The organism is Pseudomonas sp. 1121_17, assembly GCF_052850745.1.
On sequence record NZ_VXCX01000004.1, the window covers coordinates 288,358 to 346,028 of the forward strand.

Genomic DNA, 57,671 nt, shown 5'->3' on the forward strand with positions numbered 1-57,671 from the left:
GGTGGCGAAGGTTTCCTGGGCCGCCTTGATGATCTGCGACGACGCGGTGTAGTACTGCTGGAACTTGATCAGGTTGCCGGTTTCTTCATCGACCGAGACCCCCGACAAGGAATTGCGGCTGTCCAGCGCAGAGTTCTGCAACGCACCGGTGGCGTCGCTGTCCATCTTCGCCTGGCCGGCCTTGCCGCCTACGTTGGAGACCAGCTTGGCATAGGCGTCGCTGATGCTGATGCCCTTGCCATTGGCCCCTACGTCCACGGTGGACCTGGTTTGCAGGTCGATAACCGATTGGGCATTGCGGTTATCCGCCGAGCCTGAACCGGTCAGCGCCACACTGAAGCTGTCGCTGGTCTTCGGCGCGCCGTTGACGTTCATCTCGAAGGTGAAGTTGCCGCCCAAGGCGTTGCCATTGGCATCGGTCAGCGGGACCGACAACTGCAGCTTGTTGTCCTGGCCGGGGATGATCGTGCCGGTGCCGATCGAGTCACCCTTGGCGTTGTACAGGGTGTAGCTCTGCGGCGAGGCGCCATCGTCGCCGAACACCAGTTTGACCGGGGTGGAATACTTGAGGCCGGTCTGCAGCTTGTTCAGCTCGGTTGCGTCGTAGATGTCCAACTTGGTGGTAAGGGTTGGCTGGGTGATCACGCCAGTGCCCTTGTTGCCCGAACCGCTGGTAGCGGTCAGCGGCGAGGCCATGGCCAGGCGCTTGGGGTCGGTCAGCACCGACTCGATGGTGGCCGCAGCATTGCGCGTAGGAGTGATCTTGAAGCTGTCACCGGCAGCATAGGTGCCGCCATTGCCCGACAGGCTGAAGCCATCGAACACCGGCGCCGGGTCGTCGTCGAGGTTATGCGTGCCCATGTCGGTGCCTTCCGGCAACTTGCGCACGGTGTACTCTTTCAGGTTCGCCGGGTTGTTGAAGGTAACCTGATAGTCGCTGGTGCCAAGCTTGCCGCTGTCGGCAATGGTCACGTTGATATTGCCGGTGCCGGCATTGCCCTGCTTGGCGATGCTGCGCTCGCTGATGGCCTTGGCGCTGTTGATGTCACCGAACAGGCTGGCGCCGAAGTTGCCCTCTTTGTCGATACCTTGGGCCAATTGGCTGTTGATTGCATCAGCCACCACCAGTGCCACGCGACCGAGCTCGTTGAGCGCCGGGTCGAGGGTTTCCTTGCGGTAGCGGATCAGGCCGCCAAGTTCACCACCGCTGGTGCTGTTGGTGATGTCCATCTTGGTCGAGCCGCGATTGAGGATCAGGCTCATGCGGGTCGGGTCGGTCGCGCTCGGCTCGACGCCAAGGGTCTGGGTGGTGTTGCCCAATACCAGCGCCTGGCCGTTCTTCAGATAGATGTCGTAGTTGCCGTTTTTCTGCTCGACCACATCGGCACCGATCAGCGACGTCAGCTGGCGAACCGCGCCGTCACGCTGATCAAGCAGATCGTTGGGCTGGCCAGTGACCACGCCGACCTTGGATATCTGCGTATTCAGATCAGCAATGGTCTTGGTCAGGTTGTTCACCTGGGTCGCCAGCGAAGCCATGTTGCTGTTGGTGTTGCTGTTCTGCTGATTAAGCTGGGCCGACAGCGTGTTGAAGCGCTTGGCCAAGGTCTGCGCGCTGGTCAGCAGCAACTGGCGCGAGGCATCTTCGGTCGGTTTGGCCGAGGCATCCTGCATCGCGCTGAAAAAACTCTGCAGCGCTGCGGTGATACCGGTATCGGCGCTGGACAGGGCGTTGTCCAGTGGAGTGATCTGGCTGAGGTAGGTGTTGGCATCGCTGGACAGTGAAGTGGTGGTGCGCAACTGGTTTTCGAGGAACGCGTTGTACACCCGACGCACATCGGCCAGAGTGGTGCCGGTACCGATGAAGACCTGACCAGTCTGCTGGCCGCCCTTGGTCTTCTGCACGTTCTGCTGGCGCGAATAGCTCTCGACATCGGCATTGGCGATGTTGTTACCCAGGGTGTACAACCCTGACTGTGCGGCTCCAAGCCCTGACATGCCAATATTGAGCAAACTCGCCATGGTTCTCTACCCTTAACGTTGCGTGGTGGTACCGAGCATTGCGTAGCTCTCGTACGACTTCATCTGTTTAGCAATCTGCGAGATCTTGCTGGCGTAGTTCGGGTCGGTTGCGTACCCCGCCTTCTGCAGCTCTCGCACAAACTGTTCTGGGTTATCGGCCGACTTGACCGCATCTTGATAGCGCGCATTGTTCTGCAGCAGGCTGACCAGGTCGTGGAAGCTGTCCTGGTAGGAGTCGTAGGAACGGAACGCGGCGGTCTCCTTGACGAAGGCGCCATCGCGGAACTCGCTGGTGATCGCCCGCGCTTCACCGCCCTGCCAACTGCCAGTGGCCTTGATGCCGAACAGGTTGTGGCTGCTGCTGCCATCGGTGTTGCGCATAACCGACTTGCCCCAACCGGTTTCCAGTGCGGCCTGAGCCACCAGGTAGCGCGGGTCGATGCCGATGCGCTTGGCCGCTTGTTCAGCCATTGGCAGCATGGTCGAGACGAATTCGTCACTGTTGCCGAAGGCCCTTTTCGGCGCCAACGGTGGCTGGGCCATGGCCCGACCGAGGATGCGCGTACCGCCATCGGCGGCAGCAAACGCTTGCGCTGGCTCCCAGTCGCCCTTGACCACGCCATTGACCAGCTGCCCGTCACGCGCCGGCAGCGCCGCACCATTGCCGGCCAGTGCCGGGTTACCGGCGGACGGCACAATCCCGGCCAGCAGCCGATCGGTCAGCTTGCCAGGCAGCGACAAGCGCCGCGAATTGAGCGCAGCCACGTCATTGCGCGCAGCACTGCTGGTATCGCCGTGTACCGGTGTCGCCACCTTGGTCCCCCACAGCGCCGGGCCAGCGCCTTCGCCGCGCAGGAACGGGTTAGGCGTCGCCACTGGATTTTTCTGCTTGGACAACTGCCGCACCAGCACATCCTGCAAGCCGATGCCGCCACCTTCGCGGGACATGCTCACGGACAGCTGCTGATCGTACATGTCGCGGTACTGCTTGACCGTTTCGGTGTTCAGCTCGTTGTCTTCAGCGAGCACGTCACTGGCCTTGCGCGAAGCCTTGAGCATCTCGCTGATGAACAGCGACTCGAACTCCTGGGCGACCTTGCGCACGTTCGCTTCGCTGTCACGATCACCGTGCTTGAGCGAGGTCAGGCGGTTGAGGTCGGTGTAGGCACCGCTGTCGGCTTGGCTGGAAACCAGACTCTTGGAGTTCATCTAAAGCGTCCTCAAATCACGATCAGGTCGGCTTGCAGAGCACCGGCCTGTTTCAGCGCTTCAAGGATGGCCATCAAGTCACTGGGCGCTGCCCCGACCTGGTTGACCGCTCGGACGATCTCATCCAGCGTAGTGCCCGGGCCGAACTTGAACATCGGTTTGGCTTCCTGCTCGGCGTTCACGCGCGAGCGTGGCACCACAGCCGTCTGGCCATTGGAGAACGGCCCCGGCTGGCTGACGATCGGGTCTTCGGTAATGGTCACGGTGAGGCTGCCGTGGGTAACCGCAGCCGGCGAAACCTTGACGTTCTGGCCGATGACGATGGTGCCGGTACGCGAGTTGATGATGACCTTGGCCACGGCCTGGCCCGGATCGATCTCGAGGTTCTCCAGGATCGACAGGTAGTCGACGCGCTGGCTTGGGTCCATCGGCGCGGTGACCCGCACCGAACCGCCATCGAGGGCCTGGGCAACACCTGGGCCGAGCAGCTCGTTGACCTTGTCGACGATGCGCTTGGCGGTGGTGAAGTCAGGGCGATTGAGGTTCAGGGTGAGGCTGTTGCCCTGGTTGAAACCACTCGGCACGGCCCGCTCGACACTGGCACCGCCAGGGATGCGCCCAGCCGAGGGCACGTTGACGGTGATCTTCGAGCCATCGCGGCCTTCGGCGTCAAAACCGCCGACCACCAGGTTGCCCTGGGCGATGGCGTAGACATTGCCATCGATACCCTTGAGCGGGGTCATCAGCAGGCTGCCACCGCGCAGGCTCTTGGAGTTACCGATCGACGACACGGTGATATCCACCACCTGCCCCGGCTTGGCGAACGCCGGCAGATCCGCATGGATCGACACCGCGGCGACGTTCTTCAGCTGCACGTTACCCGAGCCTGGCGGCACCTTGATGCCGAACTGCGAGAGCATGTTGTTGAAGGTCTGCAGGGTGAACGGGGTCTGCGTGGTCTGGTCGCCGGTGCCGTTCAAGCCGACCACCAGGCCATAACCGATCAACTGGTTGGTGCGCACGCCGGAGATACTGGCGATGTCCTTGAGGCGCTCGGCGTGGGCACTGAACGCACAGGATAGAAGCACGGTGGCGGCAATCAGCTGCCTGAAATTAAGCATGGGCATCCGTACTCAGAAAGGCCAAAGCGGGCTGAGGAAGAAGCGGTCCAGCCAACCGGGCTGGCTGGCATCGGCAAACGAGCCGGTACCCGAATAGGTGATGCGCGCATCGGCGACACGGGTCGACGGCACGGTGTTGTCGGTGGCAATGTCATCGGCGCGCACCAGCCCGGCAATCCGCACCAGCTCGTCGCCGGTGTTGAGCGTCATCCACTTCTCGCCACGCACGGCGATGATGCCGTTGGGCAGGACTTCCGCGACGGTCACCGTGACCGAACCGGTCAAGGTGTTGCCCTGGGCCGCCTTGCTGTCACCTTTGGTGGCGCGGCTACCGCTGTAGCCGGCCTCGAGCGACAGGTCACCACTGCCCAACGGGTTGTTGGTGTTGGGGATGGCGCCGAACAACGAGGTCAAACCGAGGTTGGCCTTGCTGTCCTTGCCCACCTGCGAGTTGGCACTCTTGCTCGCCGAAGTACGCTCGTTGAGGGTGATCGTGATGATGTCACCCACCCGGAACGCCTTGCGGTCGCCATACAGGTTCTGTTCGAAACCGGCCTGGTAAATCGAGCCGTTGTTGGCCGACGCCGGCAATGGGGTGCGCGGCAACACCGGCGCGTAGTACGGGTCGTTGGGCTTGGGCGTCGGCGCGACGCAACCGGCCAACAACACCGCCCCACCCAGGGCGAATACGGACAACAGACGACTCATGACGCTTCCCTCACGGTAGAACTGGCGCTGCAACAGCGACCTAAGGTTTACAGCTGCTGGGTGACGAACCCGAGCATCTTGTCGGCGGTCGAGATGACTTTGGAGTTCATCTCGTAGGCACGCTGGGTGGTGATCATGTTGACCAGCTCTTCCACGGTGCTGACGTTGGAGTTTTCCAAGGTCTGCTGCAAGGTGGTGCCAAAGCCGTTCAGGCCAGGCGTACCGACCTGCGGTGCGCCGCTGGCGGCGGTTTCCAGGAACAGGTTGTTGCCCATTGCCTGCAGGCCTGCCGGGTTGATGAAGTCAGCCGTCTGCAGGTTGCCGATGATCTGCGCCGCCGGGTTGCCGGCGGTGGTGATCGACACGGTACCGTCCTGGCCCACGGTGAAGGTCTGGGCGTCGTTGGGTACGACAATCGCAGGCTCCAGGGCAAAGCCATTGGCGGTCACGACCTGGCCATCGGAGTTCAGGTGGAAGGTACCGTCACGGGTGTAGGAGACGGTGCCGTCAGGCTGCAAGACCTGGAAGAAGCCGCGACCGTTCACAGCCAGGTCGAGCGGGTTCTCGGTGGTTTGCAGGCTGCCGGTCTGGAAGTTCTTCTGGGTGCCGACGATGCGCACACCGGTACCGACCTGCAGACCCGAAGGCAGCTCGCTGTCCTGGGTCGACTGGGCGCCAGGCTGGCGTTTGATCTGATACAGCAGGTCCTGAAATTCGGCGCGATCACGCTTGAAGCCGGTGGTCGAAACGTTGGCCAGGTTGTTGGAAATGACCGTCAGGTTGGTGTCCTGGGCGGACAAACCAGTCTTGGCGACCCAAAGTGCCGGAAGCATAGTGTTCTCCTCGCGCGCCTGTTTTTCGGCACCCGTTCAAAATTGATTAGCTGATTTGCAAAACCCGAGCCATGGCTTCATCGCCTTCCTTGGCCGTGTTCATCATCTTCACGTGCAGTTCGAACTGGCGCGACAAGGCCAGCACCGAGGTCATTTCTTCGACGGCATTGACGTTGCTCGACTCGAGGAAGCCCGAGACTACCTTGACGTTGATGTCGGCATCCGCCGGCTGGCCGCTGGCGGTATGGATCATGCCGTCGATGCCTTTGGTCAGGCCCTTGATATCCGGGTTGACCAGCTTGATCCGGTCGACCTCGGCCATCACCCGCGGATCTTCACCCATAGCGCGAATGCTGATAGTGCCGTCTTCGCCGATCTCGACCTTCTGCTCCGGCGGCACGGCAATCGGGCCGCCATTGCCGATCACCGGCATGCCGTTGCCAGCGCGCAGTACGCCCAAGGCATCGATATTGAGGCTGCCGGTGCGTACATAGGCTTCGCTGCCATCAGGGGCCTGCACGGCGATGAAGCCATTGCCGGCTACAGCAACATCCAGCTCACGGCCGGTCTCGACCAGCGCACCGCCAGTGAAGTCGGTGGCCGGACGCTCGGACAGAGCAAACGCCCGCGACGGAAAGCTGTCGCCAAACACCGGAATCGAGCGCGCCTGCTCCAGGTCACGCTGGAAGCCATTGGTTGAAACGTTCGCCAGGTTGTTGGCATGGGCCTTTTGCGCCAGCGCGTTCTGGCTGGCGCCGGTCATGGCCACGTAAAGCATCTTGTCCACAGTCTTCCTCCGCTGCACTGGCGATTGCTTGCCGCTCGCCGCTGCTATACAGGCAATAAAGCAAGTTCCGAACCAACTTTTACAAAGCATGAAAAAGCCCGTGTTTACGGGCTCTTGGGCGGTAACGGGGAAATACTCACGCCGGATATCCGGCGCTTGCTTGCCGCCAACGGCAATTGGCTACAGTTCCCGGCAACCAGCATTGTTGAACGGCCCGGCAAAACGCTTCCAGCCCTCGCCCGGCGACCACTGCGAACAAACCAGCCGGCCGTCCACCTGGCTCTCCCAACGCCACCACGGCGCAGTGCCGGCCTGCGCCTGCAGCAGATAAAACACGGCGGCACTGACGATGATCAGTTTCTTCATGCTCACCCCCTGAAAACGACAAGCCCCTTACAGTGAAGGGGCTCGTCTACCACTGGACTTCAGTACTTCATCAAGCCATCTGGATGATGGTCTGCATGATGGTGCTTTCAGTCGAGATGGTCTTGGCGTTGGCCTGGTAGTTGCTCTGCGCCTTGATCAGCTCGACCAGCTCCTGGGTCAGGTTGACGTTGGAGGCCTCCAGCGAGTTGGACTCGACGCCGCCCAGGGTGCCGGTCTTCGGCGAATCGATGCCCGGAATGCCTGACGAGAAGGTCTCGGTCCAACGGGTACCACCAATCTGCTGCAGGCCTTGCTCGTTGGCGAAGCTGGCCAGCGCCACCTGGCCGATCGCACGCGACTGCTGGTTGCTGAAGCTGGCGAACATGACGCCGGTGGAGTCGATGCTCAGGCTCGACAGGGTACCGGTGGCGTAGCCATCCTGGGACTGCGACGTGCGCGCGGTCTCGTTGTTGTACGAGCTGGTACTGTTCATCGACAGACGCATGCCATCGGCATTGCCTGCCGAGCCATTGGAGCCCCAGTTACCGGCAGCGTCTTTCTCGGCCGGGATCCAGCCCTTCATGGTGAAGGTGTTATTGGTCACGCTCCACTCACCACCAGCAGGCAGGCCTGCCTGATCGGCGGCCATGGAAGCAACACTGCCATCTTCGTTGAAGCTGACAGTACCGACCAGCGGTGCGGTGCTGGTTGGGTCCATCGGGTTACGGCCATCGATCAAGGTGTACATGGTCCATTCGTTCTTGTCGGTCTTGCGATAGAACTGCTCCATGGTGTGCTCGTTGCCCTGACTGTCGTAAACCTTGGTCGGGAACGACTTGGTGTACGAGGTTTCGTCAGACGGGTCGAAGACGATGTCACCCGGGCCAGGCGGGGAAGCCGGCAGCGGGATCGAGGTGGCCGAGGAGTTGAGGTTGATGCCCTGATCGATCAGGGTGGTGGCCTTTGGCGCCAGCGCCGAGGTGTCGATCCTCAGGTCGGTGAGGATGCCCTTCTGGATCTTGCCGTTGGAGTCAGCGGCATAGCCCTGCAGACGCAGACCATCGGAGGTCACCACGAAGTTGTCTTTGTTGTTCTGGAACGCACCGGCACGGGTGTACACCTGACTGCCATTGTCCGAGAGCACGAAGAAGCCCTGACCCTGGATACCCATGTCGAGCACGTTGCCGGTGTTGTTGACGTCACCCTGGCTGAACTGCTGCGAGACCGCCGCCAGACGCACACCGTTGCCGATCTGGTTCTTGCCCACACCGAGGCGGTTGGCGCCGGCGTAGACGTCGGCAAATTCCGCACGGGAAGACTTGAAGCCGGTGGTGTTGACGTTGGCAATGTTGTTGCCGGTAACGTCGAGTTGCTTGTTGGCTGCGTACAGACCGCTAAGGCCGATATTGAAAGACATGCTGTTGCTCCTTGTGCCGTTCTGGCCTTAGATACCGATGGTTTGTACGTCGGAGAGAGAGACCTTGCCGACGCCGGCAAGGTTGAGCACCATTTCGCCGCTGGCGCTGAAACTGACGCTGGTGACCTTGGCCGGCAACAGCGTATTCATCTGTACCGACTTGCCCTCGAAGGTGGTGCTGGCAGTGAAGGTGTAAGTACCTGGATCGACCTTGACGCCCTTGTCGTTGGTGCCATCCCAGATGAAGTCGGCGTAACCGGCTTTCTGCTCACCCAGCTCGATGGTCTTGACGGTGTTGCCGTCCTTATCCTTGACCGTGATCTTGGCTTCGCTGATGGCCTGCGGCACAACGATCTGGCCGTTGAAGCTATCGGCGGTGTCGACCACGGCCTTGTCGTTCTGCACGACCACCGAACGACCGACCAGCGACGACGCCTGCAGCGCCTGCGACGAGCCGAGCGAACTGGTAATGCTGTTGACCGACTCGTTCAGCGAGGTGATGCCTTCAAGGCTGCTGAACTGCGCCAGCTGAGCGACGAACTCACCGTTCTCCTGCGGATCGAGCGGGTTCTGGTGCTGCATCTGGGTAACCAGCAGTTGCAGAAACGCGTCCTTGCCCAGCGAATCGGTGCCGGTCTTGGAGGCGGTGTCGGTGGCCGTTTTCTTGGTGCCGGTACTGACACCAGAAGCCGTGATCACGTCATTGAGGTTGGTACTGTTGATAGCCATGGTCCGGATTCCTTATCACTGACCCAGGGTCAGTACCTTCTGCATCATGGTCTTGGCAGTGTTCATCAGCTCAGCATTGGTCTGGAACGAACGGTTCGCCGAGATCATGTCAGCCATTTCTTCGACCACGTTGACGTTCGGGTAGTAGACGTAGCCGTCCTTGTTGGCCGCCGGGTGATTAGGCTGGTAGCGGGCTTCCAGATTGCTCTGGTCTTCGATGATGCCCGTCACCTGCACGCCCTGCCCCGCTTCACCCTGGTCCTCGAACAACGACTGCCCCATGCCGGCCTGAGCCTGCTGGAAGGTGGTGGCGAACACGGGGTGACGTGCGCGGTAGGTCTGATCGATGCTCGACGAGACCGTCTCGGCGTTGGCAATGTTCGAAGCGACGGTGTTGAGGCGGGTGTTCTGCGCGCTCATGCCGCTACCGGCGATATTGAAAACGTTGGAAAGGGACATGGTTACTCTCCGCGCAGGGCCGATACCAGCCCTTTGAATTTACTGTTGAGCAAAGTGAAGCTGGCCTGGAAACCGATCGCGTTTTCGGTGTAGTTGGCCTGCTCGACCTGAGCGTCGACGGTGTTCTGGTCGACCGACGGCTGTGTCGGCGTGCGGTACTTGAGGGCTTCGTCGCCCATGGCCAGACCTTGCGCATCGATGTGGCGGGTGTTGGTGCGGTCGAGCGCGAAGCGGCCGTTTTGCTGCTTGTCGCTCTCGGCAGCGAGCACCGACGAAAAGTCCATGTCACGCGCCTTGTAGTTGGGCGTGTCGGCGTTGGTGATGTTGTTGGCCAGGACTTCTGCGCGCTGGGCGCGGAAACCCAAGGCTTTTTCATGGATGCCAAGCGCTTTGTCGAAACTGATGCTCATGGATGCAAACCTTCGCCGGTGGGCCGGAGTGACGTTGGCGAAGTTATAGCAAGGCTTGTGCCAAAGAGCTGGAAGGCACGGAATCAGGGCGTTCAGCCTTGCTTGGGAGCATATGGATGCCAGAAAAGCGGCAAAGTGCTTCCGCTTAATGGGGGGCGGGCGGCAATAATTAGGCGGCAAAAGCGGCAAATCAAAAAATTGACGCCAACGAAAATATCAATTGGCCACTATTTTAGGATAGGATTCGCGCCGCGCAAACATGCGGCCCCTCAGGCCGTAGTCGCCTGACTTACTGCCTAGAGCCATGCATGGATGCGCACCGTTTGCTCCCCCGTTTTTCAAGGACAGAACCGTGGCTCCCGTTATCTTCCGCAAGACCCTGCTGGCCCTGGCCATCACCTCCAGCGCCCTCCCCGCCTTTGCCGTACCGCTCGCCAACCAGGTGGTCAACCTGACCAACGCCGGCTTCAAGAGCGAGCACCAGACTCACTATGGCAATCTCGAATTCACCGGCAGCTACACCGGCGGCAGCGATGAAGACGCCATTGAACTGAACGGCTCGACGATTACCGGCGACCTGATCCTCAACAGCACCATCGACAGCAGCGGCGACTTTGCCGGCGGCGTGGACATGGACAGCTGGGAAGATGGCCTGAGCTGGGCACGCAACGACATCGCCGGCGACGTCATCAACAAAGGCAGCATCAGCGCCACCGGCGGCGGCGCCAACGCGCTGATGATCGATCCAGCGCGGATCGGCGGCAGCCTGATCAACCAGGGTTTGCTGTCGGCCATCGGCGAGCCACTGACCGACGGCGGCGGCACCGATGTCGCTCGCGCGCTGGACTTCTCCGGCACCTCGCTGATCGAAGGCGACCTGATCAACGCCGACAGCGGCCGTATCGTGGCCAGCGGCGAAAGCGCCCGCGGGATCAACCTCGAAGGCGGCACCATCAATGGCAAGGTGATCAACTACGGCAGCATCGTCGTCAGCGGCGAAGGCGCCACTGCCATCGACGCCACCACCAGCAAACGCGGCGACATGGTCGACCTGGCCGGCATCGAAAACCACGGCACCATCATCGCCACCGGCAACGACGCCAACGGCATCATGCTCGACGGCGCCAGCCTGAGCACCGCCGATGGCGTACACCTGCTCAACACCGGCACCATCATTGCCGAAGACGCGGCAATCACCATCGGCAACGTCGACTTCGACGGCCCGGGCCTGCAACCTCAGTACCAGTTGCACGGTGATCTGAACATCTTCAACAGCGGCACCATCATCTCTCAGGATGAAGCGATCGATGCCTCCGAAGCCAACCGCCCGGTCGAGTTGATCCTGCGCAAAGGCAGCGTGATCGTCGGCAACCTGATCGACCTGTCGAACATCGAAGTCGAGGCCGACACCTCCTTCACGGGCACCGACAGTTCCGCTGACGGCTCCAACATTCGCCTCAAGGACAACGGCTGGATCGACGTCGGTTCGGTTTCGGGCGGCAACTCGGCGACCCTGGCACTGCAGTCGGCGCACACCACCATCGACGGCAACCTGTATGTTGCTGGCAACTCGGCACTGGGCCTGACCCTGGGCGCCGACACCAACCCTGCTCGCGCCGTCGTCAGCGTCAGCGGCACCGCTGAATTCGGCGAAGGTGCGCAACTGAAACTGACTGCACGCGGTAGTGACTTCAGCGCCAACGGCAGCCGTTTCAAGCTGATAGAGGCCGGCGAGCTGCAAGGTGCTCCGCTGGTCACCAGCACCTCGGCACTGCTCGATGTCGACACCAGCGCTGTCGAAGGCAACACGGTCGTGGCGGTGGTCACCACCAAGAATCAGCAAGGCATCGACCACGTGCTGGATCTGAATGGCGGCACCATCAACCACAAACGCGCGCTCGGCGCCCTGGCCAAGGACGGCGTCCTCGCCAAGCTTGCCGCCAATGACCCCCTGCTGCGCGCTGCGGCCAACGCCGACAGCAAGCAGCTGGCCAAGATTGCCGAACAGCTGACCCCGGAAACCAACGGCGGTGCTACCCAGGCAGCGACCACCAGCCAAAGCCTGGTCAACGGCGTGACCACCAGCCGCACCAGCGGCCTGCGCGGCGCTTCGTCGGGCGACACGCTCCAGCAGACCGGCGTGTGGATTCAGTCGCTGTACAGCGATGCGAGCCAAGGCCAGCGCGACGGCATTGCCGGCTACAACGCCTACAGCCGCGGCATCGCGGTAGGTGCTGATGGCAAGCTCAACGACCAGCTGACCCTGGGTCTGGCGTATAGCTTCATCAATACCGACGTAAACGGCAAAAGCGGCAACCAGACCGAAGTCGACAGCCACGCATTCACCCTGTACGGCGGCTTTGAACAGGGTAACTACTTCGTTGACGCCAGCCTGACTTACGGCTTCAACGACAACGAAGGCAAGCGCGACATCGCCGGCACCCGCGCCAAGGCTGACTACGACAGCGACCTGCTGGGCCTGAACCTGGTTGGAGGTTATACCTACCGGATCAACCCACAGTTGCTGATCGAGCCGCGCCTGGCAGCGCGTTACAGCCGAGTGGAAATCGATGGTTACCGTGAGAAAGGTTCTTCTGCTGCGCTGAAGATCGAAGATCAGCGTTATGAAGCGATCGAGCTGGGGGCTGGGGTTCGGGTTGCCGGAAGCGTTGGCCTGGGCGCCGGGACGCTGGAACCGCAGTTCAAGTTGATGGGCTATCACGACTTCGCGGCCGACCAGGCCAGCAGTACGTCTACCTTCCTGCTGGGCAATACGCCGTTCGTGACGAACGGAGCTGATGCGGTGCGCAACAGTTACGAAGCGGGCGTGGGGGCTGATTACAAGTTGGGCGCTGTGACGGTGGGTCTGAATTATGACTACATCGGCAAGTCCGGATTTGATGCCGATGTGTTCTCGGCCAAGGTACGGTATGACTTCTGAGTTGACCTTGTGAGGGGTTGATTGGTTGTTGTTCTGGAAGAGGCTGGCGTCGATTGACGCTGGCCTTTTTTATTGGCTGTGTGGTGATGGCGCTGAAGCTGGGGCCGCTGCGGGCGCCCCGCTCTTGATCTGCGCCAGCGCAGCGAGGCGTGCTCTTGATCTTGATCTGCTGGTGATCTTGATCCACCGGCGACTCAGGAGCCCGAGCGCAGGTCTTGCGCAGGGAGGTGACGGCCATGGATGGCCGGCGATCCGGCAAGGCCGCCCCAACAGTCAGCGCAACGGAGCAGGGGCCATATCACTTGGCCTGATAAATAATCCCGGGACTGCACTGGACCATCTGATAATGATCAGGCAACCCATTGAGCGCCTCCGAAGCCCCAAGGAACAAATACCCCCCAGGCTTCAACGTGGCATGGATGCGCAGCAAGATGTCGCGCTTCACCTGCGCCGAGAAATAAATCAGCACGTTCCGGCAGAACACCACATCGAACTTGCCCAGGCTCGCATAGCTGTCGAGCAGGTTGAACGAACGAAACTCGACCCGACTGCGGATCGGCGCCTTGATCGCCCAGCGCCCCGGCGCCTTCACATCGAAGTAGCGCTGCAGACGCTCTTGCGACAAGCCACGGGCGATCGACAGACTGTCGTACTCGCCGCTTTTGCAGTTGGTCAGCATGGTCCCCGACAAATCGGTCGCGACGATCTGCGCGCCCATTTTCAGTTGGCCAAGATTGCCCCGCTCGAACTCATCGATCGACATCGACAGAGAATAAGGCTCCTGCCCCGACGAACAGGCCGCCGACCAGATGCGCAGGCGCTGTCCCGGATTGCCCTTGATGAACTCCGGGATGACCTTGTTCTTCAACACCTCGAACGGATAGGTATCGCGAAACCACAAAGTCTCGTTGGTGGTCATCGCATCGACTACCTGCTCACGCAGACCGCTGCGCGGCTGGGTCTGGATACGCTGCACCAGCTCACCAAGCGACTTGATCCCCTGCTGCTCCATCAGCTTGTTCAAACGGCTGGAGACCAGGTACTGCTTATTTTCGCCCAGCAGGATGCCACAGGCTTTTTCCAGGAAGACCCGGAACTGTTCGAAATCCAAATTACCCGTAGACAATGCAACCGCCTCTTTTCAATCGCTAAGGCCGGGGCGTACCCCGACCGGTTTAATGCGTAGCCTTGATCCGGTCAACAACCCGCTGAGCCAGATCGTCCGGCCGGAACTTGGCCAGGAAATCATCGGCCCCGACCTTCTTGACCATGGCCTGGTTGAACACCCCAGACAACGAAGTATGCAGGACGATGTGCAATTGTTGCATGCGCGGATCACTACGAATTGCCGCAGTCAGGGTATAGCCGTCCATTTCCGGCATCTCGATGTCGGAAATCATCATCAGGAATTCCTCTTCCGGACGCTTGCCGTCATCGACCAGCTTGCGCAGGTAATCCAGCGCCTGACGGCCATCATTCAGGGCGATCACCTCGACCCCGACCGTCTGCAGGCAGCGGCTGACCTGTTTGCGCGCTACCGACGAGTCATCCACCGTCAACACACGCAGCGACACCGCTTTGCTGTGCACCTCTTGGTCGACCACGCCGACAGACACCGACTCGGACGATGGCGCAACTTCTGCCAGCACCTTCTCCACGTCGATGATCTCGACCATGCGATTGTCGACCCGGGTCACTGCCGTCAGATAATGGTCGCGGCCAGTACCCTTGGGTGGCGGATGAATCTCCTCCCAGTTCATGTTGACGATGCGCTCGACCGAATGCACCAAAAAGCCCTGCGTCTTGGTGTTGTACTCGGTGATGATCACGAAACTGTTGCGGATGTCTTCCTGCAGGCCGGGCAAGCCGGTTGCCATCGACAGATCAAGAATCGGAATGGTCGCACCGCGAATATTGGCTACGCCGCGCACCACCGGGTGCGACTTGGGCAACACGGTCAATGCCGGGCACTGCAGCACCTCACGGACCTTGAACACGTTGATCCCGTACAACTGAGCGCCATTGAGGCGAAACAGCAAAAGTTCCAGACGATTCTGCCCAACCAGCTGCGTGCGCTGGTTGACCGAATCCATAACACCAGCCATGCCAGACTCCTTAACGTTTCTGCCTTCTTATTAAAGTCGGCACGGGCTTTGCTTTTTTGAGCGTCATGTACATGAAAACGACATTTTCCCGACGATTGACCCGCTTGCTGGCCTCTAGCCTGGCTGCGCTGTGCCTGCTGGCACCTGCCGCTCGGGCGCTGGCCGACGCGGTAACCTTGCCTGAACAGCTTATCGGTGTCACTCAAGGGTTTCTTGAATTCACCGTCGAAGATTATCTGGCCACCAGCCAGACCACCGGGCGTTACGAAATCCAGATCAACAACCTGGACCCGCGCCTGCGCATGCCATTGTGCAGCCAGCCGCTGGACGCGTCGCTGGAAAGCCCGGCGCAGCCGCTCGGACGTGTGACGGTACGCGTGCGCTGTGACAGCGCGGCGCCGTGGACGGTGTTTGTACCGGCCCAGGTCAGGCTGTTTCGCGAAGTGGTGGTCATGGCCCGCCCGCTCAAGCGCGAAAGCGTGGTAAGCGAGGACGACGTGACCCTGCGCGAGCGCGACGTCGGCACCCTCAGCCAGGGTTTTCTCGGCAGTCTGGACCAGGCTGTGGGCATGAAACTGATGCGACCGGTGGTGCTCGACCAGGTGATCACCCCGCAGCACCTTGAACAGGCAGAGCTGATCCGCAAGGGCGATCAAGTGGTGATCGTGGCCCGCAGCGGCACCCTCAGCGTACGCATGCCCGGCGAAGCACTGAGCAAGGGCGGCTTCAGCGAACAGATCAGAGTACGCAACCTCAACTCCAAGCGGGTGGTCAAGGCGCGGGTTACCGGCCCCGGCCAGGTCGAAGTAGCGATGTAACAGTGCTGGCGGTAAGGAACCGCATTACCTAAACTGTGTCAGAAATCGGGTAGCGAAGGCTTGCTGACAGGCAGCTTCGTATTCGTGCCTAAAGTTTTCTTCGGCTTGGCCGAAAACAAGGCAAGCGTCTTAATACCCAGAGGTTTCTGATCATGGTCATCGACTTCAGTCGTTTGAACAATTCGCCATCAGTTGGCGGCGTACGCGGTGGCACCGCGGCCGGCAGCACCGAAAAAAGCGGTGAAGCCAGCGAAACACCAGCGCGCTCCAGCGTCAGCGGAGAAGCGGTACATTTCAGCCAAGAGGCTCAGCAGTTGCAGAAGATCAGCGACAAGCTGCGCGACCAGCCCGTAGTCAACAGCGCCCGCGTGGCTGAGTTGAAACAAGCGATCGCCGACGGCAGCTACCAGGTCGATGCCGGTCGAGTCGCCAGTAAACTGCTTGATTTCGAAGCTCAGCGCTAAGCCTTCGGCGCGCTGACTTCAAGGACGCTACAAGCCAAAGAGCCAGCCATGCACGACACGACCTTGCTGCAACTGATCGAAGACGACATCGCGCCCACCCAGGAACTGCTCGAGCTGCTACAGAACGAGGCAGTCGCCCTGCATGGCCGTGAAATCGAAGTGCTCGAGACCATTCTCGCCCGCAAGCAGTCTTTGATTGTGCTGCTCGAGCAGCAGGGCCAGCGCCGCAATCACCTGCTCACCAGCCTCGGCCTCACGGCGGATCGCGCCGGTGTGCAGGCAGTTGCCGACCTCTCGCCCAACGGCGAGCTGATCATGCAGCAGCTCGGCGTGCTGACCCAGCTGATGGATACCTGCCAACAGGTCAACGAGACCAACGGGCGGATCATCCAGGTCCAGCAAAACGCCACATCCAATCAAATCCGCATCCTCATGGGCGGCGACTCTCCGTCGCTGTATGACAGCCGTGGCGCAACTTCGCCAATGGTCAAACCGCGGGCGCTCAGCCAAGTGTGATTTTTCTGACATTGCACGGTACTACTGGCAAAATGCCGTTAATTGCGTGTGTCGTTTTTGCCTGGAGATTTATAACCCGTGTTCAATGAATCCGATGCTCCCCAGCCGCCAAAGGTGCTCAATACCCCTTTGGAAATTGTCGCCAACTTGCGTCAACTGCTGGATAGCCACGATCCGCTGATCATCACCTTCCATGAGCGTAGCCAGCGGTTCCAGAGCTATGTAGTGGATGTTGACCGTGACAGCAACAGCGTGGCACTGGATGAAATGATCCCGCGCGACGGGGAAAAATTCATAGAGAACGGCGAACCGTTCCGCGTTGAAGGCTTCCATGACGGCGTGCGTATCGCCTGGGAATGCAACTCGCCATTGACCATTACCGAGGTCGATGGCCACCGCAGCTACCGCGGCCCCCTGCCGGAAGAAGTCGTCTACCACCAACGCCGCAACGCGTTCCGCGCCGCGCTGAAACTCTCCCAGTTGGTCGATGTGACGCTTGATGGTACCCATATCAAGGGCAATGGCGCACTGCGCGGCAAGCTGCTGGACATCTCCGCCACCGGCTGCAAGATGCGTTTTGAAGGCGACGTAGAAGAGCGTCTGCAATTGGGCCAGGTTTACGAGCGATTCAAGGCGGGCAACCCGTTGGGGCTGGTGGACGTGATGGTCGAGCTGCGTCATCTGCACTTCGAAGAACGCATCAATACCACCTTCGCTGGCGTGCGCTTCCACAACCTGAGTGGCCAGGCGCAGCGCAAGATCGAAAGTTTTGTCTACCAGCTGCAGCGTGAAGCGCGGCGATTCGATAAAGACGATTACTGAGATTCCGGGCCCGCTATGCGGGCCCAGCCCTTACAGCTCGGAAGGCCTGCCCTCAGGACCGACCTGATCCTCCTCGGTATCCTCCGCCGCCACTGGCGTCTGCATCACATCCTGCACAGTCTGCTCATCCACCCGCGGGTCGAGCGCCGCCGATAATGGCGAGCCAGCAGCCGGCATCGCGACGTGTCCTAGCGGCGCATCCTCCACCTGGTGCAAACCGGTAACCGCCTTCGGTCGAATCCGCCACACCAGCACCAGCGCGAAGAACAGGAAGAATGCATAGAGCATCTGCGGCCCGAGCAGCTTCATCAGCACGCCTGCCGCCAACGGCCCGATACAGGCGCCCACGCCGTAGGTAACCAGCAACATCGCGGTCAACGACACCCGCCGCTCGCTCTCGACATGGTCATTGGAAAAAGCCACCGCCAGCGGATACAGGCAGAATTGCAACAACGAGATGACAAAGCCGACCGCAAACAGCACTTCCAACGGCACACTGGGCAGGATCGCCAGCGGCAACGCCGCCAGCGCCAGGCCGCCCGCCGCGCTGCGGATCAGCACTGCGCGATCATAACGGTCGGACAACCAGCCCAGCGGCCACTGCACCAACAATCCGGCAAAGATGCAGCAACCCATGAACAAACCGATCTGCTCTGTGCTCAGGCCTTGATTGGAGGCGTATAGCGGCGCCAAACCATAGAACGAGCCGACGATCAGACCCGCGCCAAGCACGGTACTCAGCGACTGCGGCACACGCTTGATGAAGAACTTCGGCTCCATCGGTGCCGGATGCAACGGCGCCGGGTGAATGCGCCGGGTCATCGCCACGGGCACCAGGCACAGGGCGAAGCACATGGCGACCAGCATCAGCAGCTCAGGGCCAAGTTCAGGGTGCACAACCAGAATCAACTGACCCAGCACCAGGCCCAGATACGAAGCGATCATGTAGCCGCTGAATACGGCACCGCGCTGCTTGGCATCGGCCTGCTCATTGAGCCAGCTCTCGATGACCATGTACTGACACATCATGCCCAGACCGACGATGACCCGCAGTCCGACCCACACCGGCAACAGGTCGGTCAGGCCATGGCCCAGCACCGCCGCGCCGACGATACCGGCGCAGGTCGCGTAGGCGCGGATATGCCCAACCCGGGCAATCAGTCGGTGGCCGATCTTGCCGCCCAGCGCCAGACCAAAGTAGTTGGCCGCCATCAAGGCACCCACCCACAGACTGTCAACGTTGTCAGCCGCCAGGCGCAGCGCCAGGTAAGTACTGAGCAGACCGGAGCCGATCAGCATCATCAGCGCAGCAAAGTACAGTGAACGAAAAGACTTCCAGATCTGGCGCATGCGTCCCTGAGGGGCTCCCGATTCAGGTGGAGGGTATGCTGGCAAGCATAAGGGCAAACAGGCCGGGCTGCAGGCCGCAGTCAGCAAAAATGTCTAGCTTCGATGAGTGGGTCACAGCAGAGTTCCTACACACCCTCGTACATCGTCCATCTCATTCACGCAAGGTCATGCCATTGGCTGGCAGCGGCAACGCCGTTTTGTAACGTACTTGCTTGAGGGCGAAGCTGGAGCGGATGTTGGCTACCCCCGGCAAGCGGGTCAGGTAGTCGAGAAACCGCTCCAGCGCCTGAATACTCGGCAACAACACCCTGAGCAGGTAATCCGGGTCGCCGGTCATCAGGTAACACTCCATCACCTCGGGCCGCTCGGCGATCTCTTCCTCGAAGCGATGCAGCGACTGCTCGACCTGCTTTTCCAGGCTGACATGGATGAACACATTGACGTCCAGCCCCAGCGCCTCAGGCGACAGCAAGGTCACTTGCTGGCGAATCACGCCCAGCTCCTCCATCGCCTTGACCCGATTGAAGCACGGCGTCGGTGACAGGTTGACCGAGCGGGCCAGCTCGGCGTTGGTGATGCGGGCGTTTTCCTGCAGGCTGTTGAGAATGCCGATATCGGTGCGATCGAGTTTGCGCATGAGACAAAATCACCAGTTTTTTGTGTTTATGCGGAATGTTTATCTGGGGCTGACGGCAAAGGCAATCAACAAGAGAGAAATATTCTCCTGCGCTCCCACTACCATGTAATCAGCACTGACCTGCTGGTCACGAGCCGGCATTCAGCGGCGACCGCTTCAAAGCTCACAAAAACAATATTCGAGCGAGCGTAAACAGCATGAACGAGTACGCCCCCCTGCGTTTGCATGTGCCCGAGCCTACCGGCCGGCCAGGCTGCCAGACTGATTTCTCCTACCTGCGTCTGAACGATGCAGGCCAGGTTCGCAAGCCCCCTATCGATGTCGAGCCTGCCGAAACCGCAGACCTGTCCAACAGCCTGGTGCGCGTGCTCGATGAGCACGGCAACGCCGTTGGCCCATGGGCTGCGGACATCGACCCGCAGATCCTGCGTCAGGGTATGCGCGCCATGCTCAAGACGCGTATCTTCGACAGCCGCATGGTGGTTGCCCAGCGCCAGAAGAAGATGTCTTTCTACATGCAAAGTCTTGGCGAAGAGGCCATTGGCAGCGCTCAGGCGTTGGCGCTGAACCGCAGCGACATGTGCTTCCCGACCTACCGCCAGCAAAGCATCCTGATGGCCCGCGACGTGTCGCTGGTCGACATGATATGCCAACTGCTGTCCAACGAGCGCGATCCGCTCAAGGGCCGTCAGCTGCCGATCATGTACTCAGTGCGCGAAGCCGGCTTCTTCACCATCAGCGGCAACCTCGCCACCCAGTTCGTCCAGGCCGTCGGCTGGGCGATGGCCTCGGCGATCAAGGGTGATACCAAGATCGCCTCGGCCTGGATCGGCGACGGCGCTACTGCCGAGTCGGACTTCCACACTGCCCTGACCTTTGCCCATGTCTACCGCGCGCCGGTGATTCTCAACGTGGTCAACAACCAGTGGGCGATCTCGACCTTCCAGGCAATCGCCGGCGGTGAGTCGACCACCTTTGCCGGCCGTGGCGTTGGCTGCGGTATCGCCTCGCTGCGCGTCGACGGCAACGACTTCGTTGCGGTGTATGCCGCCTCGCGCTGGGCCGCTGAACGCGCCCGCCGTGGCCTTGGCCCAACCCTGATCGAATGGGTCACCTACCGCGCCGGCCCGCACTCGACCTCGGACGACCCTTCCAAGTACCGCCCTGCCGATGACTGGAGCCACTTCCCGCTGGGCGACCCGATCGCCCGCCTCAAGCAGCACATGATTCACATCGGCCAGTGGTCCGAAGAAGAACATCAGGCAGTAACTGCCGAGTTCGAAGCCGAAGTGATCAAGGCACAGAAGCAAGCAGAGCAGTACGGCACCATGAGCAATGGCCAGATCCCCAGTGCCGCCTCGATGTTCGAGGACGTGTACAAGGAAATGCCTGAGCACCTGCGCCGTCAGCGCCAAGAGCTGGGGGTCTGAACATGAACGATCACAACAACAGCATCGACCTGGAAACCGCCATGTCCACCACGACCATGACCATGATCCAGGCCTTGCGCTCGGCCATGGATGTGATGCTTGAGCGCGATGACAATGTGGTCATCTATGGCCAGGACGTCGGCTATTTCGGCGGTGTGTTCCGCTGCACTGAAGGTCTGCAGACCAAGTATGGCAAGTCGCGGGTATTCGATGCGCCGATTTCCGAAAGCGGCATCGTCGGTACTGCTGTCGGCATGGGTGCCTATGGCCTGCGCCCGGTGGTGGAAATCCAGTTCGCCGACTACTTCTACCCGGCCTCCGATCAGATCGTCTCGGAGATGGCCCGCCTGCGCTATCGCTCGGCCGGTGAGTTCATTTCGCCGCTGACCCTGCGCATGCCTTGCGGCGGCGGCATCTATGGCGGGCAAACCCACAGCCAGAGCCCTGAGGCGATGTTCACCCAGGTCTGCGGGCTGCGCACGGTCATGCCGTCCAACCCATATGACGCCAAGGGCCTGTTGATTGCCTCGATCGAATGCGACGACCCGGTGATCTTCCTCGAGCCCAAGCGCCTGTACAACGGCCCGTTCGACGGCCACCACGACCGCCCGGTGACGCCATGGGCCAAGCATGCCCAGAGCGCGGTGCCGGACGGCTACTACAAAGTGCCGCTGGACAAGGCTGCGATCGTGCGGCCTGGCAACGACGTGACCGTGCTGACCTACGGCACCACCGTCTATGTCGCGCAAGTGGCTGCCGAAGAGACCGGCGTCGACGCCGAAGTCATCGATCTGCGCAGCCTGTGGCCGCTGGACCTGGACGCCATTGTCGATTCGGTGAAAAAAACCGGCCGCTGCGTGATCGTGCACGAAGCCACACGCACCTGCGGTTTTGGTGCCGAGTTGGTCGCGCTGGTGCAAGAGCATTGCTTCCATCACCTCGAAGCGCCGATCGAGCGCGTCACCGGCTGGGACACGCCCTACCCGCACGCGCAGGAATGGGCGTACTTCCCAGGCCCTTCGCGGGTTGGCGCGGCACTGAAAAAGGTCATGGAGGTCTGAATGGGCACGCACGTCATCAAGATGCCGGACATCGGCGAAGGCATCGCGCAGGTCGAGTTGGTTGAGTGGTTCGTCAAGGTCGGCGATGTGATTACCGAAGATCAGGTAGTGGCCGATGTCATGACCGACAAGGCCACGGTGGAAATCCCCTCGCCGGTCAGCGGCACGGTAATGGCCCTCGGCGGCCAGCCGGGTGAGGTAATGGCGGTCGGCAGCGAGCTGATCCGCATCGAAGTCGAAGGCAGTGGCAACCATGTTGATGCGCCTGACAGCAAACCGGCTGCAGTAGCTACGGCGCCTGCCGTCAGCACTGCACACACTGAAGCGCCAGCGCCAGTAGCTCCCCCGGCCAGCGTCACCAGCCAGCCTGCGGCGAGCAAGCCCAGCGCTGAAATCGTGCCGCGCCAGGCCAACGAAAAACCACTGGCCTCCCCTGCCGTGCGCAAGCGCGCGCTGGATGCCGGTATCGAATTACGTTATGTGCACGGCAGTGGCCCGGCCGGGCGTATTCAGCACGAAGACCTCGACAACTTCATGAGCAAACCACAGTCCGCTGCCGGGCAAGCGCCAAGTGGTTATAGCCGGCGCACCGACAGCGAACAGGTCCCGGTGATCGGTCTGCGCCGCAAGATCGCCCAGCGCATGCAGGATGCCAAGCGCCGTGTTGCCCACTTCAGCTACGTTGAAGAAATCGACGTGACCGCGCTGGAGGCCCTGCGCCAACAGCTCAATCGCAAGTACGGCGAAAGCCGCGGCAAACTCACCCTGCTGCCGTTGCTGGTGCGGGCAATGGTCGTCGCCCTGCGCGACTTCCCGCAGATCAACGCCACCTATGACGACGAAGCCCAGGTCATCACCCGTCATGGTGCGGTGCATGTCGGCATTGCCACCCAGGGCGACAACGGCCTGATGGTCCCGGTACTGCGTCACGCCGAGGCCGGCAGCCTGTGGAGCAATGCCAGCGAAATCACCCGCCTGGCCCACGCGGCGCGCAACAACAAGGCCAGCCGCGACGAGCTGTCCGGCTCGACCATCACCCTGACCAGCCTTGGCGCCCTGGGCGGCATTGTCAGCACGCCCGTGGTCAACACCCCGGAGGTAGCGATCGTCGGCGTCAACCGCATGGTCGAACGGCCGGTGGTGGTCGACGACCAGATCGTCGTGCGCAAGATGATGAACCTGTCCAGCTCGTTCGATCACCGCGTGGTCGATGGCATGGACGCCGCCTTGTTCATCCAGGCCGTGCGCGGCTTGCTTGAGCAACCCGCCTGCCTGTTCGTGGAGTGAGCATGACTCAGACCCTCAACACCACCCTACTGATCATCGGTGGCGGCCCTGGCGGCTATATCGCAGCGATCCGTGCCGGCCAGCTGGGCATCCCGACCGTATTGATCGAAGGTCAGGCGCTCGGCGGCACCTGCCTGAATGTTGGCTGCATCCCGTCCAAGGCGCTGATCCATGTAGCCGAGCAGTTTCACCAGACCTGCCGGCATAGCGAACACGCCGCCCTGGGCATCAGCGTGGCCACACCGCAGCTGGACATCAGCCGCAGCGTGGCCTGGAAAGACGGCATTGTCGATCGTTTGACCAGTGGTGTCGCGGCCTTGCTGAAAAAGCACGGCGTAACCGTGATCCATGGCTGGGCGAAGATCGTCGATGGCAAAAGCGTCGAAGTCGATGGGCAGTTGATCCGTTGTGATCATCTGCTGCTGGCCACCGGCTCCAGCAGCGTCGAACTGCCGATGCTGCCGCTGGGCGGCGCGGTGATCTCGTCCACTGAAGCACTCGCGCCCAAGGCACTGCCCCAGCACCTGGTGGTCGTCGGCGGCGGCTACATCGGCCTGGAGCTGGGTATCGCCTATCGCAAGCTTGGGGTACAGGTCAGCGTGGTCGAGGCGCGTGAGCGGATCTTGCCGACTTACGATGCCGAATTGACTGCACCGGTTGCCGAGTCATTGAAAAAGCTCGGCGTCGCCACATACCTGGGCCACAGCGTCGAAGGCTATGAGGGCGGCTCCTTGCAGGCGCGCACTGCCGACGGCCAACAACTGCTGCTGGAGGCCGATCAGGTGCTGGTCGCCGTCGGTCGCCGGCCACGCACGCAAGGCTTCAATCTGGAAAGTCTGGGGCTGAGTATGAACGGTGCTGCCGTGGCCATTGATGAGCGCTGCCAGACCAGCATGCGCAACGTCTGGGCCATCGGCGATGTGGCGGGTGAGCCAATGCTGGCGCACCGCGCCATGGCCCAGGGCGAAATGGTCGCCGAGCTGATTGCCGGCCACGCACGGCGCTTTGCGCCCACCGCGATTGCCGCAGTGTGCTTTACCGATCCAGAGTTGGTGGTGGTTGGGCATACGCCGGAGCAGGCCAGCCAGCAAGGTCTGGATTGCATCGTTGCGCAGTTCCCGTTCGCGGCCAATGGTCGGGCCATGACGCTCGAGTCAAAGACCGGCTTCGTGCGCGTGGTAGCGCGGCGCGACAACCATCTGATCGTGGGTTGGCAGGCAGTGGGCGTGGCAGTTTCAGAACTGTCGACGGCGTTTGCTCAGTCGCTGGAGATGGGCGCGCGGCTGGAGGACATAGCCGGCACCATCCATGCCCACCCGACCCTGGGTGAGGCGGTGCAGGAAGCCGCGTTGCGCGCTTTGGGGCACGCACTGCATATCTAACGGCAGGACCCGGCGTGCACCGCGCTCTGCGCTGCACGCTTGGGTCTGGATCAGAGTTTGAAGCGGACCCGAATGGTGCTTTTGCCTTCCAGCCGATCAATCGAAATGGCGCTGTCGCCGTAACCCGAGTAACTCTTGACCAGGCGCATGCCCAGTCCGGTGCCACTGGGTTTGGGAAAGGTCTCCGGGAAGCCGTCACCCTGGTCGGTCACCGTGATCAAGGCATGATCCTCAGCCTTGTGCAGACTGACCTCGATTTTTCCCTTGCCGTACTTGAGCGCATTGGTGATCAGCTCGGACACCACCATCCCCAGCGGCGCCATTCTTTCTTGCGCCAGCACAAACGACGTAGCCTCCAACGAGATCTTGCGATCACCCAACGCACTGCCCAGATCACCCAACAGCGCACCCAGATACTCAACCACATCGAGGTCCTGGCTTTCTGTCGCCTGGTACAAGCGCTCGTGCACGCTGGCAATCGTCACCACGCGCCCAGCGGCAGTCTCCAGCTGGAGCTTGACCGCCTCGTCCGCGGCCAGGTTGGCTTGCAACATAAGCAAGGTGTTGACCAGGTGCAGGCTGTTCTTGACCCGGTGGTGAATCTCTTCAAGGAATAGATCACTTTCGTCGAGCTTGGAGTTCTGCGCGGCGATCAGTGAGAGCAGCCTGGCCTCATGGTGGTGGCGCTCGGTGATGTCGCGGGACACGGCAATCAGCTTGCTGATCTCGCCGTCCGGGCTGACGATCGGCGCCACGGTGACATCCCACCAACGGGGCTCGTTGCTGGCGGTCGGGCAGAACGCCTCGAAGCGGGCGGATTCGCCGCTGCTGACCTTCTCGATAACGCCCAACACAAGGTCCTTGGACTCTTCTGGCCACAGCTGCGGCCATGGCTTGCCTTTGACCTCGGCCAGATCGCCGACCTGCATCAGGCACATGCCGGCGTCATTCATGAACTCGATTTCGCCATCGGTCGACAACACCTTCACGCAGTCCGGGCTGGCGTTGAGCATGCTCTCCGAATACGGGTCGGGCAGCGCCTCGGCGTTACCAGCCGCCAACCGCTCGACTGCCATCGACAGCACGTTGGCGATGCCTTCGAGAAAGACGATATCGCTCTCGATGAAGTCATCACCGTCGGTGCTGTCGGCTTCAAGTACGCCGAACGGCGTCATCGCACCACGAATCGGCACGTTGATGGCACGCTCGATACCGTATTTCTTCAGCATCTCGGGGGTGCGAAAACGGTGCTCCTGACCAAGATGATTGGACAGCACCGGGCGGTAGGTGGCGATGGCATAACCCGCCGGACTGGCGACATCACCACCCAGCGTCGCGTGGCCGATATCGGCTTCGTCCCAGCCAACCCCGTGCGACAGCAGCAAGTCTTCACTGTCGGGCAGCGGCGTCAGCACCTTGGCAAAGCGCGTCTGCATGCCTTCGGCAACCACGACGCAAGCCTTGGTTAGCAACAGGTCCAGGTCACTCGCCTTGAGCGAGGCGACGCCAAACTCGACCACCAACTCATGCTGGCGATGAAGCCGCGCATGGGACCTCTGCAATGCCGCACGAATGGTCTCGTCGGCAGGAGATTGCTGCATCGTGATGTCTTCCACAGAGTAGTGAATAAGCCTGCCCAGCGCAGTAATCCCGATCGTTTGGGATCAAGTTGGGCGTTGCAGCATGGAAATGGTCGAGAATTTTCCGAGAATCTAGCATGAAAGTGCCAGGTCCGGCGGGAAATGTCAGGGGGAGCTGACGGTGCTGCGTGGACGCCTGCAGCGCAAGATATGGTGTCCCAGGGCCGGTTCGAACGGCCAACCTTCCCCTTAGGAGGGGGATGCTCTATCCAATTGAGCTACTGGGACCAGTGCCACCGGCGAGCGCCGATTAGCGTGACGGCGAGCATGTTAACCAGCGCCAGACCGTTTGTCATGCCCGATTCGGGCTTTTGCCACGTAAGACTTGTCATAGCGGTCAGGCTTGAAGCAGACCTTCGGCCTGCAGCAAGGCAAACAGGCTGGTGACCGATTGCTCCAGCGCCTGCGAGTTGTCCAGCACATGCACGTTGTCGGCATCGGTCAGCTGCAGTTCGGCGCTGCGCTGCAAACGCTGCTCGATGGCTTGCGGGGTCTCTCGGCCTCGCGCCAGCAAACGCTGACGCAAGACGGTCGGGTTTACCTCGAGGCGGATTGCCAACAGGTCCGGGTAACGTCGCCGCGCTTGGGCCAGGTACGCCCGCGAACCGTTGACCAGAACATACTTGCCGGCTTGCAGCCACTGATCAATCTGCGCCGGAATGCCATATGCCAGAGCATTTGCCTGCCAATACATGGCAAAATGCCCATCTGCGCGCATCTGCTCGAATTGCTCAGGGCTGACACCCTGCGCGGCCTCGCCCTGTGCTTCGGGCGAGCGGGTAATGACGCGGCGAGCAACCATGATGCCGTGCTCGGTCAATTTCGCGCGAGACGCGTCGATCAGGGAATCTTTTCCTGATCCAGAGGGTCCAACGAGGAATATCAGCCTACCTACTGTCGGTGGACTGCCGCTTGCGTCATATTGCATAGCCACTATGCTCACTGTTAGGGACCGAGCGCATTCCAGGTGTTTTCCCTGCCCTTTTCCGACTGTTACCAGATTTTGACGGCAAAGGTCTGACGTTTAGTAGATCCGAAAAACGCTGAATTTTTCAAACCAGTGCTCATTTTCGATAATTGGTACTGGCAAAAAGCCTTTATGCGGATCACTATTTGTCACAGAATTGACGCCAAGGAAACGGCAGATTTGAGGCAAGATGAACGCCAAAAATACACGACGGTTGAACATTTTGCCGTCGCGACGGTCAGATTTCCACCGCGCGGCATTTGACAACCGCTTCCCCTGAACCAGTAAACCGGTCAATTTATATGCGCCCATTGAAACAGGCTATTTATTCAAGCCGCACCGCTGACAAGTTTGTCGTTCGTCTGCCAGACGGGATGCGTGAGCGCATTGCCGAGGTAGCCCGCAACCATCACCGCAGCATGAACTCCGAGATCATTGCCCGCCTGGAGCAAAGCCTTATCCAGGAAGGTGCACTGGGCGACGAGCTGAGCATGCGCCTGGACAGCCCTGAGCTGAGCTTGCACGAGCGCGAGCTGCTGCAACGCTTCCGCCAGCTCTCCCACCGCCAACAAAACGCTCTGGTGGCCTTGATCGCCCACGATGTGGAAATGGCCGCCGACGCGTCCTGATCAAACCGCCAGAAACAACAAAGCCAGCGCAAGCTGGCTTTGTTGTTTCTGGCTGCCGGCGCTCCTCATCAAGCGCCGGCAGTAGGTTACATCAGGAATATCGTGGCGAGGCCAAGGAAGATGAAGAAGCCGCCACTGTCCGTCACTGCCGTGATCATCACACTGGCACCCATCGCCGGGTCACGCCCGAGGCGGACCAGGGTCATCGGGATCAACACCCCCATCAGCGCCGCCAACAGCAGGTTCAGGGTCATTGCCCCGGTCATTACCAGGCCCAGCGACCAGCTGCCGTAGAGCAGATACGCCACCACGCCGATCACACCACCCCAGACCAGGCCGTTGATCAATGACACCGCCAGCTCCTTGCGCATCAATCGCGAGGTGTTGCCCGGGCTGACCTGGTCCAGCGCCATGGCGCGGACGATCATGGTGATGGTCTGGTTGCCCGAGTTACCGCCGATACCGGCAACGATCGGCATCAATGCCGCCAATGCCACCAGCTTCTCGATCGAGCCCTCGAACAGGCCAATCACGCGTGAGGCGAGGAACGCGGTAATCAGGTTGATCGCCAGCCATGCCCAACGGTTGCGCAGCGAGCGCCAGACCGAGGCAAAAATGTCTTCTTCTTCGCGCAGACCGGCCATGTTGAGGACTTCGCTTTCGCTTTCCTCACGGATCAGGTCGACCATCTCGTCGATGGTCAGACGGCCGATCAGGCGATCGCTCTTGTCGACTACAGGGGCAGATACCAGGTCGTAACGCTCGAACGCCTGCGCGGCGTCGTAGGCGTCGTCGTCAGGGTGGAAACTGACCGGGTCGGTAGCCATGACCTCAGCCACCTGCTTGTCCGGATCATTGACCAGCAGGCGCTTGATCGGCAACACGCCCTTGAGCATGCCATCGGAGTCGACCACAAACAGCTTGTCGGTGTGGCCTGGCAACTCCTTGAGCCGGCGCAGGTAACGCAGTACCACTTCCAGGCTGACGTCTTCGCGGATGGTGACCATCTCGAAGTCCATCAGTGCACCGACCTGATCCTCGTCGTAGCTCAGCGCCGAGCGGACCCGCTCGCGTTGCTGGGCGTCGAGGGTCTCCATCAGCTCGTGGACAACGTCACGCGGCAGCTCAGGAGCCAGGTCAGCGAGTTCGTCGGCGTCCATTTCCTTGGCAGCGGCCAGCAGCTCGTGATCGTCCATGTCGGCGATCAGGGTCTGGCGGACGGCGTCGGATACTTCCAGGAGGATGTCGCCGTCACGATCGGAGCGCACCAACTGCCAGACCGTCAGGCGGTCGTCGAGCGGCAGTGCTTCGAGAATGTAGGCGATGTCGGCAGGGTGCAGGTCATCGAGCTTGCGCTGCAGCTCGACCAGGTTCTGGCGGTGGACGAGGCTCTCCACCAGGCTATTGTGCTGCCCCTCCTGACGGTGGGTCAGGTCTTCAACGACACGCTGACGCTGCAGCAGGTCAATCACCTGGGCCAGGCGATCCTGCAGGCTGTCTTGGCTTTTCTTTACTTCGACTTCGGTCATAGGCGAACTCCACTCCCAGCAGCGGAGCACGCCGGGGAGATCAATCGATCAGATCTATTTTGGCAAATCGGATTAAGGGGTAACTACTGGGTAAGTCCATGGTGGTATTCCACAAGCCCCGGCGGGGCTGACGGGCGCAATCATACACTGCAAGAGCTGTCGGATTGCTTAAATTTTTGGTCAGAACAATCGTTTACGCGATTATCTTATGACAACGCGCAAAGCCTTCAGTGCGACGGTGGGCGCCAGACAAAAAGCACATAGGTGCAGGGCCTGTCGCATGAGCGCCCTACTCGCACAGTCTAGTCCGGCTTACTGACAATTCAGTGAATTGCAGACAACAAAAAGCCCGCTATAAAAGCGGGCTTCTTGATGAAGATGGTGGACTCAGCAGGATTCGAACCTGCGACCGCTCGGTTCGTAGCCGAGTACTCTATCCAGCTGAGCTATGAGTCCAAGTTGGTATTTTTAGACCAGGTTACCACTGGTTGAAACAAGGTGCCTGTGCAAGCACAACCACCGTGCTATATGGTGGACTCAGCAGGATTCGAACCTGCGACCGCTCGGTTCGTAGCCGAGTACTCTATCCAGCTGAGCTATGAGTCCAAGTTGGTAGTTTTAGACCAGATTACCACTGGTTGAACAATCCGGCTCTGCGAGCAAAACCTTCATGTTGTATGGTGGACTCAGCAGGATTCGAACCTGCGACCGCTCGGTTCGTAGCCGAGTACTCTATCCAGCTGAGCTATGAGTCCATGTCTTGCCGCGCATTATAGATCGCTTTACCGATTTGCCAAGTACTTTTTCGTTTAATTTCAACGACTTAGCGATCTTGGCCAGTTGAAGCGCCCTAAGCGAATAATGGCGGTGAAGGGGGGATTCGAACCCCCGATACCCTTATGAGGTATACTCCCTTAGCAGGGGAGCGCCTTCGGCCACTCGGCCACCTCACCGCAACACGGGGCGTACTATAACCAGAGCCCTCCCCGTTTGCAAACCCTTTTTTAAAAAAAATCTGATAAAAATTAAAGGGTTGGTTCTTCGTCCTTCTCTTTCTTGATTCGCAGGTAGATTTCTTCGCGGTGAACCGCGACTTCCTTGGGCGCGCTAACGCCAATTCGTACTTGGTTGCCTTTGACACCCAAGACCGTAACGGTGATCTCACCGTCACCAATGATCAGGCTCTCGGCGCACCGACGAGTCAGAATCAACATAGCTTTCTCCTTACGCAGTTCAATCAGGGACAACAGTCTGAGGTAGCGCACTGGCTGCGGGACGCACAGTCAGCGTGTGTGGCCGCCAGAGAGGACAGGACAGGGCCCACCCGGCGGGCGGAAACGCGAAGGGCGCGGCAAGCCGCGCCCTCCTCCTGGCTACGCGTTACTCGCCTTGGCGGGCAGGCGCATCCAGCTCGAAGGCGGTGTGCAGGGCGCGCACGGCCAGCTCGAGGTACTTCTCTTCGATGACCACCGAAACCTTGATCTCGGACGTGGAGATCATCTGGATGTTGATGGTCTCCTTGGCCAGCGCTTCGAACATGCGGCTGGCAACGCCGGCGTGCGAGCGCATGCCGACACCAACGATCGATACCTTGGCAATCTTGGTATCGCCGATCACTTCACGGGCGCCGATCTCGCGCGCAGTGTTTTCCAACACCTTGTGCGCCGCTTCGTACTCGTTGCGGTGCACGGTGAAGGTGAAATCGGTGGTGTTATCGTGGGCAACGTTCTGCACGATCATGTCGACTTCGATGTTCGAAGCGCTGATCGGGCCGAGGATCTTGAAGGCAACGCCTGGGGTATCCGGCACGCCACGAATGGTCAGCTTGGCTTCATCACGGTTGAAGGCGATACCGGAAATGATCGGCTGTTCCATGGATTCCTCTTCATCAATGGTAATGAGGGTACCTGGACCCTCCTTGAAACTGTGCAGCACGCGCAACGGAACGTTGTACTTGCCGGCGAATTCGACAGAGCGGATCTGCAGCACCTTGGAACCGAGGCTGGCCATTTCCAGCATCTCTTCGAAGGTGATCTTCTCCAGACGGCGCGCCTGCGGTACCACCCGCGGGTCGGTGGTGTAGACACCATCGACGTCGGTGTAGATCTGGCACTCGTCAGCCTTCAGCGCGGCCGCCAGGGCCACACCAGTGGTGTCCGAACCGCCACGACCGAGGGTGGTGATGCTGCCGTTCTCGTCGACGCCCTGGAAGCCCGCCACGACAACCACACGGCCGGCCTTGAGGTCGGCACGAATCTTCTGGTCGTCGATCTGCAGGATGCGCGCCTTGTTGTGCGCGCTGTCGGTGAGAATGCGCACCTGGTTGCCGGTGTAGGACACCGCCGGCACGCCACGCTTGATCAAGGCCATGGCCAGCAGGGCAATGGTCACCTGCTCGCCAGTCGACACGATCACATCCAGCTCACGCGGAACTGGCTTGTCGCTAATCTGCTTGGCCAGGTCCAGCAAGCGGTTGGTCTCCCCGCTCATGGCCGACAGGACCACGACCAGATCATCGCCTGCCTCGCGGAATTTCTTGACCTTGTCGGCAACCTGCTCGATCCGCTCGATGGATCCGACAGAGGTGCCGCCAAATTTCTGTACGATCAACGCCATTTCAAAGCTGCCTCTGCCCGTGATGGGCACCCAATAAACAATCCAACCTGAAACGGCCCGCTATCACTAGCGGGCCGTTTCATCTCAAAGCCGCTGTTCGGCGAACGGCACAGCCAGGGCCAGGGCACTGTCCAGTGCAGCGACGTCGACGCCGCCACCCTGGGCCATGTCCGGACGACCACCGCCTTTACCGCCAACCGCCGCAGCGGCCTGCTTCATCAGATCGCCGGCCTTGAGTTGGCCGGAGAGGTCTTTGGTCACGCCAGCCACCAGCACGACCTTGCCCTCATGCTCACTACCCAGCAGGATCACTGCGTGGCCGAGCTTGTTCTTCAGTTGATCGACCAGCGCCAGCAGAGCCTTGCCATCCTGCCCGTCAAGGCGAGCGGCGAGAACCTTGGCGCCTTTGACCTCAACGGCTGCGCTGGAGAGATCGTCTCCGGCAGCGCTGGCGGCCTTGGCCTGCAGCTGTTCAAGCTGTTTTTCCAGCTGACGGTTGCGCTCGAGCACCGCCGCCAGCTTGTCGATCAGGTTGTCACGGTTACCCTTGACCAATTGCGCAGCTTCCTTGACCTGCTCTTCAGCAGCGTTCAGGTAAGCCAGTGCCGCAGCCCCGGTGATCGCTTCGATACGGCGCACGCCAGAAGCCACGCCGCCTTCGCTGATGATCTTGAACAGGCTGATGTCGCCGGTGCGCTTGGCATGAATACCACCGCACAGCTCCACCGAAAAATCACCACCCATGCTCAACACGCGCACGCTATCGCCGTATTTTTCGCCGAACAACGCCATTGCACCTTTGCGCTTGGCGGTTTCGATGTCGGTCTCTTCGGTTTGCACCTCGGAGTTCTTGCGCACTTCGCGGTTGACGATGTCTTCCAGCGCCTTGAGCTGCTCTGGCTTGACCGCCTCGAAGTGGCTGAAGTCAAAGCGCAGGCGCTGGCTGTCGACCAGCGAGCCTTTCTGCTGGACGTGATCGCCGAGCACCTGGCGCAGCGCCGCGTGCAGCAGGTGAGTCGCGGAGTGGTTCAGCGAGGTGGCGTGCTGCACTTCGGCATCCACCTGCGCTTCAACTTCGGCGCCTACGCGCAGCGCGCCAGTGGCGACTACACCGTGGTGCAGGAATGCACCGGCAGTCTTGGTGGTATCACGCACATCGAAGCGCACGTCGGCGGCCTGCAGGTAGCCGGCATCGCCGATCTGGCCGCCGGACTCGGCGTAGAACGGCGTGCGGTCAAGCACCACCACGCCTTCATCGCCTTCATGCAACTGCTCGACGGCCTGGCCGTCCTTGTACAGTGCGACGACCTTGGCCTGGGCCGTGGTTGCCTGGTAGCCGAGGAACTCGGTGGCAACATCGACCTTGACCAAGCTGTTGTAGTCCATGCCGAAGGCGCTGGCAGAGCGGGCGCGCTCGCGCTGGGCTTCCATCTCGCGCTCGAAACCGGCTTCGTCGATGGTCAGCTCACGCTCACGGGCGATGTCGGCGGTCAGGTCCATCGGGAAGCCATAGGTGTCATACAGCTTGAACACCACGTCACCTGGGACGGTAGTGCCCTGCAGCTGGGCCAGGTCCTGCTCGAGGATGCGCAGGCCCTGCTCGAGGGTCTTGGCGAACTGCTCTTCTTCGCTCTTGAGGACGCGCTCGATGTGCGCCTGCTGGCTGCTCAGCTCAGGGAAGGCCTGGCCCATCTCGGCGACCAGGGCGGCGACGATCTGGTAGAAGAAGCTGCCCTTGGCACCGAGCTTGTTGCCGTGACGGCAAGCACGGCGAATGATCCGGCGCAGCACATAGCCACGGCCTTCGTTGGACGGCAGCACGCCATCGGCGATGAGGAAGCCGCACGAACGAATATGGTCGGCGACGACTTTCAGCGAAGGCTGGCCGTCGTTGCTGCAACCGATAGCCTGGGCTGCGGCTACCAGCAGATTCTGGAACAGGTCGATCTCGTAGTTCGAGTGCACATGCTGCATCACCGCACTGATCCGCTCCAGGCCCATGCCGGTGTCCACCGACGGCGCTGGCAGCGGGTGCAGGACGCCATCGGCGGTGCGGTTGAACTGCATGAAGACGTTGTTCCAGATCTCGATGTAGCGGTCGCCGTCTTCTTCTGGCGAGCCGGGTGGGCCGCCCCAGATATCCGCGCCGTGGTCAAAGAAGATCTCGGTGCACGGGCCGCATGGGCCGGTGTCGCCCATGGTCCAGAAGTTGTCCGACGCATAAGGCGCGCCTTTGTTGTCGCCAATGCGCACCATGCGCTCGGCCGGCACGCCGATTTCCTTGGTCCAGATGTCGTAGGCTTCGTCATCGCTGGCGTAGACCGTGACCCAGAGTTTTTCCTGGGGCAGGTTCAGCCACTGCGGCGAAGTCAGGAAGGTCCAGGCGTAGGTGATCGCGTCACGCTTGAAATAGTCGCCGAAGCTGAAGTTGCCCAGCATTTCGAAGAAGGTGTGGTGACGCGCGGTGTAGCCGACGTTTTCCAGGTCGTTGTGCTTGCCGCCGGCGCGGACGCACTTCTGGCTGCTGGCGGCGCGGGTGTAGGCGCGCTTTTCCTGGCCGAGGAAGCAGTCCTTGAACTGGTTCATGCCGGCATTGGTGAACAGCAGGGTCGGGTCGTTGCCCGGGATCAGGGAGCTGGAGGCAACACGGGTGTGGCCCTGCTCCTCGAAGAAGCGAAGGAAGGCTTCACGGATTTCTGCGCTTTTCATAGGTTCTTCCACGGAAACGGCGGCCGTTAAGGCAAACACGTCGAAACGACGGCAAAGGGCCGCATTATATCGGTCCTGCAAGCTGGATGCAGTGTGTTTATGCGCCCTGAAAGGTCGTTTGCGGGCAATTTCAGGTCAGCACGGCTAAAAACTTGAAGGGGATGCTAAGGCGAGGGTTTGGCCGCTGGCAAGCCAATTACCGCTGGGGTAGGGAAAAACAGCCAGGATGCGCCGCTCGAGGCTGGCCACGCAGCGCGCAGCCAGCGCCAAATGGTACGGATCAGCTCAGGCGCTGGCCTGAATCGGGCACGATCAGAATGCCCGCTCGCAGGCCGTTGCGCACCTTGGGGTTGGGGAAGATGATGCGCGCGCCCTCCTCCTCGACGATCCAGCGGGTTTCAGCCAGATCTTCGGCCAGCAGGTAACCCTTGCTCAGCTCGGAGAAATTTTCGATGTCATCCGGCAGGTGCAGGTGGAAGTGGTCGCTGTGCTTGATGATTTCGCGGGCCACGCTGAACAATTGCAAGCCGTCGAAACTGTCGTCCACCGCCGGCTCCTTGCCTTCGATGATCTGCACCAGGCGCTTGTGCAAACGGTCAAGGTTGACCTCTTCGTTCTGCCCGAACGGGCGTGCCTTGCCCAGTTCCAGGGTAAACGCCTCGGCTTCGAGCTGTTCGTAGGTGAAGGCACTGAAGGTGATCGAGGTCTTGCTCTGCAGCAACACCGCCTGCATCCCGGCCTGGCTCAGGCGCGCCAACTCGCGGCGCGAATGCTGGCGGCCGTCCTTGTACGGATACAGGGCAAACTGCTCGATCTTCGAGCCGCGGATCGCGGTGTGCAGGTCGTAGTGCAGGCGATTGCGCCCGGCCACGCTGAAGAACGTGCGGGCGTACTGCTCCAGCTCGGCAGCACGCAGCGCTTCGAAACCGCTCGACGATTCGTGCCGACCGTTGAACAAGCGGTTCAGGTCCTGCTCAAGGTAACGCTGGCCTGCACGCATCGCCATTGGGCTGCCAAACAGGAACAGGATCCGCGCCTGCGGCACGATCTCGCCCCTGGCGATGTCCTGCAGCAATTGATCGAGCAACTCGATCGGCGCGGTCTCGTTACCGTGAATACCCGCCGACAGCAGCAGATGCAAGGTGCCGTCGTCCACCTTCGGCGGCGTCACTTCCAGCGCGCCCTCCCCCAGCCAACGCAGGCGCAGGCCTGCTGATGTCGATTGAGTCTTCTCGCCCGGCTCACGGCCGCCAAGCGTCAGGTCAAGCAGTTTGCCGAGGGCGAGCATAGGCACATCCTTAGTGGTGGTGACCGCAATCCGGGCCGTGCACGTGGCCATCCTCATCGTCGTCGCCCAGCTCAGCCGGCTCCATCTCCAGCTGCAGGCTGACCAGGTTGGTGGCCATTGGGCGCAGCAGCAGGTTGGCGAACTCGGCATCGCCTTCAGCGACGTCCACACCGATCAGCAGCTGGCCGCGGCCGTCCTGCTGAATCCAGACTTCCTTGCCCTGCCAGAGCACGGCAAAGCGCGTGCAGGAGGTTTCCAGTTGGGTGCCATCATCGTCTTCCAGGATCAGGCGCAGGGCGTCAGACATTACGTAATTCTCTCTTCAAGGTTGGCGTTGGAACGGATAGACCGAACCCAGCTTGAGTAGTTGGGTCAGGTCATCCAGGGCCGTACGGCATTCGGTGAGCAGTTGCGGGTCGGCTAGGTCGCTGTCGCTCATGCGATCGCGATAGTGCCGATCGACCCACTGGATCAGGCTGTCGTACAGCGGCGCCGACATGATAACCCCTGGATTGACCGCCGCCAGCTCGGATTCTTTCAAGGCCACGCGCAGACGCAGGCACGCCGGGCCGCCGCCGTTCTGCATGCTCTGCTTGAGATCGAACACCTTGACCTCCTTGACCGGGCCACCCCGGCTGGTCAACTGGCTCAGGTAGTCCCAGACGCGCGGGTTGTTGCGGCACTCTTCCGGCACCACCAGCAGCATCGAGCCGTCCTCGCGTGACAGCAGTTGGCTGTTGAACAGGTAGGAACGCACCGCGTCCTCCACTGCCACCGCCGCCCGTGGCACGCAGATGCCCTGGAACTTGCCACCCTTGCCGGCCAGTTTAGCCTGCAGCTGGGCAAGCACCGCATCGGTCTCGAGGAAGGCATCCTCGTGGTAGAACAGCACTTCGCCGTTACCTACCGAAATCACATCGTTATGGAACACGCCCTGATCGATCACCGCTGGATTCTGTTGAGCGTAGACCACCCCATCAGCACTGAGGCCGTGCAAGCGAGCGACGGCCTGCGAAGCTTCCAGGGTCTGGCGTGCCGGGTACTTCTGCGGCGCCGGGTAGCGGCTGTCGAAGGCACTGCGGCCGTAGACAAAAAACTCTACGCCGGGCTCGCCATAGCTGCGACAGAAGCGCGTGTGGTTGGCCGCGCCTTCGTCACCAAACTGGGCCACCGCCGGCAGCGCCTGGTGATGGGCGAATACCTGCTCATCGGCGAACATCGCCGCCAGCACGCGGCTGGTGGTTGGATGCTCGATGCTGCGGTGATACTTGCAGTTGAGGTTGGCGGCAGTGAAATGCACGCGGCCATCGGCAGTGTCGGCGCTCGGGCTGACCGTGGCCGCGTTGGCCACCCACATGCTCGAGGCCGAGCAGCTGGCGACCAGCAAGGGCATGGCCTCCTGGGCGGCGCGACGGATCACCTCGGCGTCACTGCCGCTGAAGCCGAGCCGGCGCAGGGCAGCAACGTCCGGGCGCTCCTGCGGGGCGAGTACGCCCTGCTTGAAGCCCATGTCGCTCAGCGCCTTCATCTTGGCCAGGCCCTGACGCGCCGCTTCGCGCGGGTTGGAGCACTGCTGGCTGTTGCTCTGCGAGGCCACGTTGCCGTACGACAGGCCGCCGTAGTTGTGGGTCGGCCCTACCAGGCCATCAAAATTCACTTCATAGGATTTCATCGGCAAGGCTCCGAGACCATTTGTTATAGGGTGACGCCCGGCGTCAAAGTCGCCGGCAAGGCGAGGCTGGCGGTCTCCAGCGATGCCACGGGGTAAGCGCAGTAGTCGGCCGCGTAGTAAGCGCTGGCGCGGTGGTTGCCGCTGGCGCCGACGCCACCGAATGGCGCACTGCTGGCGGCCCCGGTGAGCTGTTTGTTCCAGTTGACGATACCGGCGCGGCTACGCAGCCAGAAGTGCTGGTAGCGCGCATGCGAGTCAGACAACAAACCGGCGGCCAGGCCGTATTGGGTGGCGTTGGCCTGGTCGATCGCGCTGTCGAAGTCGGCGTAGCGAATGACCTGCAGCAATGGCCCGAAGAACTCTTCATCAGGGCGCTCTGCAACGCCTGTGACATCGAGGATGCCAGGGGTCAGCAGCGCTGCACCTGCTTGCGGCTGGGTCATCGCCAACAGCGCCAGCGCACCCTTGCCGATCAGCGCTTGTTGAGCATCAAGCAGGGCCTGGGCCGCCGCCAGGGAAATCACCGAGCCCATGAACGGCGCGGGTTGCTGGTCATAGGCGCCAACCGTGATGCTGTGGCAGACCTCGACCAGCCGCGCCAGCAGGCTGTCACCCCAGACGCCCTCCGGCACCAGCAAGCGACGCGCGCAGGTGCAGCGTTGGCCGGCAGAAATGAACGCCGACTGAATGATGGTATAGACGGCCGCGTCGAGGTCCTTGACCTGATCGACCACCAACGGATTGTTGCCACCCATTTCCAGCGCCAGAATCTTCTCCGGGCGCCCGGCAAATTGCTGGTGCAACAGGTTGCCGGTGCGGCTGGAGCCGGTGAAGAACAAACCGTCGATACCAGCATCGGCAGCCAGCGCCACGCCAGTCTCGCGGGCGCCCTGAACCAGATTGAGCACACCCGCAGGCAAACCCGCCGCGATCCAGCATTTGACCGTCAGCTCGGCCACTTTCGGGGTCAGCTCACTGGGCTTGAACACCACGCAGTTACCGGCCAGCAGCGCCGGCACAATATGCCCGTTGGGCAAATGGCCAGGGAAGTTATACGGGCCAAACACCGCCACCACGCCATGGGGCTTGTGCCGCAGCACGGCAGTCGCATCGCCAAGCGGGCCGCTTTTTTCACCGGTGCGTTCACGATAGCTCTGCACCGAGATCGCCACCTTGTTGACCATGCTGGTGACTTCGGTTGCCGACTCCCACAACGGTTTACCGGTTTCTTCACCGATGCAGCGGGCCAGTTCGTCAGCATTGGCCTTGAGCTGCTCGGCGAAGGCTTCCAGCACCGCGATGCGTGCCTCCAGGCTGAGCAGCGCCCAGGCCGGGAACGCGTCGCGGGCCGCGCTTACTGCGGCGGCAACCTGGCCAGCAGCAGCGCCCTGCCCCGCCCAGACGAGCGCCTGAGTGACCGGATTCAGCGACTGCAGCGCCTCTCCCTGGCCAGCCTGCCATTGCCCTGCGATGTAATGGGTCGTCATCACTGCGCCTCCCGATTGGCGGACAAGGTGACTGCGCGCACGTGGTCACCCACGCCCAGGCGCAGGCGTTTCGCCGTCAGCGCGTCGACCACCAGCGTGCCGGCCGCCAGCCGCGCTGGCGCTGCGGTGATGCGGCAGTCTTCGCGTTTGCGGTTGTGGATCAGGTACGGCGTGGCGTCATCGCCTGGAGTGCCTACTGCCAGCACCAGATTCTGGCTTTCGCGCACGGCACGGATCTTCGCCGTGTCGCATTCGATTGCCGGGCCTGCATCGAAGATGTCGACGTAGCCCTGGTAGTTGAAACCTTCGCGCTCGAGCATGGCCAGCGCCGGCTCGGTGTCGGTGTGTACCCGGCCGACCACACTGCGCGCAGCCTCGGAAAGGAAGCACGTGTACAGCGGGAACTTGGGCATCAATTCGGCGATGAAGGCCTTGTTGCCCACGCCGGTCAGGTAGTCAGCCTGGCTGAACTCCATCTTGAAGAAGTGCCGGCCCAGCGACTCCCAGAACGGCGAGCGGCCTGCGGCGTCGGAGATCCCGCGCATCTCGGCGATGACCTTCTTGCCGAACAGCTCAGGGAACTCGGCGATGAACAGCATGCGCGCCTTCGACAACAGGCGGCCGTTGAGGCCGTTGCGGTGATCACTGCGCAGGAACAACGAACACAGCTCGGAGTTGCCGGTGAGGTCGTTGGCCAGGAACAGGGTCGGGATCTCGCGGTAGATATTCAGCTCCTGCGAAGCGCTGACGGTCAGGCCGACCCGGTAGTTGTACCAGGGCTCACGCAGGCCGACGGCACCGGCGATGGCACTGATGCCGACCACCAGGCCTTCGTCGTTTTCAAGCACGAACAGGTAATCGGTGTCGGCCCGCCCGGCTTCACCGGTGAAGCTCTTTTCAGCCCAGCGCACGCGCTGAGCCAGCCGCTCTTCGTTGGCCGGCAGGGTAGTCAGGCCAGTGGTACCGGCGCTGCGCGCCATTTCGATGAGCGCGGGTAAATCGCTGCTGCGTACAGGACGAACGATCATGCTATCTCCTTGAGCGGCGGTCTGTGCCGGCCGCAAGACGGGTGCGGGTCGCGAGCGCTGGCGCTAGGGCCAGGCCGGTCAAACAGCGACCAGCCGCACGCTGGCACCTTCACCGACGCCCAGGGCATCGGCCGCTTCACTACTCAGGCTGAGCGGCTTGCCCGGCACCCAGTCCAGCTCCAGCAACACGGCGCGGTAGTCCTGCAACTGGCCATTGCAGACCAGGTACGAGCGGCCACCCTTGACTGTGGCCTCGTCGAGCTTGACCGGGACTACTCGGCTCTGGCTGATCGAGCGGATCCCCGAGGCACGTGCGTGCAGGGTCGGGCCACCGTCGAAGATGTCGATGTAATGCTCGGTCTCGAAGCCTTCACGCATGAGGATGTCGAAGGTGATCTGCGCCCGCGGATGCACCTGCCCCATCGCCTCCTGAGCGTTGTCCGGCAGCAGCGGTACATAGATCGGATAATGCGGCATCAGCTCGGCGAGGAAGGTCCGGCTCTTCAGCCCGCACAGGCGCTCGGCGTCGGAATAGTTCAGGTCGAAGAAGTTACGCCCGATCGAATCCCAGAACGGCGACTCACCCTGCTCGTCGCTGTAGCCGACGATCTCGGTAACCACCGAGTCGGCAAAGCGCTCCGGGTGGGCGGCCATGAACAGCAGGCGGCCGCGCGAATTGAGCTCGGCAAAGCCGCTGGCCACCAGCTCCGGCAGCACGTAGAAACTGGTCAGCAGGCTGTTGCCGGTGAGGTCGTGGCACAGCGACAGGACGTGGATCTTGTTGTGAATCTTCAGCTCGCGCGAAGCATGCACAAAGGTCTCGTTACGAAAGCTGTAGAACGGCTCCGAGTAGCCCGCCGAGGCGACGATGGCCGAGCAGCCGGCCAGCTTGCCGGTGCTGGTGTCTTCGAGCACGAAGAAGTAGCTCTCTTCGCCATTGAAGCTGACCTCGGCGGCAAATGAGGTTTCCGACGCGGCAATCTTGTCGCCCAGACGCGCAGCGTCATCAGGCAGCGAAGTGACACCAACCGGGCTGTCCGCAGCCATGCGCTGCACTTCATTCAGGTCAGCCATTTGCGCGGGGCGCATTACCAGCATGGTGTCACTCCTTTCGGGAATACGGGCCGCACAGCGTGGTGCGGCAAAACGGCGGGTGCCCGTCTGAGACAAGGCACCCGCGCTGGAATTCTGCTGTCGCCGCTGGCACTGCTGACAGCGGCGACAGAATCGCTGTATGTCAGCCTTGCAGCAGCTTGGCTACCGCGCGTTCGAAGCGGTCCAGGCCTTCGTCGATATCGGCATCCTCGATGACCAGGCTTGGTGCAAAACGCACTACATCCGGGCCAGCCTGCAACACCATAAGGCCTTCTTTCTCGGCGGCGTTGAGCACGTCCTTGGCCTTGCCTTTCCAGACATCGGTCAACACGCAGCCGATCAGCAGGCCGACACCGCGGACGAGGCTGAACAGCTCGATCTTCTCCAGGCGTGCCTTGAAGCGCTCGTGCTTGGCAGTGACAGCGGCCAGGGTCTGCGGGGTGTTGATCACATCCAGTACTGCACAGGCCACGGCGCAGCCCAGCGGGTTGCCGCCGTAGGTAGTGCCATGAGTACCGGCGACCAGATGCTTGGCAATGTCGTCGGTGGTCAGCATGGCGCCGATCGGGAAGCCGCCGCCCAGGCTCTTGGCGCTGGAGAGGATGTCCGGGATCACGCCGTAATGCTGGTAGGCATACAGGTGGCCGGTACGGCCAACCCCGGTCTGCACTTCGTCGAAGATCAGCAGCGCGTTGTGCTCGTCACACAGCTTGCGCGCACCTTCCAGGTAAGCCAGGTCAGCCGGCACTACGCCGCTCTCGCCCTGGATCGGCTCGATCACCACCGCGCAGGTCTTGTCGGAGATCTGTGCCTTGAGCGCTTCAAGGTCGTTGTACGGCACATGGCTGATGCCGGTGATCTTCGGGCCGAAGCCGTCGGAGTACTTCGGCTGGCCACCGACGCTGACGGTAAACAGAGTGCGACCGTGGAAGCTGTTCACGGTGGAGATGATTTCATGCTTGTCCGGGCCGAAGCGATCATGGGCAACCCGACGGGCCAGCTTGAACGCAGCCTCGTTGGCCTCGGCGCCGGAGTTGCAGAAAAACGCCTTGTCGGCAAAGGTCGCGTCGACCAGCTTGTGCGCCAGACGCAACGCCGGCTCGTTGGTGAACACGTTGGATACGTGCCAGAGGGTATTGGCCTGCTCGGTCAGTGCCTTGACCAGCGCCGGATGGCAATGACCCAGGGCGTTTACCGCGATGCCGCCGGCAAAGTCGATCAGTTCGCGACCCGCCTGGTCCCAGACTCGAGAGCCCTCGCCTCGCACCGGAATGAACGCCGCCGGGGCGTAGTTGGGAACCATGACCTGGTCGAAATCGGCACGTTGCACCGGGGCTTGCTCAACGGACATCTGAGTCTCCTGAAGAGAAACGCTGGCCTGGGATTGGCGAGCGATGGGGGGATTGTAAGGACTGATCAGCGCCTGTCCTTGCGGCCAAGCGACAACTTGTTACAGCGCCAAACCGTGTTTCACAGAGGTTTTCGGCAATGCGACAAACACTGTCGCAATCGCGCAGTGTAAAGGAGCGAGGAACTGTCGGGGAGAGGTGGCGGGTAATTGAGAGAACAGTTGTTCACATGACTGCTAGGGCCGTGCAAAGGCCCCAATATGCTACTTGTCGACCGAAGGCGCCGAACTAAGCTCGAACGGGCTGTTATTGCGCCGCTGGTTACGGTCTTCACGCGGCGTCGCGCCGAAGAAGTTGCGGTAGGCGCTGGAAAAATGCGGCCCCGACGAGAACCCGCACGACAGCCCGATCTGGATGATCGACTTGCTGGTCTGCATCAACATCTGCCGCGCCTTGTTCAAGCGCAGCTCAAGATAATACTGGCTCGGCACGCGATTGAGGTACTGCTTGAAGATCCGCTCCAGCTGGCGCCGCGAGACGCACACATGCTGGGCGATCTCATCGGTGGTGAGCGGCTCTTCGATGTTGGCTTCCATCAACAGCACAGCCTGGGTCAGCTTGGGGTGGCTCGAGCCAAGGCGGTTCTGCAGCGGGATACGCTGCCTCTCGCCGCCCTCGCGAATGCGCTCGACCACCAGCTCCTCGGATACCGCACCGGCAAGCTCGGCGCCATGGTCACGGGCCAGCACGGCCAGCAACAGGTCGACTACGGCCATGCCGCCACAGGCCGTCAGGCGATCACGGTCCCAGTCGAACAGATGGCTGGTGGCAATCACCTTGGGGAAGCGTTCGGCAAAATCATCCTGCCAGCGCCAGTGCACCGCGGCGCGATAGCCATCGAGCAGGCCGAGCTGCGCCAGCGGGTATACACCTGCCGACAGCCCGGCAATCACGCAACCGCTGCGAGCCAGCTGCTTGAGCCCGGACGACAGCGCGGCCGTGACCGCCTGCGGCGGCTCGTCAGCCAGCACGAAGAGCTTCTGGAAACCTTCGAGCCGACCATTCCAGGCCTCGCCCGGCAACTGCCAGCCCTGCCGCTCGCCAGGTTCAGCCTGGAGAAACGCCAGATCGTAGATAACTTCCGGATGTACCCGCTGAGCAACCAGCAGTGCTTCTTCGGCCAGGGCCAAGGTCAGCGGCCGGGTGTTGGGCCAGATGAGAAAGCCGATACGCTGGGTGGTCATAGGGCGTGATCCGAAACCTGAGAAGAGGTGGCGTCAGTTGCGCCGGGGATGGCTGCGCTCGCTGCGCAGCATGCCCTATTCTGGTGCAAAGGTGCAGCGTTACTTCAAGCTGCCCGAGAGAAACTGCTGGAGCCGTTCCGACTGCGGATTGACCAACACCTCACGCGGATTGCCACGCTCCTCGACGATGCCTTTATGCAGGAACACCAGCTGATTGGAGACCTCGCGGGCAAAGCCCATTTCGTGGGTCACCACGACCATGGTGCGGCCCTCCTGGGCCAACGACTGCATGACCTTGAGCACATCACCGACCAGCTCCGGGTCGAGTGCCGAGGTCGGTTCGTCGAACAGCATCACCTCCGGCTCCATGGCCAGCGCACGGGCAATCGCCACACGTTGCTGCTCACCACCGGACATATGCCCAGGGTAGGCGTCCTTGCGGTGCGAGACGCCGACCTTCGCCAGGTAATGCTCGGCTTTCTCCAGGGCTTCTTTCTTGTTCATGCCGAGCACATGCACCGGCGCTTCGATGATGTTCTCGAGCGCGGTCATGTGCGCCCACAGATTGAAATGCTGAAACACCATCGACAGGCGCGAACGCATCCGCTGCAACTGGCGCGGATCGGCCGCCTTGAGCGCGCCTTCCTTGCCGGCAACCAGCTTGAGTTCTTCGTTGTTGAGCAGAATCTTGCCCGCATGCGGTTGCTCGAGCAGGTTGATGCAACGCAGGAAGGTCGACTTGCCCGAACCGCTGGAGCCGATGATGCTGATCACATCGCCGGCCTTGGCCGCCAGGGACACGCCCTTGAGCACTTCATGGCTGCCATAGCGCTTGTGCAGGTCTTGGACTTCGAGTTTGTACATGCTGTCGGTTCTCACAGAGCGGTCAGTGCTTGCGCGGCGCCAGGTAGCCCAGCCAGCGGCGTTCGGCCATCTTGAACAGGCGCACCAGAATGAAGGTCAGGCACAGGTAGAACACACCCGCGGTGATGTAGGCCTCGAAAGGCAGGTAGTACTGGGCATTGACGGTACGCGCCGCGCCGGTGATGTCGATCAGGGTCACGATCGAGGCCAGGCTGGTGGTCTGCAGCATCATGATCACTTCGTTGCTGTACTGCGGCAGCGCGCGGCGCATGGCCGACGGCAGCAGGATACGGCGGTACATCTTGTAGCGCGACATGCCCATCGCCTTGGCAGCTTCGATCTCGCCATGGGGCGTGGCCTTGAGGCTGCCGGCGATGATTTCAGCGGTGTAGGCGCTGGTATTGACGGCAAACGCCAGGCACGCGCAGAAAGTCGCGCTAGACAGCCACGGCCAGAAGATACTCTCGCGCACTGTCTCGAACTGAGCCAGGCCGTAGTAGATCAAGAACAGCTGCACCAGCATTGGCGTGCCACGAATGACATAGGTGTAGAGCCAGGCCGGCACATTCACCAGCGGCTGCTTGGACACCCGCATCAGCCCCAGCGGTACCGCTGCCAGCAAACCGAACAGCAGCGAGAACGCCAGCAATTTCAGGGTCGTCAGCAAGCCGCCCAGGTACAGCGGCATGGCTTCCCAGATGACGTTGTAGTCAAAGATCATAGTTCTGCCGCCTTGACGCCTACCGAGTAGCGCCGTTCAAGGTATTTCAACGCCAGCAGCGAAACACTGGTGAGCACCAGGTACAGCGCAGCCACCGCCAGGAAGAAAGTGAAGGGTTCGCGGGTGGCATCAGCCGCCTGCTTGGCCTTGAACATCATGTCTTGCAGACCGACCACCGAGATCAACGCGGTCGCCTTGGTCAATACCAGCCAGTTGTTGGTGAAGCCCGGAATGGCCAGGCGGATCATTTGCGGCACCATCACCCGGAAGAACACCTGGCGGCTGCTCATGCCGTACGCCACACCGGCTTCGGCCTGCCCTTTGGGGATACCCAGGAACGCGCCGCGGAAGGTTTCCGACAGGTACGCGCCAAAGATGAACCCCAGCGTACCGATACCGGCAGCCAGCGGGTTGAGGTCGATGTAGTCGTCATAGCCCAGCAGCGGCGCCAACCGATTGAGCAAGTCCTGGCCGCCGTAGAAAATCAGCAGGATCAACACCAGATCCGGGATGCCGCGGATGACCGTGGCATACATATCGCCGAGCCAGGCCAGCCAGCGCACCGGCGACAGGCGCAGCGCCACGCCGATCAGACCGAGCACGATGGCCAGGGCCATCGACGACAGGGCGAGCTGTAGCGTCAGCCACGCCCCATCGAGGATGACTGCCCCGTAGCCTTTCAACATGATTGGGATTCCTCAGACCTAGGGAATGAAAAATGGTGCAAACCTCAGAGCCTCTGCTGTTTGCACCATTGCACAGTTGCGGTCCGACGTCTTACTTGGCCTCAGGCCCGTAGATGTCGAAATTGAAGTACTTGTCCTGGATCTTCTTGTACTCGCCGTTGGCGCGAATCGCAGCAATGGCAGCGTTGATCCGATCAAGGTTGGCCTTGTCACCCTTGCGCACGGCGATACCGATGCCGTCGCCGAAGTACTTGGCGTCGGTGAAGGCCGGACCTACAAAGGCAAAGCCCTTGCCGGCGTCGGTCTTGAGGAAGCCGTCTTCGAGCAGAGTGGCGTCGGCGACAGTGCCATCGAGACGACCGGCAGCGACATCCAGGTAGATTTCGTTCTGGGTACCGTAAGGCACGACAGTTGCGCCTTGCGGGGCCAGTACTTCATTGGCGAAGCGGTTGTGGATCGAGCCGCGCTGCACGCCGATCTTCTTGCCCTTGAGCTCTGCCAGCGAGTCGCTGACGGTGGTGCCGTCTTTCATCACCAGACGTGCCGGGGTCAGATAGTAGCGATTGGTGAAGTCGACCGACTTCTTGCGATCGTCGGTGATCGACATAGACGACAGGATCGCGTCGATCTTGCGCACCTTGAGTGCCGGGATCAGGCCGTCGAACTCTTGCTCGACCCAGGTGCACTTGACCTTCATCTCGGTGCACAGGGCATTGCCGATGTCGTAGTCAAAGCCGGCAATGCTGCCGTCAGGCTGCTTGAAGGCAAATGGAGGGTAAGCGGCCTCGATACCGATTTTCAGCGGTTTTTCATCGGCGTGCGATACCAGGGAAAACACGGACAGCGCCAGGGCGCCAAGCAGTGCAAGCTTCTTCATCAGGTAACTCCATCGGTACGGGGCAATACAAGGCAGGGGTAACAGCTGCCCGAATGCGAATGGGTACAACGCAAGCCGCGAGAGGTATCGACTAGGGCCGCAGACCACGAGCGAGTGAGTGGCATTCTAACGACAGCCCGTTAGTCGATATTTCTTCAAAGCGACAACTAGTTATAGAAGCGCATGAAACAGTATCGGGCGACATTGACAGCCCTTACGATTTATGCAAGAGCAAAAAGGGAAACAACCTGTTAACTAAGCAATAAGTGCGCCTATTATTGGCAAAGCCTTGTAATACGGCAAGTGTAGCGTGCTATGGGTTTTGCCAACGGTGCTTTAAGCCCTGTTTTAGGGCTCGACTGGGTAGCCGCGCCCCGCCTTGGTGCGGCGGCGGTGACAGAATCGGTTACCGATGAATGTCGAAGTAACAGAATGCAAAAACCCCGCCGAAGCGGGGCCTTGAGGATTGAGGGCTGCTGCGCGCCCCCTCCGATCCGATTGATCAAGCCGAAGCCAGGTTCATCGACTTGTGCGTATCGATCAAATGCTGCACCACACCAGGGTCGGCCAAGGTCGAAATATCACCCAAGGCATCGTACTCAGCCGTGGCGATCTTGCGCAGGATCCGCCGCATGATCTTGCCCGAGCGGGTCTTCGGCAGCCCTGGCGCCCACTGGATAACATCCGGCGAAGCAATCGGGCCGATCTCCTTGCGCACCCAGTTTTTCAGCTCAAGGCGCAACTGCTCGCTAGGCTCGGTACCGGAATTGAGGGTGACATAGACGTAGATTCCCTGCCCTTTGATGTCGTGCGGCACACCCACCACCGCCGCCTCGGCGACCTTGGGATGAGCGACCATCGCGCTTTCGATCTCGGCGGTACCCATGCGGTGGCCGGAAACGTTGAGTACGTCATCCACACGACCGGTGATCCAGTAGTAGCCATCTTCATCGCGACGGGCGCCGTCACCGGTGAAGTACATGCCGCGGAAGGTCTTGAAGTAGGTGTCGACAAAGCGGTCATGATCGCCATACAGCGAGCGCGACTGGCCTGGCCACGAATCGAGAATCACCAGGTTACCCTCGGCCGCACCATCGATCAGGTTGCCGAGGTTGTCGACCAGCGCCGGCACCACACCGAAGAACGGCCGCGTCGCCGAGCCCGGCTTGAGGCCAGTCGCACCTGGCAGCGGGCTGATGAGGATGCCGCCGGTTTCGGTCTGCCACCAAGTGTCGACGATCGGGCAACGGCCTTTGCCTACGGCCTGGTGGTACCAGTTCCAGGCTTCCGGGTTGATCGGCTCGCCGACCGAGCCGAGCAGGCGCAGGCTTGAGCCATCGGCGCCTTCGACTGCAGCCTGCCCCTCAGCCATCATTGCGCGGATCGCGGTGGGTGCGGTGTAGAGGATATTGACCTTGTGCTTGTCGATGATCTTCGACACACGAGTGATGTCCGGATAGTTCGGCACACCCTCGAACAACACGGTGGTAGCGCCGTTGGCCAGCGGGCCGTAGACGATGTAGCTGTGGCCAGTGACCCAGCCGACGTCGGCGGTGCACCAGTAGACTTCGCCCGGGCGGTAGTCGAATACCCGCTCATGGGTCAGCGCGGCGTAAACCATGTAGCCGCCGGTGGTGTGCAAGACGCCCTTTGGCTTGCCGGTGGAACCTGAGGTGTAGAGGATGAACAGCGCTTCTTCGGCGCCCATTTCTTTCGGTGCGCAGTGGCTCGAAGCAACCTTCATCAGGTCTTCGTACCAGATATCGCGATGCTGGTGCCAGGCGATGTCGCCACCGGTGCGCTTGCAGACGATGATCTTCTGCACGCTGCTGGTCTCTGGGTTGGTCAGCGCCAGGTCGACGTTGCCCTTGAGCGGGGTACGGCGACCGCCACGCAGGCCCTCGTCGGCAGTGATGACGATCTTCGACTTGCAGTCGATGATCCGCCCCGCAAGTGCTTCTGGCGAGAAGCCACCGAACACCACCGAATGGATCGCACCGATGCGGGCACAGGCCAGCATGGCGACCACAGCTTCGGGGATCATCGGCATGTAGATGGTCACCACGTCACCGCGGTGCACGTCCTGGCCACGCAAGGCGTTGGCGAATTTGCAGACCTGCTCGTGCAGTTCGCGGTAGGTGATGTTGCGGCTCTCGGAAGGGTCGTCGCCCTCCCAGATGATTGCTACCTGATCGCCACGCTCTTCAAGGTGACGGTCCAGGCAGTTGTAGGAAACGTTGAGGGTGCCATCGGCGAACCATTTGATATCGACATGATGGTCGTCGAACGAGGTTTGCTTGACCTTGGTGAACGGCTTGATCCAGTCCAGCCGCTGAGCCTGCTCGCGCCAGAAACCATCGGGGTTGATCACCGATTGCTGGTACATGGCCTTGTAGGTGGCCTCGTCGGTCAGGGTGGTCGCCGCAACCTCGGGACGAACGGGATACAGTGGAGCCGCACTCATCTGTGATACCTCGGTGTAATAGTTGTTTTTGTATGGAACCGTTTTTAACTGTAACAGAGTGCTCAGGGCCATTCGACGTTGGTAGTAGCGCCCCCCTCCTTTACCCACTGCTCCCTCAGCGATGGCTCTAGATCAGCCATGCCAGCACTTCGCCAGTCTGGTCACAGCACAGCGGCGCGGGATTGTTACAGAATCTGCCAACAGTCTTTATCAAAACCCGCTCTGTTTCAGCCGTACACCGCGGCCTAAAATTCATCTCGCCAACAACGGCAAGGCGATTAACTTCCGACAGTACCCCCCACCCGGCAGGTGTTAATCCCAAGATAATTAAAACCCTTGATTATCGTTTTACGCGCAGCGTCACTCTCGCTGCGTGCACCCTCTCGCCCCTGTATAGGTAAATCGAACATGAAAGCGTTACTGGTATTGGCACTTGGCACTCTTTGCAGCACCGCGGCACTGGCCGACGACCTTGCAAACAACGCCAAGCAGATCCCGGTTGAACAGTACAACTACTCGCAGCACCTGGACATCGCCCGCGTTATCTCGATGAGCGCGGTGCCCAATGTCTGCGAAGTGGTACCGGCCCGCATGACCTATGAAGACTCGCAGGGCCAACAGCACATTCTTGAATACCGAGTGATGGGCAACGGCTGCTCGAACGGTTAAGCAGCATGAAACAGGGGCCCGCAAGGCCCCTTTCGCTTAATCCGGACTATTGATCCGCTGATTTACCTAGCGCATATTCTCGCAACTTATTGGCGATGGTCGTATGTGAAACGCCCAAGCGTTTACCCAACGCACGGCTACTTGGAAACTCCGCCAACAATGACTCCAACACCGCCCTTTCAAAACGCCCGACAATATCAGCAAGTTGCCCCTCCAGGGAAAACTCGCCCAATGGTTGGCGCACACCATAATCCGGCAAACGGATATGCTCACTTTTAACCACACCGCCCTCACACAATGAAACGGCTTGAAACAGTACGTTCTCAAGTTGGCGCACATTGCCCGGCCAATGATAGTGCGCGAGTTTATCCATGGCCGCCGACACCAACTTGGGTAGTGGGCAGCCAATCTGCCGACTGGCTTGATCCAGAAAATGCTCGACCAAGCCGTCCAGCCCATCCATGCATTCACGCAGCGGCGGAATGTGCAGCGAGAGCACGTTCAAGCGGTGGTACAGGTCTTGGCGGAACTCACCCCGCGCGCACAACTCGGACAAGTCCACCTGGGTCGCGCAGATGACCCGTACATCCAGATATACCTCTTCATCACTGCCGACCCGACGAAAGCAGCCGTCCTGCAAAAAGCGCAGCAGCTTGACCTGCAGACGCGGGCTCATCTCGGCCACGCCATCGAGAAACAGGGTGCCGCCTGCGGTCAGCTCGAGCAGACCGAGCTTGCCCTCGGCGCGGGCGCCTTCGAATGCACCCGGGCCGTAGCCAAACAGCTCGGTCTCGGCCATCGACTCCGGCAAGCCGGCACAGTTGAGCGCCATCAACGGCGCCTGACCGCGCGGGCTGGCCAAGTGACAGGCGCGCGCCAGCAGCTCCTTGCCCGTGCCGGTTTCACCTTCAATCAACAGCGGCGCATCCAGAGGCGCCATGCGCCGCGCCTCGCGCACTACCGCCGCCATTACTTTCGAGCTTTGGAAGATACTGTCAAAGCCTCGCAGCTCCTGCTTGCGCACATTGTAGATACGCTCGCCAATGCGGTCGGCGCGGTGCAGGGTCAACACAGCACCGGCCAGCGCTTCGCTTTCATCGTGCTCGGACTGCAGCGGGGCGATATCTGCCAGAAACACATCGCCCTTGAGCTTGACCCGCAGGCCGTTGATCCGCGACTGGTTGGCGCGGACCAGCTCAGGCAGGTCAAAGTCCTCGACATAGCGCGCCAGCGGCAAGCCCGGCACCTCGTCCACACGCACGCCCAGCAGCTGCGCGGCGGCGCGGTTGGCAGCGACGATGCTGCCGCCCATGTCCACCGACAGCACCGGAAACTCGAGCGCGCCCAGCAGTGCGTTGAGCTCCATGTGCCGGCGCTCACTGGGCATCAGGCCGACCCGCTTGACGCCGAATACGCCAGTGATGGCTTCGAACTTGGGCCGTAACGCCTGAAACTGCAGGTTCACAAGGTTCGGGCAATGTAGATAGATCGCGTTGCCATGATCGCCGCCCACCTCCCCCCGCAGCACGTTGATGCCGTACTCCACCAGCAGGTTGAGTATGTCTCGCAGGATGCCGATGCGGTTCTGGCAATGCACTTTGATACGCATGTAGAGGTCTCGAAGCTGCCGATTTTTAACCGGCATGCAGAAAAGTCGTAAAGATAAGCTGACAAAAATAGCGCTTAGCTACCGCGCATGGCCGTGATTTTCCGGGAACACAGGTATTTTGTAAACTTAACGTTACGAAACTGCAGGCAAAAGAGGGTTAACGTGCGCGTTAACCCGATGCAAAACCTTCGGCAACGGGATATTCCTAAGGGCAGTCGCAATCAAAACAATAAAGCCCTCACCAGGAGAGCCACATGAAACAGACGCACTACGTGGCCCGCGAGCCCGATGCGAACGGTTTTATCGACTACCCGCAAGACGAGCACGCAGTCTGGAATACCTTGATTACCCGCCAGTTAAAGGTAATCGAAGGCCGTGCGTGCCAGGAGTACCTGGACGGCATCGAGCAGCTCAAGCTGCCCCATGAGCGCATTCCCCAGTTGGGCGAAATCAACAAAGTGCTTGGCGCCACCACGGGCTGGCAGGTTGCGCGCGTGCCGGCATTGATCCCGTTCCAGACCTTTTTCGAACTGCTTGCCAGCAAGCGCTTCCCGGTGGCTACCTTCATCCGCACCCGTGAAGAACTGGACTACCTGCAAGAGCCGGATATTTTTCATGAAATCTTCGGCCACTGCCCGCTGCTGACCAACCCATGGTTCGCCGAATTCACCCACACCTATGGCAAGCTGGGCTTGGCTGCCACCAAGGAAGAGCGGGTGTACCTGGCCCGGCTGTACTGGATGACCATCGAATTTGGCTTGATGGATACCGCGCAAGGTCAACGTATCTACGGCGGCGGCATCCTCTCTTCACCCAAGGAGACCGTCTACAGTCTGTCCAGCGAGCCCGAGCATCAGGCTTTCGACCCGATCGAGGCGATGCGCACGCCTTATCGCATCGATATCCTGCAGCCGGTGTACTTCGTCCTGCCCAACCTCAAGCGCCTGTTCGACCTGGCCCATGAAGACATCATGGGCATGGTCCACCAAGGCATGCAGCTGGGCCTGCACGCACCCAAGTTTCCACCCAAGGTTGCTGCCTGAAGCCACCTTGACGATAACAACTCGAATTGGAACCACACCATGAATGCCTTGAACCAAGCCCACTGCGAAGCCTGCCGCGCCGATGCCCCGCAGGTCAGCGAAGCCGAACTGCCCGAGCTGATCCGGCAGATCCCCGACTGGAACATCGAAGTGCGTGACGGCCATATGGAGCTGGAACGGGTATTCCTGTTCAAGAACTTCAAGCACGCCCTGGCCTTTACCAATGCCGTTGGCGAAATCGCCGAAGCCGAAGGCCACCACCCTGGCCTGATGACCGAATGGGGCAAAGTCACTGTCACCTGGTGGAGCCATTCGATCAAAGGTCTGCACCGCAATGACTTCATCATGTGCGCCCGCACCGATGAAGTGGCCAAGAACGCCGAAGGCCGTAAGTAACCTGCCTGGCAGCGCCCGCAGAGGCCGTAGACTCTGCGGGCGCTTGCCGTTTCAGCTGCATCCCCGCCCACGTGCTCTGTCCGATATCCGCCCGCTAGCCGACAGCTGATCGGCAAAAAGTTCAAACTGTCATGTCGACTGCTGTATCCTGCCCAAGCTTTTTCAAAGCAACACACGCGCCTGGCGCAGCCTTTTCAACTCACACTTGCGAGGACGACGAGATGCATGAGATCCCGAATCATCCCTTCCCAAGCCTGAACCCCGAAGAGCACACCGTTGCCGCCCACTCTGAACCGACGCCAGCCGTCGAGCAGAATGGCGACGATACATCCAGCGCTGATCAGGAATAACCGCGCACGGCAGTGTGAAAACGGCTGAACACGGGAAACCCCACTTCATCACGTTTTCACACCGTCCAGAGTGCCGCTGGCAAGCCCAGCCTCATCAGCCAGACCTGCCGCGCCCTCCTGCGGCCACCTCTCCATGATTCCCGCCCACCTCTCTGAAATTCAGCGCAGGGCAAACTGCAGCACGACTTCGAGCGGATGGCGCAACTGCTTGTCAGCCAGGCGTTTGACCTGACTGCGGCAGGAATAGCCAGTCGCCAGGGGCTCGCCCTGTTTATCCAGCCTGGTCGCCCACGACTGCTCGAAGATAGTCCGTGAGGTCTGCTGGTTGCGCGCCTCATGCCCATAAGTGCCAGACATGCCACAGCAGCCGGTGGCCTCGGTGACCAATGTCAGGCCCATACGGGCGAAGACCTGCTCCCATTGCCGAGTGCTGGCCGGTACGTTGGTTTTCTCGGTGCAGTGCGCCATCAGACGGAAGCTGGCGCCAGTGGCTGACACTTGCTCAGGCAGCACATCAATCAGCCACTCCTGCGGCAACAGCACTTTCGGGCAGTCCTGCAGCCCCTCTACCTTCTGGTATTCCTGGCGATACACCAGGGTCATGGCCGGGTCCAGCCCCACCAATGGCACGCCACAGTCGGCCAGCGCCTTGAGCTGGCTGCCGTTGCGGATCGCCGCCTTGGCGAACGCACCGAGGAAGCCCTGCACGTGCAGCGGCTTGCCGTTGGCGCTGTAGGGCGCGAGGAAAACACGGTGGCCGAGGCGATGAGCAAGCTCGATGAATGACGCCAGCAGCGGCGTTTCGAAGTAGCGGGTGAAGGCATCCTGCACCAGCACGATGCTGCGCTCGCGCTGGGCGGGGGTCAGTTCGCGCAGGGTCGGCACAGTGGCCATCTGCACACGGCAACGGGTCAGCGTCGCCTGGAAGTTGAAGCGGCTGATCAATGGGCTGTCGACCATGCCGACTTTGTCGGCCAGCAACTTGCTGACCCACTTCGAGCCCATCACCGCGTTGTACAGGCCCGGCGCGTGGGCCAGGTACGGGATGCTGAATTCCAGCGAGCCAATCAAGTAATCGCGCAGTGGCCGCTGGTAACGGCCGTGGTACAGCTCAAGGAAGCGTGAGCGGAAGTCCGGCACGTTGACCTTGATCGGGCACTGCCCTGCGCAGGACTTGCACGCCAGGCAACCGGCCATGGCGTCGTACACCTCGTGGGAAAAGTCGACCTCCCCCTGCTGCTGTGCACGGTTGTTGCGCAGCCGCGTCGGCAAGCCCTTGAGCCAGGAGACCTTGCTGCGCGCTGCGGCCAGCACGTCGATATCCGCCGCCCCTTGCAGGCGCAGCCACTCGCGCATCAACGAGGCGCGACCCTTGGGCGAATGCTGGCGCTCGCGGGTGGCCTTCCAGGACGGGCACATGGCGTCGTTGGGGTCGTAGTTGTAGCAAGCGCCGTTGCCGTTGCAGTGCACCGCGCTGCCAAAGCTCTGCCAGACGCGCTCGTCGATGGTCCGGTCGAGGTCGCCACGCAGGGTCACGCCATCGACCTTGGTCAGGCCTTCGGCGCTGTCCGGCGGGGTGCAGATCTTGCCTGGGTTGAGCTGGTTGTGCGGATCGAACGCGCCCTTCAGGCGCTGCAAGGCTGGGTACAGCGCGCCGAAATACTCCGGCACGTATTCCGAGCGCAGGCCCTTGCCATGCTCGCCCCAGAGCAGCCCACCGTAGCGCTTGGTCAACGCTGCCACTGCATCCGAGATCGGCTTGACCAGTGCGGCCTGGGCCGGGTCTTTCATGTCCAGTGCCGGGCGCACGTGCAGCACGCCGGCATCGACATGGCCGAACATGCCATAGGCCAGGCCATAGCTGTCGAGCAGCGCGCGAAACTCTGCAATGTAGTCAGCCAACTGCTCAGGCGGCACGGCGGTGTCTTCGACAAACGGCTGCGGGCGTACTTCGCCCTCGACATTGCCCAGCAGGCCGACCGAGCGCTTGCGCATGGTGTACACGCGGGTGACTGCCTCGGCGCCCTCGGCCAGGGTGTGACCGAGCCGTTCTACACCTTTGTCAGTCTGCAGATGGCCGATGAAAGCTTGCACCCGGGCATTCACCTCGGCAGGGTCATCACCGCAGAATTCGATCAGGTTGATGCCCAGGGTTGGCCGCTCGGCATCCGCCGGGAAGTACTCGGCGACGCTGTGCCAGACGATATCCTGCATCGCCAGCAGCAGCACCTTGGAATCGACCGTTTCGATCGACAGCGGCTTGTGCGCCATCAGCGCATTGGCATCGCGCAGAGCATCCATGAAGCTGCTGTAGCGCACGTTGACCAGCACTGCGTATTTAGGAATCGGCAGTACGTTGAGCTTGGCTTCGACCACATAGCCCAGCGAACCCTCGGCGCCGCACAGCACGCTGTTGAGGTTGAAGCGGCCCTGCGCGTCGCGCAGGTGCGCCAGGTCGTAGCCGGTCAGGCAACGATTGAGCTTGGGGAAGGTGGTCTCGATCAGCTCGGCCTGGGTTTCATGAATGTCGCGAGCAATGCGATACACCTCACCGGCCCGGCCGGTTGCGGCACAGGCCTGCTCCAGCGCAGCGTCATCGATCGGCAGGCTGTGCAGGCGTTCGCCGCCGAGCAGCACGCTGTGCAGTTCGAGGACGTGGTCGCGGGTCTTGCCGTAGGTGCAACTGCCCTGGCCGCTGGCATCGGTGTTGATCATGCCACCAACGGTGGCGCGGTTTGAGGTAGACAGCTCGGGGGCGAAGAACAACCCGTGCGGTTTGAGCGCAGCATTGAGCTGGTCTTTGACCACACCCGCCTGGACCCGCACCCAACGCTCTTCGACGTTGATCTCGAGGATGTTGTTCATGTGCCGCGACAGGTCGACGATGATGCCATCGGTCAGCGACTGGCCATTAGTACCAGTGCCGCCGCCGCGCGGGGTCAGCTTGATGCCGGCAAAGCGCGGCTCGCTCATCAGTTTCGCGACCTTGACCACGTCATCTGCGTGCAAGGGGAACACCGCCGCCTGCGGCAGGCGCTGGTAGATCGAGTTGTCGGTCGCGAGCACGGTACGGGTGGCGTAGTCGGCGCTGATCTGGCCGGCGAAGCCACTGCCACGCAGGGCTTGGAGGAATTCTGGGTAATTAGCGGCAGGCGCGCTGGTGTGCAACTGGGCGATCATCGTTGGATGGCCTCTTGATATGGGCTGATTCACGGTAAACCTGTCATTGCGGCATGCATCGCGCAGACACTGATGACGAATAGGTCAATGTTCCTGTAGTTTGCCGCTGGGGGCAAACGGATTTTCCTGCCGCTATTGATGAGTTTTATGAATGAATTACCGCCACCTTACGCCATCGATGTCACTGCTGCTGGCCTTCGAGGCAGCGGCCCGGCATGAGAGCTACACCCGCGCCGCCGCCGAACTGTCGCTAACCCAGAGCGCGGTCAGCCGTCAGGTCCAGGCGCTGGAGCAGCAACTGGGCCTGACCCTGTTTCGCCGCGAGGGCCGTCAGGTGCAGCTCACCGACGTCGGTCGGCTGTACCAGGGCGAGCTCAGCGAGGCGCTCGGGCGCATCCGCAGTGCGACCTTGCAGGCCCTGGCCTACCAGTCCGGCGTGGGCACGCTGCGGCTGGCCACCCTGCCCACCTTCGGCTCGAAATGGCTGCTGCCACGCCTGCATGAGTTTTACGCGGCGCACCCGGGCATGCTGGTGCATATTCATTCGCGCATCGAAGCGATCAATTTCGACACCAGCGAGATCGACGCCGCCATCGGCGTGGCCAGCAATGACTTGCCCGGGCTGATCTGCCATCGCCTGCATGCCGAGCAACTGCTGGTAATCTTGCCGCCGGACGCAGCCCGC

At 61.2% G+C, this 57,671-nt stretch carries 50 protein-coding genes and 5 tRNA genes (2 of these 55 only partly in view); 14 read left to right on the forward strand and 41 right to left on the reverse strand.

What is annotated here, in order from left to right; translation table 11 throughout:
* The 11 genes from flgK to flgB all read right to left on the reverse strand — a co-directional run.
* Positions 1–2,022, reverse strand: the 5' portion of a protein-coding gene (flgK, locus tag FW789_RS11455; RefSeq protein ID WP_186698607.1) for a flagellar hook-associated protein FlgK. Its footprint begins 18 nt before the window's first position; 2,022 of the gene's 2,040 nt are visible here — the first part of the coding sequence; the start codon lies at positions 2,020–2,022; the stop codon falls past the left edge of the window.
* 12 nt (positions 2,023–2,034) lie between these two features.
* Positions 2,035–3,231, reverse strand: coding sequence for a flagellar assembly peptidoglycan hydrolase FlgJ (gene flgJ, locus FW789_RS11460; RefSeq protein WP_411562007.1), 1,197 nt, complete (start codon positions 3,229–3,231; stop codon positions 2,035–2,037).
* A gap of 11 nt (positions 3,232–3,242) precedes the next feature.
* On the reverse strand, positions 3,243–4,352 hold the full coding sequence (locus tag FW789_RS11465) for a flagellar basal body P-ring protein FlgI (RefSeq protein ID WP_446431469.1): 1,110 nt from the start codon (positions 4,350–4,352) through the stop codon (positions 3,243–3,245).
* 12 nt (positions 4,353–4,364) lie between these two features.
* Entirely contained in the window at positions 4,365–5,060 is a 696-nt protein-coding gene (gene flgH, locus FW789_RS11470; protein WP_103436628.1) for a flagellar basal body L-ring protein FlgH, read from the reverse strand.
* 47 nt (positions 5,061–5,107) lie between these two features.
* A complete protein-coding gene (flgG, locus tag FW789_RS11475; RefSeq protein ID WP_101317777.1) occupies positions 5,108–5,893 on the reverse strand; it encodes a flagellar basal-body rod protein FlgG in 786 nt (261 codons plus the stop codon).
* A gap of 46 nt (positions 5,894–5,939) precedes the next feature.
* Positions 5,940–6,680, reverse strand: a complete 741-nt coding sequence (locus FW789_RS11480) for a flagellar basal body rod protein FlgF (protein ID WP_103436627.1) — start codon at positions 6,678–6,680, stop codon at positions 5,940–5,942.
* Positions 6,681–6,860: 180 nt separating this feature from the next.
* Positions 6,861–7,046: a hypothetical protein gene (locus FW789_RS11485; RefSeq protein ID WP_411562008.1), complete on the reverse strand. Its 186-nt coding sequence runs from the start codon at positions 7,044–7,046 to the stop codon at positions 6,861–6,863.
* A 70-nt stretch (positions 7,047–7,116) separates the two neighbouring features.
* Positions 7,117–8,463: a flagellar hook protein FlgE gene (flgE, locus tag FW789_RS11490; RefSeq protein ID WP_186698603.1), complete on the reverse strand. Its 1,347-nt coding sequence runs from the start codon at positions 8,461–8,463 to the stop codon at positions 7,117–7,119.
* Between the two features lie 27 nt (positions 8,464–8,490).
* Positions 8,491–9,192, reverse strand: coding sequence for a flagellar hook assembly protein FlgD (gene flgD, locus FW789_RS11495; RefSeq protein WP_207072626.1), 702 nt, complete (start codon positions 9,190–9,192; stop codon positions 8,491–8,493).
* Positions 9,193–9,207: 15 nt separating this feature from the next.
* Complete coding sequence (flgC, locus tag FW789_RS11500) at positions 9,208–9,651, reverse strand: flagellar basal body rod protein FlgC (RefSeq protein ID WP_101317767.1); 444 nt, start codon at positions 9,649–9,651, stop codon at positions 9,208–9,210.
* Positions 9,652–9,653: 2 nt separating this feature from the next.
* On the reverse strand, positions 9,654–10,061 hold the full coding sequence (gene flgB / locus FW789_RS11505; RefSeq protein WP_446431470.1) for a flagellar basal body rod protein FlgB: 408 nt from the start codon (positions 10,059–10,061) through the stop codon (positions 9,654–9,656).
* Between the two features lie 394 nt (positions 10,062–10,455).
* Here flgB and FW789_RS11510 point away from each other — a divergent pair, with 394 nt between their 5' ends.
* Positions 10,456–13,002 (forward strand): autotransporter domain-containing protein, encoded by a 2,547-nt coding sequence (locus tag FW789_RS11510; protein WP_446431488.1) that lies wholly within the window; start codon positions 10,456–10,458, stop codon positions 13,000–13,002.
* 298 nt (positions 13,003–13,300) lie between these two features.
* On the opposite strand, the gene cheR is transcribed toward FW789_RS11510, so the two are convergent.
* Positions 13,301–14,128, reverse strand: coding sequence for a protein-glutamate O-methyltransferase CheR (gene cheR / locus FW789_RS11515; RefSeq protein ID WP_103436621.1), 828 nt, complete (start codon positions 14,126–14,128; stop codon positions 13,301–13,303).
* Between the two features lie 49 nt (positions 14,129–14,177).
* Positions 14,178–15,107, reverse strand: coding sequence for a chemotaxis protein CheV (locus FW789_RS11520; protein ID WP_103436620.1), 930 nt, complete (start codon positions 15,105–15,107; stop codon positions 14,178–14,180).
* 65 nt (positions 15,108–15,172) lie between these two features.
* Here FW789_RS11520 and flgA point away from each other — a divergent pair, with 65 nt between their 5' ends.
* From flgA to FW789_RS11540, 4 genes are all read left to right on the forward strand, one after another.
* The gene (flgA, locus tag FW789_RS11525) at positions 15,173–15,925 is read left to right on the forward strand and encodes a flagellar basal body P-ring formation chaperone FlgA (RefSeq protein ID WP_186698599.1); all 753 of its coding nucleotides are present in this window, start codon (positions 15,173–15,175) and stop codon (positions 15,923–15,925) included.
* Positions 15,926–16,077: 152 nt separating this feature from the next.
* Positions 16,078–16,389, forward strand: coding sequence for a flagellar biosynthesis anti-sigma factor FlgM (gene flgM, locus FW789_RS11530; RefSeq protein WP_186698597.1), 312 nt, complete (start codon positions 16,078–16,080; stop codon positions 16,387–16,389).
* 48 nt (positions 16,390–16,437) lie between these two features.
* The gene (locus tag FW789_RS11535; RefSeq protein WP_101317752.1) at positions 16,438–16,905 is read left to right on the forward strand and encodes a flagella synthesis protein FlgN; all 468 of its coding nucleotides are present in this window, start codon (positions 16,438–16,440) and stop codon (positions 16,903–16,905) included.
* A gap of 78 nt (positions 16,906–16,983) precedes the next feature.
* A complete protein-coding gene (locus FW789_RS11540; RefSeq protein WP_101317750.1) occupies positions 16,984–17,727 on the forward strand; it encodes a flagellar brake protein in 744 nt (247 codons plus the stop codon).
* 30 nt (positions 17,728–17,757) lie between these two features.
* Here FW789_RS11540 and FW789_RS11545 read toward each other — a convergent pair whose 3' ends face one another.
* Both FW789_RS11545 and bkdR read right to left on the reverse strand, forming a co-directional pair.
* Entirely contained in the window at positions 17,758–19,077 is a 1,320-nt protein-coding gene (locus FW789_RS11545; protein ID WP_103436617.1) for an MFS transporter, read from the reverse strand.
* Between the two features lie 151 nt (positions 19,078–19,228).
* Positions 19,229–19,714, reverse strand: a complete 486-nt coding sequence (gene bkdR / locus FW789_RS11550) for a Bkd operon transcriptional regulator BkdR (protein ID WP_027593063.1) — start codon at positions 19,712–19,714, stop codon at positions 19,229–19,231.
* Positions 19,715–19,911: 197 nt separating this feature from the next.
* Between bkdR and FW789_RS11555 the strand changes: the two genes are divergently transcribed.
* Genes FW789_RS11555 through lpdA form a run of 4 tightly spaced genes read left to right on the forward strand, consistent with a single transcriptional unit; the run spans position 19,912 to position 24,874 of the window.
* Entirely contained in the window at positions 19,912–21,144 is a 1,233-nt protein-coding gene (locus tag FW789_RS11555; RefSeq protein WP_103436616.1) for a 3-methyl-2-oxobutanoate dehydrogenase (2-methylpropanoyl-transferring) subunit alpha, read from the forward strand.
* Positions 21,145–21,146: 2 nt separating this feature from the next.
* Positions 21,147–22,205 carry an alpha-ketoacid dehydrogenase subunit beta gene (locus FW789_RS11560; protein WP_103436615.1) on the forward strand — a complete coding sequence of 353 codons (1,059 nt, stop codon included), beginning with the start codon at positions 21,147–21,149 and terminating at the stop codon, positions 22,203–22,205.
* Complete coding sequence (locus FW789_RS11565; RefSeq protein WP_446431471.1) at positions 22,206–23,492, forward strand: dihydrolipoamide acetyltransferase family protein; 1,287 nt, start codon at positions 22,206–22,208, stop codon at positions 23,490–23,492.
* A gap of 2 nt (positions 23,493–23,494) precedes the next feature.
* On the forward strand, positions 23,495–24,874 hold the full coding sequence (gene lpdA / locus FW789_RS11570; RefSeq protein ID WP_103436613.1) for a dihydrolipoyl dehydrogenase: 1,380 nt from the start codon (positions 23,495–23,497) through the stop codon (positions 24,872–24,874).
* Positions 24,875–24,924: 50 nt separating this feature from the next.
* On the opposite strand, the gene FW789_RS11575 is transcribed toward lpdA, so the two are convergent.
* The 3 genes from FW789_RS11575 to phnN form a co-directional block, all read right to left on the reverse strand.
* Positions 24,925–26,475, reverse strand: coding sequence for a sensor histidine kinase (locus tag FW789_RS11575; RefSeq protein WP_446431472.1), 1,551 nt, complete (start codon positions 26,473–26,475; stop codon positions 24,925–24,927).
* Between the two features lie 190 nt (positions 26,476–26,665).
* Positions 26,666–26,742: transfer RNA gene (locus tag FW789_RS11580), tRNA-Arg, on the reverse strand.
* Positions 26,743–26,851: 109 nt separating this feature from the next.
* A complete protein-coding gene (gene phnN, locus FW789_RS11585; protein ID WP_446431473.1) occupies positions 26,852–27,442 on the reverse strand; it encodes a phosphonate metabolism protein/1,5-bisphosphokinase (PRPP-forming) PhnN in 591 nt (196 codons plus the stop codon).
* A 341-nt stretch (positions 27,443–27,783) separates the two neighbouring features.
* On the opposite strand from phnN, the gene FW789_RS11590 reads away from it, so the two are divergent.
* Positions 27,784–28,110 carry an Arc family DNA-binding protein gene (locus tag FW789_RS11590; protein ID WP_033699552.1) on the forward strand — a complete coding sequence of 109 codons (327 nt, stop codon included), beginning with the start codon at positions 27,784–27,786 and terminating at the stop codon, positions 28,108–28,110.
* 86 nt (positions 28,111–28,196) lie between these two features.
* On the opposite strand, the gene mgtE is transcribed toward FW789_RS11590, so the two are convergent.
* The 21 genes from mgtE to acs form a co-directional block, all read right to left on the reverse strand.
* A complete protein-coding gene (gene mgtE / locus FW789_RS11595; protein WP_101317732.1) occupies positions 28,197–29,639 on the reverse strand; it encodes a magnesium transporter in 1,443 nt (480 codons plus the stop codon).
* A gap of 379 nt (positions 29,640–30,018) precedes the next feature.
* Positions 30,019–30,095, reverse strand: a tRNA-Arg gene (locus FW789_RS11600).
* A gap of 73 nt (positions 30,096–30,168) precedes the next feature.
* Positions 30,169–30,245 (reverse strand) — tRNA-Arg (locus FW789_RS11605).
* Between the two features lie 72 nt (positions 30,246–30,317).
* Positions 30,318–30,394, reverse strand: a tRNA-Arg gene (locus tag FW789_RS11610).
* A gap of 107 nt (positions 30,395–30,501) precedes the next feature.
* Positions 30,502–30,592 (reverse strand) — tRNA-Ser (locus FW789_RS11615).
* 72 nt (positions 30,593–30,664) lie between these two features.
* Complete coding sequence (csrA, locus tag FW789_RS11620; RefSeq protein ID WP_043209419.1) at positions 30,665–30,853, reverse strand: carbon storage regulator CsrA; 189 nt, start codon at positions 30,851–30,853, stop codon at positions 30,665–30,667.
* Between the two features lie 166 nt (positions 30,854–31,019).
* Complete coding sequence (locus FW789_RS11625) at positions 31,020–32,255, reverse strand: aspartate kinase (RefSeq protein ID WP_101317730.1); 1,236 nt, start codon at positions 32,253–32,255, stop codon at positions 31,020–31,022.
* A gap of 84 nt (positions 32,256–32,339) precedes the next feature.
* On the reverse strand, positions 32,340–34,964 hold the full coding sequence (alaS, locus tag FW789_RS11630; protein ID WP_446431474.1) for an alanine--tRNA ligase: 2,625 nt from the start codon (positions 34,962–34,964) through the stop codon (positions 32,340–32,342).
* Between the two features lie 280 nt (positions 34,965–35,244).
* Positions 35,245–36,252 carry a succinylglutamate desuccinylase gene (gene astE, locus FW789_RS11635; RefSeq protein ID WP_186698579.1) on the reverse strand — a complete coding sequence of 336 codons (1,008 nt, stop codon included), beginning with the start codon at positions 36,250–36,252 and terminating at the stop codon, positions 35,245–35,247.
* A 10-nt stretch (positions 36,253–36,262) separates the two neighbouring features.
* Positions 36,263–36,559, reverse strand: a complete 297-nt coding sequence (locus tag FW789_RS11640; RefSeq protein WP_101317724.1) for a topoisomerase II — start codon at positions 36,557–36,559, stop codon at positions 36,263–36,265.
* Between the two features lie 15 nt (positions 36,560–36,574).
* On the reverse strand, positions 36,575–37,924 hold the full coding sequence (gene astB, locus FW789_RS11645) for an N-succinylarginine dihydrolase (RefSeq protein WP_103436607.1): 1,350 nt from the start codon (positions 37,922–37,924) through the stop codon (positions 36,575–36,577).
* Positions 37,925–37,947: 23 nt separating this feature from the next.
* On the reverse strand, positions 37,948–39,414 hold the full coding sequence (gene astD / locus FW789_RS11650; protein WP_186698575.1) for a succinylglutamate-semialdehyde dehydrogenase: 1,467 nt from the start codon (positions 39,412–39,414) through the stop codon (positions 37,948–37,950).
* Positions 39,411–40,439, reverse strand: a complete 1,029-nt coding sequence (gene astA / locus FW789_RS11655; RefSeq protein ID WP_103436605.1) for an arginine N-succinyltransferase — start codon at positions 40,437–40,439, stop codon at positions 39,411–39,413. The genes astD and astA overlap by 4 nt, the downstream gene beginning before the upstream one ends.
* Before the next feature lie 78 nt (positions 40,440–40,517).
* Positions 40,518–41,537, reverse strand: coding sequence for an arginine/ornithine succinyltransferase subunit alpha (gene aruF / locus FW789_RS11660; RefSeq protein ID WP_446431475.1), 1,020 nt, complete (start codon positions 41,535–41,537; stop codon positions 40,518–40,520).
* Between the two features lie 139 nt (positions 41,538–41,676).
* Positions 41,677–42,885 (reverse strand): aspartate aminotransferase family protein, encoded by a 1,209-nt coding sequence (locus FW789_RS11665; protein ID WP_103436603.1) that lies wholly within the window; start codon positions 42,883–42,885, stop codon positions 41,677–41,679.
* A 261-nt stretch (positions 42,886–43,146) separates the two neighbouring features.
* Entirely contained in the window at positions 43,147–44,127 is a 981-nt protein-coding gene (gene argR, locus FW789_RS11670; protein WP_446431476.1) for a transcriptional regulator ArgR, read from the reverse strand.
* A 99-nt stretch (positions 44,128–44,226) separates the two neighbouring features.
* Positions 44,227–44,991 (reverse strand): ABC transporter ATP-binding protein, encoded by a 765-nt coding sequence (locus FW789_RS11675; RefSeq protein ID WP_101317710.1) that lies wholly within the window; start codon positions 44,989–44,991, stop codon positions 44,227–44,229.
* A 22-nt stretch (positions 44,992–45,013) separates the two neighbouring features.
* Positions 45,014–45,712 carry an ABC transporter permease gene (locus tag FW789_RS11680; RefSeq protein ID WP_207072620.1) on the reverse strand — a complete coding sequence of 233 codons (699 nt, stop codon included), beginning with the start codon at positions 45,710–45,712 and terminating at the stop codon, positions 45,014–45,016.
* Entirely contained in the window at positions 45,709–46,398 is a 690-nt protein-coding gene (locus FW789_RS11685; RefSeq protein WP_101317706.1) for an ABC transporter permease, read from the reverse strand. The genes FW789_RS11680 and FW789_RS11685 overlap by 4 nt, the downstream gene beginning before the upstream one ends.
* Before the next feature lie 91 nt (positions 46,399–46,489).
* Positions 46,490–47,275: an ABC transporter substrate-binding protein gene (locus FW789_RS11690; RefSeq protein ID WP_101317704.1), complete on the reverse strand. Its 786-nt coding sequence runs from the start codon at positions 47,273–47,275 to the stop codon at positions 46,490–46,492.
* A gap of 502 nt (positions 47,276–47,777) precedes the next feature.
* A complete protein-coding gene (acs, locus tag FW789_RS11695; protein ID WP_186698573.1) occupies positions 47,778–49,739 on the reverse strand; it encodes an acetate--CoA ligase in 1,962 nt (653 codons plus the stop codon).
* 408 nt (positions 49,740–50,147) lie between these two features.
* Between acs and FW789_RS11700 the strand changes: the two genes are divergently transcribed.
* Complete coding sequence (locus FW789_RS11700; protein ID WP_101317702.1) at positions 50,148–50,408, forward strand: DUF2790 domain-containing protein; 261 nt, start codon at positions 50,148–50,150, stop codon at positions 50,406–50,408.
* Between the two features lie 46 nt (positions 50,409–50,454).
* Here FW789_RS11700 and FW789_RS11705 read toward each other — a convergent pair whose 3' ends face one another.
* Entirely contained in the window at positions 50,455–52,017 is a 1,563-nt protein-coding gene (locus FW789_RS11705) for a sigma-54-dependent transcriptional regulator (RefSeq protein ID WP_103436599.1), read from the reverse strand.
* Between the two features lie 254 nt (positions 52,018–52,271).
* On the opposite strand from FW789_RS11705, the gene phhA reads away from it, so the two are divergent.
* Complete coding sequence (gene phhA, locus FW789_RS11710) at positions 52,272–53,060, forward strand: phenylalanine 4-monooxygenase (RefSeq protein ID WP_181088171.1); 789 nt, start codon at positions 52,272–52,274, stop codon at positions 53,058–53,060.
* Between the two features lie 39 nt (positions 53,061–53,099).
* A complete protein-coding gene (locus tag FW789_RS11715; RefSeq protein WP_101317695.1) occupies positions 53,100–53,456 on the forward strand; it encodes a 4a-hydroxytetrahydrobiopterin dehydratase in 357 nt (118 codons plus the stop codon).
* A gap of 509 nt (positions 53,457–53,965) precedes the next feature.
* Here the strand turns inward: FW789_RS11715 and ydiJ are convergent.
* The gene (ydiJ, locus tag FW789_RS11720; RefSeq protein ID WP_446431477.1) at positions 53,966–56,986 is read right to left on the reverse strand and encodes a D-2-hydroxyglutarate dehydrogenase YdiJ; all 3,021 of its coding nucleotides are present in this window, start codon (positions 56,984–56,986) and stop codon (positions 53,966–53,968) included.
* Positions 56,987–57,137: 151 nt separating this feature from the next.
* Here ydiJ and FW789_RS11725 point away from each other — a divergent pair, with 151 nt between their 5' ends.
* On the forward strand, positions 57,138–57,671 hold the 5' portion of the coding sequence (locus FW789_RS11725; RefSeq protein ID WP_103436596.1) for a LysR substrate-binding domain-containing protein. The gene runs 351 nt beyond the window's last position; 534 of the gene's 885 nt are visible here — the first part of the coding sequence; it begins with the start codon at positions 57,138–57,140; its stop codon lies beyond the right edge, outside the window.

Bases quoted from the DNA above. Each gene is read 5' to 3' on its own strand.
- flgJ (WP_411562007.1), bottom strand. From the start codon at position 3,231: ATGAACTCCAAGAGTCTGGTTTCCAGCCAAGCCGACAGCGGTGCCTAC.
- FW789_RS11465 (WP_446431469.1), bottom strand. From the start codon at position 4,352: ATGCTTAATTTCAGGCAGCTGATTGCCGCCACCGTGCTTCTATCCTGT.
- flgH (WP_103436628.1), bottom strand. From the start codon at position 5,060: ATGAGTCGTCTGTTGTCCGTATTCGCCCTGGGTGGGGCGGTGTTGTTG.
- flgG (WP_101317777.1), bottom strand. From the start codon at position 5,893: ATGCTTCCGGCACTTTGGGTCGCCAAGACTGGTTTGTCCGCCCAGGAC.
- FW789_RS11485 (WP_411562008.1), bottom strand. From the start codon at position 7,046: ATGAAGAAACTGATCATCGTCAGTGCCGCCGTGTTTTATCTGCTGCAG.
- flgE (WP_186698603.1), bottom strand. From the start codon at position 8,463: ATGTCTTTCAATATCGGCCTTAGCGGTCTGTACGCAGCCAACAAGCAA.
- flgD (WP_207072626.1), bottom strand. From the start codon at position 9,192: ATGGCTATCAACAGTACCAACCTCAATGACGTGATCACGGCTTCTGGT.
- flgC (WP_101317767.1), bottom strand. From the start codon at position 9,651: ATGTCCCTTTCCAACGTTTTCAATATCGCCGGTAGCGGCATGAGCGCG.
- flgB (WP_446431470.1), bottom strand. From the start codon at position 10,061: ATGAGCATCAGTTTCGACAAAGCGCTTGGCATCCATGAAAAAGCCTTG.
- FW789_RS11520 (WP_103436620.1), bottom strand. From the start codon at position 15,107: ATGGCTGGTGTTATGGATTCGGTCAACCAGCGCACGCAGCTGGTTGGG.
- flgA (WP_186698599.1), top strand. From the start codon at position 15,173: ATGTACATGAAAACGACATTTTCCCGACGATTGACCCGCTTGCTGGCC.
- flgM (WP_186698597.1), top strand. From the start codon at position 16,078: ATGGTCATCGACTTCAGTCGTTTGAACAATTCGCCATCAGTTGGCGGC.
- FW789_RS11535 (WP_101317752.1), top strand. From the start codon at position 16,438: ATGCACGACACGACCTTGCTGCAACTGATCGAAGACGACATCGCGCCC.
- FW789_RS11545 (WP_103436617.1), bottom strand. From the start codon at position 19,077: ATGCGCCAGATCTGGAAGTCTTTTCGTTCACTGTACTTTGCTGCGCTG.
- bkdR (WP_027593063.1), bottom strand. From the start codon at position 19,714: ATGCGCAAACTCGATCGCACCGATATCGGCATTCTCAACAGCCTGCAG.
- FW789_RS11555 (WP_103436616.1), top strand. From the start codon at position 19,912: ATGAACGAGTACGCCCCCCTGCGTTTGCATGTGCCCGAGCCTACCGGC.
- FW789_RS11560 (WP_103436615.1), top strand. From the start codon at position 21,147: ATGAACGATCACAACAACAGCATCGACCTGGAAACCGCCATGTCCACC.
- FW789_RS11565 (WP_446431471.1), top strand. From the start codon at position 22,206: ATGGGCACGCACGTCATCAAGATGCCGGACATCGGCGAAGGCATCGCG.
- lpdA (WP_103436613.1), top strand. From the start codon at position 23,495: ATGACTCAGACCCTCAACACCACCCTACTGATCATCGGTGGCGGCCCT.
- FW789_RS11575 (WP_446431472.1), bottom strand. From the start codon at position 26,475: ATGCAGCAATCTCCTGCCGACGAGACCATTCGTGCGGCATTGCAGAGG.
- phnN (WP_446431473.1), bottom strand. From the start codon at position 27,442: ATGCAATATGACGCAAGCGGCAGTCCACCGACAGTAGGTAGGCTGATA.
- FW789_RS11590 (WP_033699552.1), top strand. From the start codon at position 27,784: ATGCGCCCATTGAAACAGGCTATTTATTCAAGCCGCACCGCTGACAAG.
- mgtE (WP_101317732.1), bottom strand. From the start codon at position 29,639: ATGACCGAAGTCGAAGTAAAGAAAAGCCAAGACAGCCTGCAGGATCGC.
- csrA (WP_043209419.1), bottom strand. From the start codon at position 30,853: ATGTTGATTCTGACTCGTCGGTGCGCCGAGAGCCTGATCATTGGTGAC.
- FW789_RS11625 (WP_101317730.1), bottom strand. From the start codon at position 32,255: ATGGCGTTGATCGTACAGAAATTTGGCGGCACCTCTGTCGGATCCATC.
- alaS (WP_446431474.1), bottom strand. From the start codon at position 34,964: ATGAAAAGCGCAGAAATCCGTGAAGCCTTCCTTCGCTTCTTCGAGGAG.
- astE (WP_186698579.1), bottom strand. From the start codon at position 36,252: ATGCTCGCCCTCGGCAAACTGCTTGACCTGACGCTTGGCGGCCGTGAG.
- FW789_RS11640 (WP_101317724.1), bottom strand. From the start codon at position 36,559: ATGTCTGACGCCCTGCGCCTGATCCTGGAAGACGATGATGGCACCCAA.
- astB (WP_103436607.1), bottom strand. From the start codon at position 37,924: ATGAAATCCTATGAAGTGAATTTTGATGGCCTGGTAGGGCCGACCCAC.
- astA (WP_103436605.1), bottom strand. From the start codon at position 40,439: ATGATCGTTCGTCCTGTACGCAGCAGCGATTTACCCGCGCTCATCGAA.
- aruF (WP_446431475.1), bottom strand. From the start codon at position 41,537: ATGCTGGTAATGCGCCCCGCGCAAATGGCTGACCTGAATGAAGTGCAG.
- FW789_RS11665 (WP_103436603.1), bottom strand. From the start codon at position 42,885: ATGTCCGTTGAGCAAGCCCCGGTGCAACGTGCCGATTTCGACCAGGTC.
- argR (WP_446431476.1), bottom strand. From the start codon at position 44,127: ATGACCACCCAGCGTATCGGCTTTCTCATCTGGCCCAACACCCGGCCG.
- FW789_RS11675 (WP_101317710.1), bottom strand. From the start codon at position 44,991: ATGTACAAACTCGAAGTCCAAGACCTGCACAAGCGCTATGGCAGCCAT.
- FW789_RS11680 (WP_207072620.1), bottom strand. From the start codon at position 45,712: ATGATCTTTGACTACAACGTCATCTGGGAAGCCATGCCGCTGTACCTG.
- FW789_RS11685 (WP_101317706.1), bottom strand. From the start codon at position 46,398: ATGTTGAAAGGCTACGGGGCAGTCATCCTCGATGGGGCGTGGCTGACG.
- FW789_RS11690 (WP_101317704.1), bottom strand. From the start codon at position 47,275: ATGAAGAAGCTTGCACTGCTTGGCGCCCTGGCGCTGTCCGTGTTTTCC.
- acs (WP_186698573.1), bottom strand. From the start codon at position 49,739: ATGAGTGCGGCTCCACTGTATCCCGTTCGTCCCGAGGTTGCGGCGACC.
- FW789_RS11700 (WP_101317702.1), top strand. From the start codon at position 50,148: ATGAAAGCGTTACTGGTATTGGCACTTGGCACTCTTTGCAGCACCGCG.
- FW789_RS11705 (WP_103436599.1), bottom strand. From the start codon at position 52,017: ATGCGTATCAAAGTGCATTGCCAGAACCGCATCGGCATCCTGCGAGAC.
- phhA (WP_181088171.1), top strand. From the start codon at position 52,272: ATGAAACAGACGCACTACGTGGCCCGCGAGCCCGATGCGAACGGTTTT.
- FW789_RS11715 (WP_101317695.1), top strand. From the start codon at position 53,100: ATGAATGCCTTGAACCAAGCCCACTGCGAAGCCTGCCGCGCCGATGCC.
- ydiJ (WP_446431477.1), bottom strand. From the start codon at position 56,986: ATGATCGCCCAGTTGCACACCAGCGCGCCTGCCGCTAATTACCCAGAA.